General features: G+C 62.8%; 48 protein-coding genes (2 of these 48 cut by a window edge). 25 read left to right on the top strand and 23 right to left on the bottom strand.

All coding sequences use genetic code 11. From position 1 onward, the window contains the following. On the top strand, positions 1–888 hold the 3' portion of the coding sequence (locus J8F10_RS26260) for an RNA polymerase sigma factor (protein WP_210659057.1). 978 nt of this gene lie to the left of the window's left edge; 888 of the gene's 1,866 nt are visible here — the last part of the coding sequence; its start codon lies beyond the left edge, outside the window; its stop codon occupies positions 886–888. A 236-nt stretch (positions 889–1,124) separates the two neighbouring features. Next, positions 1,125–2,945: a sigma-70 family RNA polymerase sigma factor gene (locus tag J8F10_RS26255; protein ID WP_210659055.1), complete on the top strand. Its 1,821-nt coding sequence runs from the start codon at positions 1,125–1,127 to the stop codon at positions 2,943–2,945. Between the two features lie 2 nt (positions 2,946–2,947). Here the strand turns inward: J8F10_RS26255 and J8F10_RS26250 are convergent, their stop codons facing one another. Then, positions 2,948–3,355 (bottom strand): YbaN family protein, encoded by a 408-nt coding sequence (locus J8F10_RS26250; protein WP_246523596.1) that lies wholly within the window; start codon positions 3,353–3,355, stop codon positions 2,948–2,950. A 223-nt stretch (positions 3,356–3,578) separates the two neighbouring features. On the opposite strand from J8F10_RS26250, the gene J8F10_RS26245 reads away from it, so the two are divergent. Continuing rightward, positions 3,579–5,876, top strand: a complete 2,298-nt coding sequence (locus J8F10_RS26245; RefSeq protein ID WP_210659053.1) for a HEAT repeat domain-containing protein — start codon at positions 3,579–3,581, stop codon at positions 5,874–5,876. A gap of 157 nt (positions 5,877–6,033) precedes the next feature. On the opposite strand, the gene J8F10_RS26240 is transcribed toward J8F10_RS26245, so the two are convergent. After that, positions 6,034–6,684 (bottom strand): hypothetical protein, encoded by a 651-nt coding sequence (locus tag J8F10_RS26240; protein WP_210659051.1) that lies wholly within the window; start codon positions 6,682–6,684, stop codon positions 6,034–6,036. A gap of 192 nt (positions 6,685–6,876) precedes the next feature. On the opposite strand from J8F10_RS26240, the gene J8F10_RS26235 reads away from it, so the two are divergent. The 4 genes from J8F10_RS26235 to J8F10_RS26220 all read left to right on the top strand — a co-directional run bounded on the left by J8F10_RS26235 (position 6,877) and on the right by J8F10_RS26220 (position 10,188). After that, positions 6,877–7,941: a 3-isopropylmalate dehydrogenase gene (locus J8F10_RS26235; protein WP_210659049.1), complete on the top strand. Its 1,065-nt coding sequence runs from the start codon at positions 6,877–6,879 to the stop codon at positions 7,939–7,941. A gap of 238 nt (positions 7,942–8,179) precedes the next feature. After that, the gene (locus tag J8F10_RS26230) at positions 8,180–8,566 is read left to right on the top strand and encodes a hypothetical protein (RefSeq protein WP_210659048.1); all 387 of its coding nucleotides are present in this window, start codon (positions 8,180–8,182) and stop codon (positions 8,564–8,566) included. Positions 8,567–8,574: 8 nt separating this feature from the next. Beyond that, positions 8,575–9,324 (top strand): SMC-Scp complex subunit ScpB, encoded by a 750-nt coding sequence (gene scpB, locus J8F10_RS26225; RefSeq protein WP_210659045.1) that lies wholly within the window; start codon positions 8,575–8,577, stop codon positions 9,322–9,324. Positions 9,325–9,339: 15 nt separating this feature from the next. Beyond that, a complete protein-coding gene (locus J8F10_RS26220; protein ID WP_315854166.1) occupies positions 9,340–10,188 on the top strand; it encodes a bestrophin family protein in 849 nt (282 codons plus the stop codon). A 3-nt stretch (positions 10,189–10,191) separates the two neighbouring features. Here the strand turns inward: J8F10_RS26220 and J8F10_RS26215 are convergent, their stop codons facing one another. Further along, positions 10,192–10,950, bottom strand: coding sequence for an endonuclease (locus J8F10_RS26215; RefSeq protein ID WP_210659041.1), 759 nt, complete (start codon positions 10,948–10,950; stop codon positions 10,192–10,194). A 209-nt stretch (positions 10,951–11,159) separates the two neighbouring features. On the opposite strand from J8F10_RS26215, the gene J8F10_RS26210 reads away from it, so the two are divergent. Beyond that, the gene (locus J8F10_RS26210; protein ID WP_210659039.1) at positions 11,160–11,444 is read left to right on the top strand and encodes a hypothetical protein; all 285 of its coding nucleotides are present in this window, start codon (positions 11,160–11,162) and stop codon (positions 11,442–11,444) included. A gap of 83 nt (positions 11,445–11,527) precedes the next feature. On the opposite strand, the gene J8F10_RS26205 is transcribed toward J8F10_RS26210, so the two are convergent. From J8F10_RS26205 to nadA, 4 genes are all read right to left on the bottom strand, one after another. Then, positions 11,528–12,193: a hypothetical protein gene (locus J8F10_RS26205; RefSeq protein WP_210659037.1), complete on the bottom strand. Its 666-nt coding sequence runs from the start codon at positions 12,191–12,193 to the stop codon at positions 11,528–11,530. A gap of 131 nt (positions 12,194–12,324) precedes the next feature. Next, complete coding sequence (locus tag J8F10_RS26200) at positions 12,325–12,750, bottom strand: type II toxin-antitoxin system VapC family toxin (RefSeq protein WP_210659035.1); 426 nt, start codon at positions 12,748–12,750, stop codon at positions 12,325–12,327. Continuing rightward, positions 12,747–13,283: a hypothetical protein gene (locus tag J8F10_RS26195; protein ID WP_210659033.1), complete on the bottom strand. Its 537-nt coding sequence runs from the start codon at positions 13,281–13,283 to the stop codon at positions 12,747–12,749. Before J8F10_RS26195 ends, J8F10_RS26200 begins: the two co-directional genes overlap by 4 nt. 4 nt (positions 13,284–13,287) lie before the next feature. Further along, on the bottom strand, positions 13,288–14,316 hold the full coding sequence (nadA, locus tag J8F10_RS26190; RefSeq protein WP_210659032.1) for a quinolinate synthase NadA: 1,029 nt from the start codon (positions 14,314–14,316) through the stop codon (positions 13,288–13,290). A 171-nt stretch (positions 14,317–14,487) separates the two neighbouring features. On the opposite strand from nadA, the gene J8F10_RS26185 reads away from it, so the two are divergent. From J8F10_RS26185 to J8F10_RS26160, 6 genes are all read left to right on the top strand, one after another. Further along, positions 14,488–17,715, top strand: coding sequence for a serine/threonine-protein kinase (locus J8F10_RS26185; RefSeq protein ID WP_210659030.1), 3,228 nt, complete (start codon positions 14,488–14,490; stop codon positions 17,713–17,715). Positions 17,716–18,198: 483 nt separating this feature from the next. Beyond that, positions 18,199–19,641 (top strand): Si-specific NAD(P)(+) transhydrogenase, encoded by a 1,443-nt coding sequence (gene sthA / locus J8F10_RS26180; RefSeq protein ID WP_210659028.1) that lies wholly within the window; start codon positions 18,199–18,201, stop codon positions 19,639–19,641. A 27-nt stretch (positions 19,642–19,668) separates the two neighbouring features. After that, complete coding sequence (locus tag J8F10_RS26175) at positions 19,669–20,082, top strand: hypothetical protein (protein WP_210659027.1); 414 nt, start codon at positions 19,669–19,671, stop codon at positions 20,080–20,082. A gap of 134 nt (positions 20,083–20,216) precedes the next feature. Beyond that, the gene (gene rsmH / locus J8F10_RS26170; RefSeq protein WP_210659023.1) at positions 20,217–21,101 is read left to right on the top strand and encodes a 16S rRNA (cytosine(1402)-N(4))-methyltransferase RsmH; all 885 of its coding nucleotides are present in this window, start codon (positions 20,217–20,219) and stop codon (positions 21,099–21,101) included. Between the two features lie 1,798 nt (positions 21,102–22,899). After that, complete coding sequence (locus J8F10_RS26165) at positions 22,900–23,370, top strand: hypothetical protein (protein WP_210659021.1); 471 nt, start codon at positions 22,900–22,902, stop codon at positions 23,368–23,370. A gap of 116 nt (positions 23,371–23,486) precedes the next feature. Then, positions 23,487–23,849: a hypothetical protein gene (locus J8F10_RS26160; protein WP_210659019.1), complete on the top strand. Its 363-nt coding sequence runs from the start codon at positions 23,487–23,489 to the stop codon at positions 23,847–23,849. A gap of 72 nt (positions 23,850–23,921) precedes the next feature. On the opposite strand, the gene J8F10_RS26155 is transcribed toward J8F10_RS26160, so the two are convergent. From J8F10_RS26155 to J8F10_RS26115, 9 genes are all read right to left on the bottom strand, one after another. Next, positions 23,922–26,405 carry a DNA gyrase subunit B gene (locus tag J8F10_RS26155; RefSeq protein WP_210659017.1) on the bottom strand — a complete coding sequence of 828 codons (2,484 nt, stop codon included), beginning with the start codon at positions 26,403–26,405 and terminating at the stop codon, positions 23,922–23,924. A 37-nt stretch (positions 26,406–26,442) separates the two neighbouring features. Beyond that, a complete protein-coding gene (locus tag J8F10_RS26150; protein WP_210659015.1) occupies positions 26,443–26,754 on the bottom strand; it encodes a DciA family protein in 312 nt (103 codons plus the stop codon). 85 nt (positions 26,755–26,839) lie between these two features. After that, complete coding sequence (gene dnaN / locus J8F10_RS26145; RefSeq protein ID WP_210659013.1) at positions 26,840–27,967, bottom strand: DNA polymerase III subunit beta; 1,128 nt, start codon at positions 27,965–27,967, stop codon at positions 26,840–26,842. 332 nt (positions 27,968–28,299) lie between these two features. Beyond that, positions 28,300–29,343, bottom strand: a complete 1,044-nt coding sequence (locus J8F10_RS26140) for a DnaA/Hda family protein (protein ID WP_210659010.1) — start codon at positions 29,341–29,343, stop codon at positions 28,300–28,302. Between the two features lie 262 nt (positions 29,344–29,605). Further along, positions 29,606–31,189 (bottom strand): prenyltransferase/squalene oxidase repeat-containing protein, encoded by a 1,584-nt coding sequence (locus tag J8F10_RS26135; protein WP_210659008.1) that lies wholly within the window; start codon positions 31,187–31,189, stop codon positions 29,606–29,608. A 195-nt stretch (positions 31,190–31,384) separates the two neighbouring features. Further along, on the bottom strand, positions 31,385–32,878 hold the full coding sequence (locus J8F10_RS26130; RefSeq protein WP_210659006.1) for a hypothetical protein: 1,494 nt from the start codon (positions 32,876–32,878) through the stop codon (positions 31,385–31,387). A 192-nt stretch (positions 32,879–33,070) separates the two neighbouring features. Continuing rightward, positions 33,071–33,580, bottom strand: coding sequence for an ExbD/TolR family protein (locus tag J8F10_RS26125; protein ID WP_210659004.1), 510 nt, complete (start codon positions 33,578–33,580; stop codon positions 33,071–33,073). 65 nt (positions 33,581–33,645) lie between these two features. Continuing rightward, positions 33,646–34,140: an ExbD/TolR family protein gene (locus J8F10_RS26120; protein WP_210659002.1), complete on the bottom strand. Its 495-nt coding sequence runs from the start codon at positions 34,138–34,140 to the stop codon at positions 33,646–33,648. A gap of 105 nt (positions 34,141–34,245) precedes the next feature. Continuing rightward, positions 34,246–35,085: a MotA/TolQ/ExbB proton channel family protein gene (locus J8F10_RS26115; RefSeq protein WP_210659000.1), complete on the bottom strand. Its 840-nt coding sequence runs from the start codon at positions 35,083–35,085 to the stop codon at positions 34,246–34,248. Positions 35,086–35,441: 356 nt separating this feature from the next. On the opposite strand from J8F10_RS26115, the gene J8F10_RS26110 reads away from it, so the two are divergent. The 9 genes from J8F10_RS26110 to J8F10_RS26070 all read left to right on the top strand — a co-directional run bounded on the left by J8F10_RS26110 (position 35,442) and on the right by J8F10_RS26070 (position 47,810). Then, positions 35,442–36,863 (top strand): DUF1501 domain-containing protein, encoded by a 1,422-nt coding sequence (locus J8F10_RS26110; protein WP_210658998.1) that lies wholly within the window; start codon positions 35,442–35,444, stop codon positions 36,861–36,863. A 745-nt stretch (positions 36,864–37,608) separates the two neighbouring features. Then, the gene (gene cysK, locus J8F10_RS26105; protein ID WP_210658996.1) at positions 37,609–38,601 is read left to right on the top strand and encodes a cysteine synthase A; all 993 of its coding nucleotides are present in this window, start codon (positions 37,609–37,611) and stop codon (positions 38,599–38,601) included. Positions 38,602–38,688: 87 nt separating this feature from the next. Further along, positions 38,689–39,888, top strand: a complete 1,200-nt coding sequence (locus J8F10_RS26100) for a TIGR02996 domain-containing protein (protein ID WP_210658994.1) — start codon at positions 38,689–38,691, stop codon at positions 39,886–39,888. 153 nt (positions 39,889–40,041) lie between these two features. Further along, the gene (locus J8F10_RS26095) at positions 40,042–40,731 is read left to right on the top strand and encodes a DUF4058 family protein (RefSeq protein WP_210658992.1); all 690 of its coding nucleotides are present in this window, start codon (positions 40,042–40,044) and stop codon (positions 40,729–40,731) included. 486 nt (positions 40,732–41,217) lie between these two features. Next, complete coding sequence (locus J8F10_RS26090) at positions 41,218–43,407, top strand: protein kinase domain-containing protein (RefSeq protein ID WP_210658990.1); 2,190 nt, start codon at positions 41,218–41,220, stop codon at positions 43,405–43,407. A 165-nt stretch (positions 43,408–43,572) separates the two neighbouring features. Next, positions 43,573–44,625, top strand: a complete 1,053-nt coding sequence (locus tag J8F10_RS26085; RefSeq protein ID WP_210662157.1) for a DUF1559 domain-containing protein — start codon at positions 43,573–43,575, stop codon at positions 44,623–44,625. Between the two features lie 134 nt (positions 44,626–44,759). Then, on the top strand, positions 44,760–45,200 hold the full coding sequence (locus tag J8F10_RS26080; protein ID WP_210658987.1) for a hypothetical protein: 441 nt from the start codon (positions 44,760–44,762) through the stop codon (positions 45,198–45,200). Positions 45,201–45,351: 151 nt separating this feature from the next. After that, positions 45,352–47,301 (top strand): biosynthetic arginine decarboxylase, encoded by a 1,950-nt coding sequence (gene speA / locus J8F10_RS26075; protein ID WP_210658985.1) that lies wholly within the window; start codon positions 45,352–45,354, stop codon positions 47,299–47,301. Positions 47,302–47,351: 50 nt separating this feature from the next. After that, on the top strand, positions 47,352–47,810 hold the full coding sequence (locus J8F10_RS26070) for a hypothetical protein (RefSeq protein WP_210658983.1): 459 nt from the start codon (positions 47,352–47,354) through the stop codon (positions 47,808–47,810). Positions 47,811–47,835: 25 nt separating this feature from the next. On the opposite strand, the gene J8F10_RS26065 is transcribed toward J8F10_RS26070, so the two are convergent. Continuing rightward, complete coding sequence (locus J8F10_RS26065; protein WP_210658981.1) at positions 47,836–48,030, bottom strand: type II toxin-antitoxin system HicA family toxin; 195 nt, start codon at positions 48,028–48,030, stop codon at positions 47,836–47,838. Between the two features lie 34 nt (positions 48,031–48,064). Beyond that, positions 48,065–48,397 (bottom strand): type II toxin-antitoxin system HicB family antitoxin, encoded by a 333-nt coding sequence (locus J8F10_RS26060; RefSeq protein ID WP_210658979.1) that lies wholly within the window; start codon positions 48,395–48,397, stop codon positions 48,065–48,067. A 107-nt stretch (positions 48,398–48,504) separates the two neighbouring features. Between J8F10_RS26060 and J8F10_RS26055 the strand changes: the two genes are divergently transcribed. Then, positions 48,505–49,263: a creatininase family protein gene (locus tag J8F10_RS26055; RefSeq protein WP_210658977.1), complete on the top strand. Its 759-nt coding sequence runs from the start codon at positions 48,505–48,507 to the stop codon at positions 49,261–49,263. Positions 49,264–49,314: 51 nt separating this feature from the next. Beyond that, complete coding sequence (locus tag J8F10_RS26050) at positions 49,315–50,658, top strand: MFS transporter (RefSeq protein WP_210658975.1); 1,344 nt, start codon at positions 49,315–49,317, stop codon at positions 50,656–50,658. Here the strand turns inward: J8F10_RS26050 and J8F10_RS26045 are convergent. The 5 genes from J8F10_RS26045 to gatB all read right to left on the bottom strand — a co-directional run. Beyond that, a complete protein-coding gene (locus J8F10_RS26045; protein WP_210658973.1) occupies positions 50,651–51,055 on the bottom strand; it encodes a hypothetical protein in 405 nt (134 codons plus the stop codon). The genes J8F10_RS26050 and J8F10_RS26045 overlap by 8 nt on opposite strands. A gap of 75 nt (positions 51,056–51,130) precedes the next feature. After that, the gene (locus J8F10_RS26040; RefSeq protein WP_246523593.1) at positions 51,131–52,075 is read right to left on the bottom strand and encodes a DUF1559 family PulG-like putative transporter; all 945 of its coding nucleotides are present in this window, start codon (positions 52,073–52,075) and stop codon (positions 51,131–51,133) included. Between the two features lie 208 nt (positions 52,076–52,283). Further along, a complete protein-coding gene (locus tag J8F10_RS26035) occupies positions 52,284–55,412 on the bottom strand; it encodes a PVC-type heme-binding CxxCH protein (RefSeq protein WP_210658968.1) in 3,129 nt (1,042 codons plus the stop codon). Positions 55,413–55,561: 149 nt separating this feature from the next. Next, a complete protein-coding gene (locus J8F10_RS26030; protein ID WP_210658966.1) occupies positions 55,562–56,641 on the bottom strand; it encodes an HNH endonuclease in 1,080 nt (359 codons plus the stop codon). A gap of 530 nt (positions 56,642–57,171) precedes the next feature. Then, a protein-coding gene (gene gatB, locus J8F10_RS26025) for an Asp-tRNA(Asn)/Glu-tRNA(Gln) amidotransferase subunit GatB (protein WP_210658964.1) crosses the window boundary here: on the bottom strand, positions 57,172–57,671 show its end. The gene runs 1,003 nt beyond the window's last position; the window shows 500 of its 1,503 coding nt (coding positions 1,004–1,503); its start codon lies beyond the right edge, outside the window; the stop codon is at positions 57,172–57,174.

Genomic DNA, 57,671 nt, shown 5'->3' with positions numbered 1-57,671 from the left:
AACGGCCGGCTCTCGCTCATCGATCCAGACGGCAAGAACGAAAAGGAGCTCGGCAACGAGACCAGCAAGCAAATCCACAGCGCGGCACTCTCCCCGGACGGAAAGATGATCGCGGCGCTGATCCCGCTACAGATCCCGAACGACCCACTACCCGGCGAGAAACCTCCCCTCCGCCTCTACGTGCGCAACCTGAACGAGAAGGAACCCGGTACCGACCTCGGGGTTTCGTGCCAGATGTTCTTTTGGTCGCCGGACGGGTCCGAGATCGCGTGTACCGATTTCAAGGACGAGCCGGGCGGGGCACCAGCGACAACACACTTCGTCATCAACGTGAAAACCAAGACGAAGGACGCTCTCAAGCTACCAAAGGGCCACATCATCACTGACTGGTCGCGCGACGGCAAGTTCTTCCTCACCACCAACTTCGGTGAAAAAGACGACGCATCGGCCCGGTTGTGCCTGATGAACCGCGACGGGACCGAGCACAAGGCGCTCACCGACGAAAAGACGAACGCCCTCATCGGCAGGCTGTCTCCCGACGGGAAGCGAATACTGTTCACCACCATGACGTTCCCCCCGAAGGACAAGCCCGGGGCGCCGAAGCGCGAACTGACTCTTCTGGATGTCGCCACCGGTAAGACAACAAAGATCGAAGAGGTGCCGCTCAACGCCGAGGTGCAACAGGGCTACGGCTGGTCCCCGGACGGAAAGAAGATCACGTACTCTTGGCGCGAGATCCACGAAGGGAAAATCGAAGACGTAATTAACAAGGAAACCGAATCGCACCTCATCGTGTGCGACCCGGACGGCAAGAACGCGAAAACAATCGCCACGGAAAAGGGCAAAGGCCAGTGGCACGTCACTCTCACCGGCGGGGACTGGCGGTAGCGACCGAGGTAGGGGGCAGGAACCAAAAATCAGAAGACACGAACCCCGCCCAAATGGGCGGGGTTCGGTTTTTTCTGCGACGCGCCGGTCCACTTCCTCACCAAGCACGCCACCACCGGTTGGTCCCGGAGGGAACACTTTTCCGAAATTTTTCCCCAACTCACTGATGGTTCCGGGTGGCCCCCACCAAGTAAAGTTGAGCCGGTGGACGCCGGCCACCCTGGGGACTTTCACACATGACTTCGCAAGCCGCACGGGTTTCGGGCCTCCTGGCACCGACCCGCAACGCGGGTGCCTCGGACGCCGAGCTGCTCGGCCGGTTCGTCGCGGAGCGCGACGGGTCGGCATTCGCGACCCTCGTCACCCGGCACGGCCCGATGGTGTTCGGTGTGTGTCAGCGCATCGTTCGCGACTGGCACACCGCGGAAGATGCGTTCCAGGCCACGTTTCTGGTGCTAGCCCGCAGAGCCGCATCGATCTCACCACCGGGTGCGGTCGCGGGTTGGCTACACGGTGTGGCACGCTTGGTAGCCAAAGACGCACGCCGGGCGGAGTTACGACGAACCGCACGCGAGTACCCGACGGCGGAATTACTCGAACCGGTCGCCCGCTCCGCCGACGCTGGGACCGAACTTCGAGGCGTGCTCGACGACGAGTTGCGGAAGCTCCCCGGAAAGTACCGCGATCTCCTAGTCGCGTGCGATCTGGAGGAGCGCCCGCGGGCACCGGTTGCGGCGGCGTTCGGAATCCCAGAAGGCACGCTCTCCAGTCGGCTCACCACCGCCCGGAGGATGCTCGCCGAGCGTTTGGCGAAGCGCGGGATCGCGCCCGGAATCGTTGCCGCGGTCGCGCTGGGCGGACCGCAACTGGTCGCGTGTGAAGTCCCCCGGATGGTCCTAACGTCTGCGGCTCGTTTGGGAAGCGATGGGACCGGCACGGTGTCGGTCGCCATTTCTTCCCTCGCTTCAAGAGCGATCCGAGCCATGACGTACAGAACCATGATCCCCGTCGCATTAGCCGTCTTCACCGTGATTGGCGCGCTGAGTGTAGCACTCGCCGCAACTCATTCACCGGCAGCGCCCACCGACCCGCCCGCAGTGAAACCACCCAAAGTCGTCTTCGCCCCGCGATTCGCGGCTCCGGCCAAACAACTCCCGAAGGGACCAAACAAACTGCTCGTTTACCGCACCGGGAACTTCACCCTTTTGGACCCGGACGGGAAGAATGACAAACCGGTGTACAAGAACCCCGACCTCTATCACCCGACCGGCGCCGCGATGCTCTCCCCGGACGGAAAACAATTCGCGGTAATGATCTCCGATCCGCTCCCACCTAACGACGACACGAGGCAGACCGCAACCCTTCACATCCGCGGACTGGACGAAAAGGAACCCGGCACCAGCCTCGATACCAAGGGCCGATTTATGGCATGGTCCCCAGACGGAACCGAGATCGTGTGTTGCGACTTTGTGGACGGGAGCGTCAATAAGAAATCGCCAGAAGCGACTCACATCATCGTGAACGTGAAAACGAAGGAAAAGAGTACACTAAAGTTACCACACGACCACATACTCACGGACTGGTCGCGCGACGGCAAATTCTTCCTCACAACACAAGTTAGCGGGGGTGAAAAGTTCCGGTCGCGGCTGTACCTGATGAACGGCGACGGAACCGAGCACAAGGCGCTCACCGACGAGAACCAATTGGCAGTGTTCGGCCGGCTCTCACCCGACGGCACCCAGGTGCTGTTCAACTTGATCGTGCCAAAAGAGAAAGCCGGGCTGTCCGTCGTCGATGTTGCTACGAGGAAGACAACGAAACTAGACGACGTCCCACTCAATGGCATGGTTCTGACCTACTGCTGGGCGCCGGACGGTAAGAAGATCGCCTACATCTGGCGCCAAGCCCACGAGGGCAAGCCGGAAGAACTGGACAAAAAAGAAACCGAGTCGCACCTCATCGTCTGCGACCCGGACGGGAAGAACCCGAAAACGATTATCTCGGAGAAGGGCGAAGGCCAGTCGACCGTAACTCTCGGTAGTATCGACTGGCGGTAGCTTCAACCGAGCGGGGGGCGCGAGCCTCCCGTTTCGCGTTTCGCCCTCGGGATCGTCGGCACCACGAACAGAATGGTGCTGATCCCGATCACCGCCAGCCCGCCGATTACGACCTTCGCCCAGGTCGGGAGCGGGCCGAACGCGATACTCAAACTCACCACCGTCACCACCAAGCACACCGCGAGCACTTTTACTGGGCGCCGGATTCCACGGTGCTCCTCCCAATCGCGCAGTAACCGGCCGAAGATCGGCGACCGCTTCAGCCAGCGGTTCAGGCGCTGCGACGAGCGCGAAAAGCAGTAACTCGCGAGCAGCACCCACGGCGTCGTCGGGAGCCCCGGCAGGATCGCACCCAAGTACGCGAGCCCCACGCACACCAACCCCGCGCTGACGTACAGCAACCGGCGCAACCCGGTCGCGGGCGGGGGCTTCTCGCTCTCCGGCGGTTTGCGTTCTTTCGTCGTGCCGCTAATGGCGAAACCTCAAGGCCAGTTCCAGGTTCCGGGTTCCAAAGTGAAAGCGCGCGAAAGAAACACGGCTTCACTCGGAACGAGATGAGGCGCTAGTTCGTCCCAAATTCACGGAGTACGATGATACGCAACGCGCCGATTTCCCCCAACACACTTCCGAACCATGCGCCATCTTGCACTCTTCACGCTGCTGTTGGGCATCGGCTTCACCGGTGGGTGCGGGAAAAAGCCCGCAGCACCCCCACCCGACGACGGCGATAAAACCGGCGACACGTCCAAAAGCAATCCGACCCCACCTCTGGATGAAGCCACCGCTTGGCGCAGCAAGCAACTCACCGGGCTGAAAAACAGTCAGGACGCCCCGCGCCGCAGTGCCATCGACGAGCTCTCGTACCTCGTGCTCGAAGACCCGGCAACCGGTCCGGCACTCGTGGAAATGCTGAAAGATAAGGGGACCAGCGGAGCGGGGCACACGCGCACGAACCAAATCAATAGCACACGCGAAGCCGCCGCGATCGCCCTACTCAAAGCCGGTCCGAAGGGTGAAGCCCTACTCAAAGATAGGGGACTGGCGATTCTGCGCGAGGGCCTGAGCGATCCGTCCGCAACGATCCGCGAACACAGTGCGTACACCATCGGTCAACTCGGCCCACTCGCAAAGTCGCTCGCGCCCGACGTCCAGAAACTCTGCAACGACAAAGACGCAAACGTGCGCGGGGCCGCGTTCGACGCGCTCCGCGTCACGGGCGTGGCCGATCCGGTCGCCCTTGCGAAGCTCCTGAAGCACGAAAACGCCGAGGTGAAGCGCCTCGCCGGGGAACTGATTCCGCTGATTCCTGATGTGCCCGAAGGTGCCGTCGACCCGCTTTCGGAAGCCCTCGCCAGCGACAACGCCAACATCCAGACCTCTGCCGCAACGGGTCTCGCCACGGCCGGACCGAAAGCCGCGTCCGCGGTCCCGCGCCTCATTGAGGCGATCACGAAATATTATCCCAAGGAATATGACCAGAAGCCCAGGCGCACCACGAACGTGGAAGCCGCATTCTGGCTGTCTCTCGCGCGGATCGGCGAGCCCGCGGTCGCCCCAACCGCAAAGCTGCTCGAACACACAAACGTGATGGTGCGTGCCCACGCCGCCCGGACGCTCGGCGAGATCGGCGCGCCGGCAAAAGCTGCAAAGGACGCGCTCAAAAAGGCACTCACCGACCGAACGATCAACGTTTCGGGCGAAGCCGCGGTCGCGCTCTGTATCCTCGGTGAATCCCAGGACGATGCGGTAAATCTCATCAAGCAGGCCCTCGCAGTGCCGACCGAGGGTGTTGCGGCGTTCGCAATTGATGCAATCACGCGAATGAGGGAACCCGGCAAACCGTTGATTCCGCTCGCACTGGCGAAAGTCACGGACCCGAACCCGTTCACGCGGTTCGCGGTGGTGACACTAATTGGGAAACTCCCGCCCGATGAGGCCACCAAGCACGCAGCCGACCTGGGTCAACTCGCGACCGACGAGGAGCCGGACATTCGCCGACTCGTGGCGCGCACCCTCGAACAACTCGGCACGCACTCGTCCCCCGCGGCCGATGCCCTCGGAAAAGCACTCACGACCGAAAAGGTACTCGATATCCGCGATCAGTTCGTTGAAGCGCTCGTCGCGATGGAAGCCGGAGCCAAGCCAGCACTTCCGGCCCTCCTCCCGCTCATCACGGAGAAGGGCTTGCTCGTACCCCTGCGCGTAAAGGCAATCGCGGCCGTTGCCGCAGCCGATCCCGGTTCACCCGAAGTGGCCGTCGCTCTCGTGAAGGCCGCTTCCGATGACGAGGGGGCGATCCGTGCTGCTGCTGCAACCGCAATGGGCCGAATCAACCCACTCCCTCCAGATGCACTTAACACACTGGTGAAGATGGCGAAATCCGATGCCAGAAACGGCCCGCGGATCGCGGCACTTCACGCGCTGACTGTCGCCGGCCCGCGTGCCCGGCCCGCACGCAGCGAACTCGAAGCGATGTCCACTGGTCCGCAACCCGGGCTGGCGATCTGGGCGAAGGTCGCTCTCGCATCCGTTGACGGGGCAGTAAGTCAGTCGGCCCCTCTCGTCCGTGCCGGGCTCACAGACCGTAACGCGGCCGTCAGAGCCAGTGCCTCAGAAGCCTTACTGGTAATCGGCCCCACAACGGCCGACCTACCCGCGTTGCTCAAGTTGTTCCGCGACGACGGCACCACAGCCCGAATCGCCGCCGCCACCGCAACGGGACGCCTTGGCGCCGCTGCGAAAGACGCGGTACCCCTACTGGTGCGGCAACTCGACGACCGCGAAGCCGAAGTGCGTCTCGCTGCGGCGGAAGCGCTCGGGCGCATCGGCGCAGCCTCGCTCCCCGCCGTCGCCAAGTTAAAAGAACTGCGTTCCGACCCTTTGGTGAAAGTCGCCGCACAGCGGGCTTTGGACAAGATTGGGGTGAAGTGAGAAGGTACCCCGGGTGAAGAGTAGAAGCAAAGAACCGCGGATAACACAGATCACGCGGATCAAACCAAAACGTGTTTCGTAGCCCCGGATGGGGCGACAGAGTGTAGCCAGGGGTGAAGCGGAGCGCAACCCCTGGCGAACTACAAACGGGTAGAAGCTACTTCTGATCCGCGGCGATCTGATCGACGACTTGCTTCACGGCGTCATACGCGCTCACGGCCATTCCGGTGTACTGGCGCCGGGCACCTTCCGCGTTGATCTGCACCGATGCGCGGCACACGTATTTGCCGTCTTCGGGTTCGAGGGTGCGATCCGCGCGCTTCACACCCAGCTTCTCCAGGCGGTCGAACAGACCCGAAACACCCTCGGCCGCATCAGGTGCGCCCGCGGGGAATACGCCCCCGGCCGGTTGAAGGGTGACACCGGGCGTTTCGATCTTCAGTTCCTCGCCGTCCTTGATGCGCCCCGCGAGCGAAGCCGGCGTGCTCGCTTTATTCGGGATGTACGTTCCCTTAAACCGTTCGGGGTCGTCGTTGTAGCCGACCTTGTCGTTGCGCCCGCCGGCCGGAGTCGTCAGTGGATCGGGCTTACCTTTGGACCCGATCCCCCGCTCGGGAACCGGCAAATCTTGTTTCGGGATGCGCGGACCAGACACGAGCGGGTCGTTCTTGCGCCCGACACCCAAACCCCCGCCGCCCCGTTCTTCCTTATCCGTCTTGCAGCCCACGAGCGCGAGCAGGCCGAGCGCACCGAGGGCAAATGCCCCGAGGCGAAGCGGCGAACGGATCGAAAGTGTGTTGGCCGTCATCTTGACCCGCCTCCGGGGGCGGCTACATCAGCACAGAGTTCCGGCGATCCACCACGTTTACTCTCCCCCACCGTGTGTCCCCCGTCTACGTCGGTGGGACCGAAACCGGCCGTCGGGAAGTCATCTAGGGTCGGCCGGTGACCAGTGGGCGGACTTTGCGGGCTTGAATATCCAACACGTGGGACGGGTGCAATGGCGGTTCACAAGATCGCGGTAATCGGCGGCGACGGGATCGGGCCGGAGGTGATCGACCAGGCCGTGCGTGCGGCGGAAGTCGCGGCACGCAAACACGATAGCGCCGAACTCAAGTGGAACCACCTCCCCTGGAGCACCGCGTACTACAAGCAGCACGGGCGGATGCTGCCCGAAGACGGCTGGGAACAACTTAAACCCCACGACGCCATCCTCTTCGGTGCGGTCGGCGACCCCTCGGTGCCGGACAAGATCACCGTTCACGAACTACTCCTTCCGATGCGCCGGAAGTTCGATCAGTACGTGAACTTGCGCCCGGCGTACCTCTTCGCCGGCGTGCCGTGCCCGCTCGTCGGCAAGAAGCCGGGCGAAATCGACATGCTCGTCTACCGCGAGAACACGGAAGGCGAATACGCCCCCGTCGGCGGGAACCTCTACCCGGGCACCGAGAACCAGATCGCGATTCAAACCGGCGTGTTCACCTGGAAGGGGTGCGAACGCATCCTCCGGGCGGCGTTCGAGGCGGCCCGGAAGCGCCCGCGGAAGAAGCTCACCAGCATTACCAAGTCGAACGCGCAGGTGTACGGCCTGGGCCTCTGGGATGATGTGTTCAACGCGGTGCGCAAGGATTACACGGACATCGACAGCAGCTCGCTGCTCGTGGACGCCGCCGCGATGGACTTCGTGCGGAAACCAGAAGTGTTCGACGTGGTGGTCGCGAGCAATCTGTTCGGCGACATCCTTACCGACCTGAGTGCCGCGGTAACGGGGAGCATTGGGCTGGCGAGTTCCGCGAACATCAACCCGACGAAGAAGTTCCCGAGCATGTTCGAGCCGGTTCACGGCAGCGCGCCGGACATTGCCGGCCAAGGCAAGGCGAACCCGCTCGCCGCGGTGCTGTCGGCGGCCCTGATGCTCGACCACTTGGGCCTCGCGAAGAGCGCTGATGCCGTGCGCAGCGCGGTCGCGAAGGTGCTGGCCGAAAGGCACGTCAAAACGCCCGATCTCGGGGGAAACCACACGACTACTGACATGGGCAACGCGGTGGTCGAAGCGGTAAAGTAAACAAAATTTGTCCCAGCGCGCGTATGGGCGAAACCGCAGAGCACCAGATGTTAGCGAATGTTAGTTGGGCTACTGCAATTCCCCTTGGAAAACGAGCATTGTGGCGCCTTTCGCCCGAAATGTTAGCAAATGTTAGCCGCGCTCCCTCGGCTCCGGTCAGCCGAGGGGTGCGGGCCTGTGCCCCGCGCCATAGGATCAAATAAACAACGAATTGCTTGAATTTCTAGTCGGAGCCAGAATGCCCACCGGTCCACAAATCATCCTGGCGCTGAAGGTGCTCGTCGTCGCGGTGACGGTGCTGCTACTCGCGTCGCTCGTGGCGCTGGCACTGAAGCGCCCGCGGTTGCACGGGCGCATCAACACCGCGTTCTTCGTGCTAACGATGGCGACCGTTGTGGGGTTCGAGACGCTGTTGCAGTGGGTCGATGTATCGGCCACCTTCGACCCGGCCGCGCGCCAGGCCCTTCACACGCACTTGTGGTTCTCGGTGCCGTCCGCGTTGCTCTTGCCCGCGATGATTATTACTGGCAAGCTGCGCCGGAAGCAGTTGCACCTCGCGCTCGCGCTGGTGTTCGTACTGCTCTGGACCGGCACCGTCGTGACCGGTTTGGGCCTCCCGAACTGAAGCCCCACATGGCCGAACCCGACGCCCCAGAGCCGATCCCCGACCCGCTCAGTCTCGGTCAGGCCGCCGCGTCACAACTCGGCGGCGAATGGCACCTCGACGCCATCGAAGACATCCCTCTCCTCGAAGAAGTCGCTCCCGCCCCTGAAGAGTCCGAACCCGCACAATCGCCGCCCACCAAGAGCCAACCAAGCACACTGAGTTTCGGCGCCCCCAAAGCCACACTCCGTGCCGACGTTCCGCCATCTCCCGAACAACTCGTCGAAGCGATGCTCTTTGTGGGCGGCCCGCCCCTCGCCGCAACGGTCGCGTGTACGGCGGTCCGCGGGATGACAGGCGAGCGCTTCCTGGACGCGGTCAGCGCGCTCAACAAGCGGTACCGCGACCAGAATCGGCCCTATGCGATCGAAGTGCGCGACGACGGGTTCGTGCTCGCCGTGCGCCCGGCCTACCGGAACCTGCGCGAGCGGTTGTTCGCAGGACCGCGCGAAACGCGCCTGACTCAGCCCGCGCTCGATGTGTTGTCCGTGGTCGCGTACCGGCAGCCGGTGGGCAAAGCCGAGGTGGACGCGGTCCGCGGAACGGACTCCGGCGCCGTACTCAGACAACTGGTGCGCCTCGGGCTCATCGCGGTCCAGCACCGCGCCGATGCCGCGACGCGCGAAGTGCGCTACGGCACCACCCCGCGGTTCCTCCAAGTGTTCGGGCTCGCGTCACTCGACGAGCTCCCGCGCCTCGGCGACGCTTCACAAGTGTGATTACCGGAGACCGAATTGGAACGCCCCCGCAGTTTTCGATCCTGGGTTTGGCCGCCGCCCCCCATCGCGAGCCGGTTGTGGTTGGCAATGGCCGGTTCCACCGCCTACGCCGCCTGCGTGTGGGCCGTTCACCCGAGCGAAGTGACCGTGCTCCCGGCGTGGACCACGCAACTCGCAGTCGTGAACACCGCGATCCTCAGCTTGCTCATCAGCTTCCGAACGAAGATCGCTTACGACCGCTGGTGGGAGGGCCGGGTGCTCTGGGGGCAGCTTGTGAATAACATGCGCAATCTGTGCCTGAAGACCCGGGAACTCGCGCGCCCCGACGCAGCCGAGCGGCGCGCGTTTGCCGCTCTTATTATCGCGTTCCCGGTCGCACTCACGCGGCACCTGCGCGGATCGGTTCGCCTGAACGAAGTCCCGCACTTTGAGAAAGACCCCGCGACCCCCGCTCACGTGCCGGCCCACATCGCGGGGAAGGTGATCGCGACCATCGCGGCGTGGCGCGCGGCCGACCGAATCGACGGACACGTACACCAGATTCTCGACGCGCACACCTCGACGTTCATGGACGTGTGCGGCGCGTGCGAGCGCATCCTAAACACGCCGCTGCCGAGTTCGTACCTGTCACTCCTCCGGCACGGGCTCGTGTTCGGCTTCCTGATCGCGCCTTGGGCCGTCGTGGAAGCCATCGGGCTGTGGATTCTGCCCGTTCAGGCCATCGTGGTGTACTTCATGTTCGGTATCGAACTGACCGCCGAAGCCGTCGAGCAACCCTTCGGTGCGGACGGCGACGACCTGCCGCTCGAAGCCTACTGCGAAACGATCCGGCGCAGCGCCGAGGACATCCTCAAGTCGTCGTGATGGCTACTTCGCCTTTTCCGCGAACACGACCTTCCGCGTGCCGCGGTCGATACCAACAAGCCCGCCGGTCTTCGGATCGGCGGCGATTCCCTGCCCCGGGAACGGACACTGAAGTGCGCCCACGAACTCCAGTTCCTTCCCGTCCTTCGGCACCTTCAAACGGTACAGCACCTTGTAGTGGTGGTGACTCACGAGGAGCGAATCGCCGTCCCAGATGCCGCCGGACGCACTCATCTTGTCCCAGTCGTCAACGACCTTCTTGGGGAACGTCCAGCGCTGCACCTCTTTGAACTCATCGGTCATTTTGATGAGCAGCGTCTTCGCGTTGTCCTCCTGGTAGTGGGCGAAACAGCACCACCAGTTCTTGCCGTCGTGGATGTTCCACACAAGGCTACCGGGCGGGTCTTTGAAGTCGTGAAACACGGTGAGTTTGTTCGTCTCCGGATCGCACACGCGGATCTCGCTCGTCTCCGGCTTCTTCGGGTAATTCGAGTGCGCGCAATAAACCTTCCCCTTCCACACGAACGCGCTGTTGAGGTGCTCCGCTTTCTCCTGGCTCGTCGCGAGGAGCTTCCCGGTCGCGCGGTCGTACACCGTGACTGTCGTACTCGACACCACAAACAGGTGCTTCTCCGTTGCGGCCGCGGCTTGAGTCGCGTACTCGGACTTCAGCCCATCGCCGACCGCCTTCCAGCCCGGTTCCAGAGTGAGCTTCGACTCGCCTTCCACAAAGAAGGCTGTCAAGAGCAACAGCGAGAACATGGGTGGTCTCCGAAAACTGGGGTTTACCGGTTCCGAAGAGAAGCTATGAACCCACCCACGAAGCCGGAAAGGATTTCGGCTGCGAGCAAGGAAGCTGTTTCATGCGCAAGGCAGCGCTCTGGGCCGGAGTGCCCGCGGTCGCGGCGGTGACGGGCGTGATCCTGTGGTTCACGCTCGTCCCCGGCCGCTCCGGTGCGGGGTGAACCCCCGTGGGCTGCGGCCCCATCGGTGGTTCACCGATCACGTTCGAGCCATACGGCGGTCACGGGTTCAGCGCTCCGCCGCCCCAGCCGTATTACGCTCCCCAATCCCAGCGCCAACCGACGAGGCCGGCCCCGGTCGCGGTGAGGCCACAACCAAAGCCCGTGGAAGCACCCAAAGCGGAGACCGTGCGCCCCGTCGTCGTTCCCACGCCGGAACAGCTCGGCATCCACTTACCTGATGCGCCGGTGGTGGTCCCGTCACCAAAAGAGCTGGGAATAGACCTGGACTAACTTGGCGAACGGCCGGTGTAACCGGCTGGTGGAGAGACCGCTTTGCGCGGTCAGTTATCACCACCAGTTGACCCACCAGCCGTTCACTTCACCAACTCGAGCACCGCCCACAGCGACGGATCTTCGCCGAACGGAAAATCCCACCCGACACTGAGGAACTGGTCACCGATTTCCTGGTCGCGAACGCAGTAGTAGACGCCGAGCCGCGGGTGTTCCTGTGGATCGAAGCCGTTGAGCGCTGCGGCCGGCAAGAACGCTTCAAGCCGGTAGCCGCCCTTCACGCGGTGCGAGCGAAACGGAACGTCCGCGAGACTCGCCATCGGTGCATCTTGCAGCGCGCGGTTAATCTTCGCCTGCGTGATAAACGGCTCGTCTTTGTCCGCACCGCCACCAACCGGGAAGAACGCGAACTGGTGACAGTACCGGCTCCCGCGGTGACTGGCGCGAGCGTCGCGTGTGTCGATCCACAACCGCAGGCCGTCGGACCCGCTCGGCTTGTCGGAATCCCCCACCGCGGGTTGCGACTTCCCCCTCACTTCCACCTGGATCGCCAACCCGAAGTCGTTCCACCCGAGCCGCACGTCCGCGAAGTTCTCCTTTTCGTCGAGCGCTGCGAAGTTATCGATCCGCGCACTTTCGGGAAGTTCCACGAGATTCTCGTCGTCATCGGTGTCGCGCGGCGCGTCCTTCACGAACGGGCACGGGTGACTGACACGAACGAGAAACCGGTTCGGTACGATCGGCGGCATGAGTTGGTTCCTTCCCCACAAACGGGACTCGGTTACGATACCCCAATCGTGAACACGCGACCACACCGAGTGGCGATGAGGGCAAGCACGAACGGCAAGAGGTGGTGAAGTGAACCAACGAAGTGAGGGCGCTAATCGGCCCAGTTCTCGAGCTTCAGGCCGGGAACACTCGCATAGTCCTTGATGTTCCGTGTAACGAGTGTGGCACCGGTCGCGAGTGCGATGCACGCGATGAGAAGATCGTTACGCCCCGTCTTCTTCACCCTCTTGTCTTCACGAAGTCGGTCGAACTCGTTCGCTGCAGCGGCATCTAAAGGGAGGATGTGAAAATCAGCGAGAAAGGTTTCCGACCCTCGCAACCACTCTTGGGCACGAAGAAGGGCCGCACCGTCCGCTGCTTTCACAACCGCGTCGAACCGCCCGCGCAGCACTTCGATCCGCGAGACGATCGAAATGACAACTTCGTGTTGCTGGCGCGCTACCTCGATCCGCTCGCGAAGACCGTGCCTTCCGAGGTGAACGAGGGTGAGCACGTCAGTATCGAGGAGGTACGTCATTCTTCAGCGTACTTTCCGAACCCAGTAGCACGGTCAACTTCGTCCCGGTGAGCAAGAATACTCGCACGAAACGCTTCCTGCTCTTCAAGCGTTTCCTGCAATTCAGAGATCGTACTTTGGGGCTGTGTTCGAGGTGTTTGAAGCCAAGCGATAATTCCCGCGCGGACAAATCGCCATTCACCACGAACGTGCTGCCCAACGAGGTGCCCGGCTTCCGCTTCCGCGCGCACCGCCTCTTCGGGAAGTTGCAAATATTCCGCCGCCTGAGAAAGCGTCAATACGTCCAACGACGACGGGTTTGCGAATGCGTTTGGAAGTGGCAGCAATGGAAAAGGCGCTTCGGTACCCACTTGGTCTGCCGCTGCTGATGCCGCAGCATATCCCGCTGCAAATGCCGAATACGCAGCGACAAGAGTGGCCGCGTGGGGGGACTTGTCGTGTTTCAACTCCCCCGACGCGGCTACAAATTCCGCCACTAATGCGGCATATCCAGCGGCGATCTTACTACCACGATCAATCGTTACTGCGGTCATACCATCAGTCCCCTGCGGGCTGGACGGGTGCCGTGGCCGGCGGGTTCAGGAGACTGCGCGCCAGCACTTCCTTCGCCTTGTCGAACTCCGGCTGCCACGTGATCTCCGGCTGGCCGGTCTTCATACAGTCGCGGACCTTCTCCAGCGTGTTCAGCGCCATGTGCGGACACTTGTTGCACGAGCACGTGATTCCCGGCACGCCGAGGTACGTGTGCTGCGGGTACCGCCGTTGCAGTTCCCACATCATGTTCGCTTCGGTCGCGACCAGGAACTCTGTGGATTCCTTGAACGTCGCGACGTGCTTAATCATCGCCTCCGTTCCGCCGGCGAAGTCCGCGAGGTCGAGGATGTTCTTCGGGCACTCGGGGTGCGCGATTGTGATCGCTTTCGGGTGCTCGCGCTTCTGCTTCAGCAGGTCATGGATGCTGAAGATCTCGTGGACCATACACGACCCGTCCCAAAGGATCATGTCCCGGCCGGTGATTTCCGCCATGTAGCGCCCGAGGTGCTTGTCGGGCACGAACAGGATCTCGTAGCCCTGCGGCACCTTGTTCCGCACCACGTCTTCCGCGTTGCCGCTCGTCACCACCCAGTCCGAAAGCGCCTTCACCTTCGCGGACGAGTTGATGTAACACACGGTCTGGAACTTACGGCCGTTTTCGCGGAGCCGCTCCTGGTAGCGCTCCAGTTTGTCCGCGGGACACGCATCCACAAGGCTGCACCCGGCCCGCAGATCGGGCAATAACACCTTCTTGGACGGGTTCAGCATCTTGGCGGTTTCGGCCATGAACAGCACGCCGCAAAACACGATCACAGGCGAATCGACCTTCGTCGCCTCGCGCGCGAGTTTCAGGCTGTCGCCCGTTACGTCGGCGAGCGCCTGAATTTCGCCTTCCTGGTAGTAGTGGGCCAGGATCGTGGCGCCGAGCTTCTTTTTGAGGTCGAGGATTTCGGCGGAAACGTCGTCGAGAATGGAATCGGCCGGGAAGCCCGATTGTGCAGGGGACTGGTCGCGAGATTGAATAGCCGGCATCTGAGGCTCCTTGTTTTTACTGTGGCGGAGGGCCAACCCACTGAACTCAGTTCGGTATACCCCCATGATACGCGCGCGTGAGGCAGAAACGACGGGAAAATGCCACCCCGTCGGTTGGCACGAGGTGCGCGAACTGGTTATTCTGATACCAACTTCGCCCCGCGATGTGCCATGTCCGAGCCGACTTTAACGCGCGCTCCCGAACCGGACCACCCGACCGTGACCGTCGCACCCGGGAGCGCGGCCACGGTGGGCGAGAACCATCTCGAATCACCCCCCGGTTACGAACTCCACGCGCTCATCGGGAGCGGGGGGATGGGCGCGGTCTATCGCGCACGCGACCTCGAACTGGTCCGCGAAGTCGCGGTCAAAATTCTCCTCCCGCAATACGCCCCTGACTCCGCGACCGCGCGCCGGTTCGTGGACGAAGCTCACATCACCGGGCGCCTCCAGCACCCCAGTATTCCGGCCGTCTATCGCGTGGGCGCCCTCACAGACGGGCGCCCGTTCCTGGCAATGAAGCTCATCGACGGCCAAACACTGGAGGAAATGCTCCAGGAACGGGCCAAGCCCAAAACCAAAAGTGACCAGCCCCTGACGGCGTTCGAGCAGGTCATGCACGCGCGACTCGACCGGCTGGAAGCGGTCCTCCAGAGTGGCCGCTTTTTGGCGATCTTCGAGCAAGTCGCTCAGGCCGTCGGGTACGCGCACCAGCAGAACGTGATTCACCGCGACCTGAAGCCGTCGAACATCATGGTCGGGGCGTTCGGCGAAGTGCAGGTCATGGATTGGGGAATCGCCCGATCCAGCGACCGGCGCCCGGACGCTTCAATTGACAACGACAAAGAAGCCGACGGCACCGCAGATTACTCGCCCTCCCCGCTCCGAACTCCACATTCCGACCTCACACAAGCTGGCGCGATTCTGGGCACCCCCGCGTTCATGCCGCCCGAACAAGCGATCGGTGCGATCGACCAAATCGGCAAGCGCTCGGACGTGTTCGGGCTCGGGGCGATTCTCTGCGTGATTCTCACCGGCCAACCGCCGTTCCTTGCGGAAACTGCTGAATCCGCGCGACAAATTGCGGCTCGTGGAAAACTCGAAGAGGCCTTCGCGCGACTCGATTCCTGTGAAGCCGAACCGGAGCTGATCGCCCTCGCGAAACGGTGCCTCAGCCCGGAAGTGATGGACCGCCCCGCGGACGCCGGGGAAGTGGCGAGCGCGGTCGCGGTCCTGCGTGCGGACGCCGAGCGCCGCGCGCGACAGGCCGAACTGGAGTGCGCGACCACCGCAATCAAAGTGGCCGAAGAGCGCAAGCGCCGGCGCGTTCAGCGTGCGCTCGCTCTGTCGATGCTGGTGCTTCTCGCGGTCGTCGGGTACACAGTTCGACGAATCGATAACGAACAAACGCGCCGCCGGATCGACCAAGAAGCACAACAGCTCCACGCGGAAGCGGATCAAAAGGAACGTGCGGCCGCTTTGAGAATGCGCCAACTGGTGACCGAGCGCGACGTCAGCGCGGCGCTCAACGAAGCCCAGGTGCTGCGTGCGCAGGGCGCGAAGCAAGCCGATGACCCGGAGCGGTGGGGATTTACGCTCGTCGCCGCGCGCTCCGCACTCAAGCGCGCGGAAGCTCTGCTGAGTTCAGGGGAACCAACCGACGAACTACACGTCCGCGTGGGAACTGCGCTGACCGACCTCGACCGCGACGACCGGAACCGCGCGCTAATTGCCGAACTCGACCGCATTGGAGAAGAAAACGACATTCGATTTCTACTCCCAATCGTAATCAACCGTAAACCGTCCGAGCGCTACGCGGCCGCGTTTCGTACTCACGGCATCGACCTGGCCGACGTACCAACACCCCGAGCCGCGGAGTGGCTAAAAGGGCACCCGTTTCGCGCCCGGTTAACGGCCGCCGTCCGCAACTGGTCCCACGCCCTTTCGCCCTACGAAATAGCCCCCGAGTTCGCTCGACCCGAAATGGCGCGGGGCGTGGCTGCCGTCGGCGGCCAAATGGCTGTGACCGCCGTGCTGCGGCACAAATCCCTGCGCGATCGGCTCAATACTATCTTGGATGCGGTCACCGAAGATCCGTTCGTTCGCGAGTGGTGGGGAGCCGTCCACCGGCACGATTCAGTGACTCTCAAACAGCTCCTCACGAAGCCGGAAATCGGGCGCATGTCGTCTCACGAACTGTCGTCTCTCGCAGACGGACTGGCCGACCTCCGATTTGAAGACCGGGAAATACTGGCCGACCTCCTCCGCGCGACGTACTACCGGTTTCCGGGTGAGTTTTGGGTCAATTTCCGACTCGCATCACTCGAATCGGACACCAAAACCCAAAAGAACGACACTCTGAGATATTTGAGCGCCGCCGTTGCCGCGCGGCCCAAAAGCGCGATCGCCCGGGTCGCGCTCGGGGCCAGTTTGTTGGAACGACACGACCACGACCCCACCGGTCTCCGACTGGTCCACAGCGCTGCCGAGCTCGACCCGACCTCGCCGTGGCCCCACTTCTTGCTCGGCACGCGCGCGGTGGATAACGAAAACTTCACCGACGCCTTCCGAGCCTTCGAGCAAGCCGCTCGGCTCGACCCGGACACGGGGTTCTTCCTGATCCACTCCGCATTCATATCCAACCACCGCCCCCAATCTCGGACGACCGGCAAAGCCGTCTCCGAGTCCGAAATCACGCAATTCATCGACGCACTGATCGTCGCGTGCCCCGACCACCCCGGCGGGTACGACTTGCGCGCCGAATCGCGACTCAAGAAGGACAACGGCCGTGGAGCGCTCGCGGACTACCGCAAGGCCAAGAGCCTCATGTCGCCCGATTACGCCCGGCGCGTTTTCGTCGAAATGCAAATCGACACGCTCGAACCGATGGAGTCGTGGGAAAAGAAACTGCCCCAAGTTCTGAACGGCAAAATTCAACCGACCACGCCCGAACTCATCGACCTGGCGGGGTTCTGCGCGAAATTCGACCGGAAGTACGCCCTTGCGACGCGATTCTCGACCGAAGCGATGGCGGATAACCCCGGGCTTTACACGCACTGGACCAAAGTCTGCGAGTTCGCGGGATGGGCCGTTCAAGCGGCGGCCGGGAACGGAACCGATGCCGCCCAACTCCCCCCAGCGGAGCGCACCCGGCTCCGCCGACAAGCTCTCGTGTGGTTGCATGAAGTTCAAACGCGCAAGGCAAAAGACAAGGATTTCCCGCTGAGCGGTTACCTGAACAGCCTCTCCGATTTGGCCCCGGTACGCGACGCGAACGAACGAGCCAAACTCCCTGCCAATGAGCGCGCAGAATGGGAGCAATTCTGGGTCGAAGTTCCGCCCGCCGTGCCAGCGCCACACGAGCATGAAATAGCGCCCGCCCCGCGCCCCGCGAAGTAAGTGACGCGGCACGCAGCACGGCGTTTATCGGAGTACGCATCGTGACACTGCGGCGACACTTTCGCGGCGCAAAACGATCTTTATTCTTCCGTCCACTAGTATACAATTTGGGTGTCCAATGAGATGTGGGAGTCGAACGCGATTCACCCGTCTCTTGGGTAGCGAAATTTCGGCACGAAAAGTGAGCGGAACGCCGGTCCGATGTTAGCCAAAACCACAACGAATATGGCAATTGTTAGCCGCCGGCGCGGGGTCACGATGAACGGCAATGGCACTGAAACACTTGAAATGTCAGCCTTTAGTGCGCCTCGTGACCCGTGCTTTACGGGGCCGAGACCCCAACAGGGCCAAAATGTTAGCAATTGTTAGCCCGGCCGGTGGGGTGCTCGGGTTCGACGCGGATTTCAGAAGACCGCGGCGGTCACATGACCGACCGGCACTTGGTGGGTATCATGTCGAACATCCCTACCCGGAGTTCCCGTTATGCCCCCCGCGATCGAATACGACCTCATCGTGATCGGTGCCGGACCGGGCGGCGTCGCGGCGGCCGACACCGCGGCCCTGCTCGGCAAGCGCGTGGCCATCGTCGAGCGGAACAGCGTGGTCGGCGGCGCGGCCGTGAACACCGGCACCATCCCCAGCAAGACGCTCCGCGAAACGGCCCTGGCCATTTCCGGCGTGAAGTCGCGTGCCCTGATCGGTGTGGACGTGTCGGTCCGGCGCGAGGCCAAGATCGAAGACCTCGTGCGCCACGAGCGCGTCGTGACCGCGTCGGAAGCGCACCAAATGCGCACGCTGCTCGACCGGTACGGCGTCACCGTCCACCAGGGGACCGGACGATTCGTCGACGCCCACACCGTTCGCATCACGCGCCCGAACCCGCCCGGGGGAACACTGGACCTGCGCGCGGACAAGATCGTCATTGCCATCGGCTCGTGCCCGATGCGCCCGGCCGTGTTCCCGTTCGAGCACCCGCGCATCCACGACTCGGACGAATTGCTTTACATCACCAGCATCCCGCGGTCGCTCGCGGTCATCGGCGGCGGCGTCATCGGGAGCGAGTACGCCTGCATGTTCGCGGCGCTGGGCGTGCGCGTCCACCTCATCGACGGGCGCGACGTCCTGCTCCCGTTCCTGGACCCGGACCTGTCGCACGCGCTCGCGCAAGCGATGGAGCGCCAGGGCATCGTGTTCCACTGGAAAGAACAAGTCGAAGCGTGCAAGGCGCCGCGGTCCGGCGAGATCGAACTGCGGTTGAAGTCCGGGAAGGAAATCGCGGTCGGGCACGTTCTCGTGTGCGCCGGGCGCACGAGCTACGCGGACCGCTTGGCCCCGGAAGCCGCGGGCTTCGGGCTGACGCCGCGCGGCCTGATCCCGGTGGACGAGCACTTCCGCACCACCGTGCAGCACATCTACGCGGTCGGCGACGTGATCGGGTTCCCGGCGCTGGCGAGCACGAGTTCCGAACAGGGCCGGGTCGCGGCGTGCCACGCATTCGGATCGAACGCGAAACAGGCGCTCGCCCAATTCCTCCCCGCGGGCATTTACACGATCCCCGAGGTGAGTTCCGTCGGGTTCACGGAACAGCAAGCGCGCGAGAAGGGCATTACGATCGTGGTCGGCCGGGCCGACTACGATCAGAACCCGCGGGGCAAGATCATCGGCGACAAGACGGGGTTCCTGAAGCTCGTTTTCGAGCGCGACGAGATGAAGCTGATCGGCGTACACGTGATCGGGGAACAGGCCACGGAGTTGATTCACATCGGCCTAACTGTGATGATGACCGGGGGCGGAGCGAACCTGTTTTTGGCGACCTGCTTCAACTACCCGACCCTCGGCGACCTGTACAAACTGGCGACGCACGACGCGATCTTGAAGCGGTCCGAACTGCTCGGCCGGGCACAAGCCTCGCTGAGCCGCTGGTGACCGAACGCGGTGATAGGGGGACGACCAATGAACGACGACGCCCGCGAGGAGGCGGAACGGTTCCGCTGGATCGAGAGCGAGAAGGCGGGCTACGACCTGGGCGAAGAAGCGATCCAGCAGTGGGTCGCGTGCCACTGGTCCGCGTTCGTTCGCGGGCGCGCGCTCGAGCACCTGAGCGGGCGGCGGTTCTGGCTCGAAATGCCGCGCGCGGAGTTCGGCGCGCTGATCCGCGAGTTCCCGGACCAACAAGAACTCGTACACGAGATCGTCACCCGGCTCGCCGCCGGCGCCGACAACCTGACCATTCTCCAGTGGGCCACGGACACCGCCCGCCCGGTCAACGGCGTGTGCAACGTCCTCCAGCGCATCGATGTCAACGAATGGGGCACGCGGTTCCCCCCGCCGGACGACGCCGACCCGCCCCACATCGTTCACGGCTGACCCCTAAACAGGCGACAACGACGAAACGCAGTTGAACTCGATCGTTCCCACCCTTCACTTTTGAAGCGCTGGCCCGGCTCGAACTTCTGTAACGGCTCCCGTCCTTCACCTTGACTCAATTTCCAAAGGTGCCTATGTCCGCTACTCGCGCTCCGGCTCACGTGAGCGTGTTACCGGCCGAAACGCTCGCCCTGCTCGATCCACGAGAGGGGCAGACGTGGGTCGATTGCACCGTCGGCGGCGGCGGGCACACGCGCATGTTGGCCGAACGTGTCGGCCCGACCGGGCGCGTCATTGGGCTAGATCAAGACCCGACCATGCTCGAAATGGCACGGGCACGCCTGGAAGGGTCGCCAGTTGAACTGGTACATGCGAACTTCGACCAGCTCGGCGAAGTGCTGGCGGCACGCGGCATCAAACAGATAGACGGTGTGTTCGCGGACCTCGGCTTCAGTTCGGACCAGTTGGGAGAGAAATCGCGCGGGCTGAGCTTCCGCGAGGACGGCCCACTCGACATGCGCTTGGACCCGACCGCCGGTGCGACCGCGGCCGACATGGTGAACACAATGAGCGAGGCGGGACTCGCGGACACGTTCTGGGAGTTCGGCGAAGAGCGACACAGCCGCAGAGTCGCGAAGCGGATCGTGGAGCGCAGAGGGCACCAACCCTTTGCGACCACCGCGGACCTCGCGAGCGTCGTGCGAAGTTGTGTCCCGCGCTCGGGAAGCATTGACCCGGCGACGCGCGTGTTCCAGGCACTGCGCATCGCGGTGAACGACGAACTCGGTGTACTCGACCGGTTGCTCGCTCTGTTACCGCGCGTGGTGAAGGGCGGTGGAGCGGCGGGGATTATCAGCTTCCACTCGCTCGAAGACCGGCGCGTGAAACAGACGTTCCGCGAACCGACCGCGTGGCAACAAGTGACAAAGAAGCCGGTCGAAGCCGGCGACGAAGAAACGGCTCGCAACCCCCGCGCACGAAGCGCCAAGTTGCGAGTCGCTCGGAGAATCGGAGCTTGATGATTTCAGACTTGTGTTCGGTGAATCGGGTGAATTCCCGATCACCGGCCGCGGGTCTCGAATCGCACATACTACGAGGTCACGGATGACCGAACCCATCGCCGTTGACGTGCCGGCCAAGCCGTCGTTTTCCCGTACCGCCCCACTCCCCGCAGCGGCAGCACCGTTGGTCGCGGCACTCATATCAACGGCCACACCGAGCCCGGCACCAAAAGCCGAAGCGCCGGCCCCCGCACCCACACCGAGTGCCGCGCCAAAGGTTGAGGCACCCGCCCCGAGCGCAACACCGAAGATCGAGGCGCCCGCGCCGAAAGTCGAAGCACCGGCTAAGTCCGCAACACCCGCTACGACTCCGAGCGCGCCGACCTCAACTGCGGCAACCATCGCGGCCACGGTCGCGGCTGTGGCCACCACCGCGGCAACGGGAGTGCCCGCAGCGCCCCTCGTCACAGCCCCCGACGCGGGCTCAACGAGCATCAGCGGCCTACTCGCGCGCTTCAACAAGAAGCAGCTCACGATCAGCGTGGCCGTACTCAGCCTGTTTGCGGGTATCGGTGCCGTGAAACTGATGTTCCCTGCAAAGGGCGGTGCCGAGCCCTCTGCGCCAGTCGCGGCCGTGACCGAAGAAAAGGTAAAGCTCGACACGACACCTGCGCCCTCGCAACCCAAAGTAACGCAGTACAAAGAAGACAACTCACCACAGGGACCAGATTCCCTACCACCTCTGCGCTTAGCACCCCAGGTTCCCCCGGGTGGCCCACCGGTTGTTAATCAGGGTGGTACCACTCCTGGTGATACGGCTAAACCACCAGTCGCACTTGGTGGACGGCCCTCCACACCACCTCCGCCTCCTGATTTCGCTGTCCCCCCACCCCCAGCGAGCGTGGTGACAGCCGGCGGCATGCTCCCCCCGGTGCTACCGGGGCCAACTGCGCCAGTGCCCCTAGGTGGCCCAACTCCGCCTACACCGAGTGGCTCATCGCCGGTGCTACCACCCGCGGTTGGTCCCAGCGCTCCCGCCGCGCCCACTCAAGGTGGTACTCCTACGCCGACTAGCGTTCCCCCTGCGCCAACCGCGCCTATCGCACCGGGAATGTCGCCCACATTCGGCGGGACGACCCCGGCTGCATCGCCTGTGGCTCCGAGTCTCGCACCTCCTAAGTTCGACGTGCCCGGCAACGGAACAACAGGCGGCATCCCGTCACCAAGTGGTGACCTTATTCCCACATTACCAAGCCCTTTTCCGGCACCCGTTGCCAATGATTCAAGTAGCAAAAATAACGGAACAACCCCTTTAGTTGTTCCCGGACCTTCGGGCACAACTAAAGGCGATTCACCTGCGCTCCCGCCGCTTCCAGATTTCCCCTCCCCACCAGCGCCCGGACCCGGTGGCTCGAATACCACTCCACTAAAACAACCAGATTTTCAGTTTCCGGCAGGAGCGCCAGGATCGAGTGGTGGTACGCCTCCGATCACAAAACCCCAAGATCCGTTGATTCCATCACTGCCGGGAGCAGGTGCATTACCAGCTTCGCCGGTAGCGCCACCGAAGTTACAAGGTGGCAGTGATATCCCGGGACCGAACTTGCCCCCGCTGCCAAACCACGGCGGCATCACTGAACCAAAACTGCCAGCCCCCCCAGACGTGAAGCCGCCCAGCGCTTTGCCGGACTTCAGTACGCCTGCGCCGTCGTTTACTCCACCAGGCCCCTCAGCACCCGCGGTCTACACAAAGCCAGCCGGGGGTACCGAGGGCAAGCCGCTCGTACCCGAGGTTGCGCCGAAAACGACCTTCGACGTGGACATACACAGCGCAACACGCACCGACGACTACGGAACCATCAGCAAGGAGTTCTACAACGACGACCGGTTTGCCCGAGCCCTGAGTGAGTACAACCAGAACCGACCAGTTCGAGCCGGCGCGTATGTCAACGTGCCGCCGATTCATGTGCTGAAGCGACAGTTCCCATCACTGACCGGCGGGAACACTGTGTTGCCCGCAGGCGGGTCGGGCACCAGCGCGCCAACTTCGGCATCATCGGCCGCACCGAAGTGGAGTACCGCTGACCCGCGCCCGACAACGACCGGACGCGCCACCTTCGTCGTTCCACGCGGCAACGGGATGACACTCCAGCAGGTCGCGCAGCAAACGATGGGCACAGCACAGCGGTGGCGAGACATCTACGACGAAAACCCCGCTATAAAACCGGACGAAGTGCTACCCACGGGAACCGAGGTGAAACTCCCGGCGGGTGTGCGCCTCCCGTGATCTCGCACCGCGTTTTCCCGCGTGCGAATGGTCCCGGCGCGGGATTCGCTGTATAGTGTCGCCAAACACGCTTTCGGGTCGTCTTTCGTTCCGGGAGCCCTGGCGGAGATCGCGGAATGAAGCGTCGCGTCGTGCTTGGTGCCATCGGCCTGCTGCTCTTCACCGCGACCGGGTGCGGCGGCCCGGATGCGCTGGTGAAAGAGTTTATCGTTCATCTCAACGGTTACGCCGAGACGCTCGAAAAGAAGGAATCACGAGACAAGCAAGCGGCGGCACTCGAGCGAGTTAAAAGCACGCTCGAGAAGATTGACAAATTAAAACTGAGTCAAGAAGAGCGGGACAAGTTGATCGCCAAAAACGACGGCGAACTCAAGAAAGCAAAAGAACGGGTCGAATCGGCGCAAAAGACTTACCTGATGGACGGCGGCGCTGCGACAGATTTCCCGGACCTCTTCGGTGGTTTCGTCAAACCCAAGTGATTCGCACAAATCGGTCACACACGCAAAACGGCCGGGGTTGATCCCCGGCCGCTCGTGTTTCTCGGTCCAACTTTACGCCCCGTAGTCGATGTCCTCGACACTTTTGAGCGTGTTATTGAAGATGAACGCTCGGCGGTCCTGCACTTCCTTGCCCATCAGCGTGCGGAACATCTCCTCGGCCTTGAACGCATCGTTCAGCGTCACCTTTAGCAGCGTGCGGTGCTGCGGATTCAGCGTCGTTTCCCAGAGTTCTTCGGGGTCCATTTCGCCCAGCCCTTTGAACCGCGTTACCGCCATCCCCTTCTCACCGAGTCGGCGGATTTCGGCAACCAGCTCGCGTAGGCTCACGAGGTTCTTCGTGTGCCCGTCGTGGTCGAGCGTGTACCGCACCGGCGGCTCGCGCCCGGCGATCCGCTGCAACGGGATCAAGTCGTTCGTGTCGAACCCGGTGTTCTTCATCTTCGCGAGCGCCCGGTTCAGCGCCTTCAGGTCGTGCCACTCGTCGAGCGTGTAGTCCTCACCGATCACCGGCTCGCGCTGCAACTGCTCCGTGAGCGCTGCCTTGAACGCGGCCACTTCCTCGATCGCACGGAACCAGTGGTCCTTGTTCTTCGCCCGCTCGTGAACTTGGTACGCGGGGAACGCGCCTTCCACGGCCCGCGGAAGAAGTTCATCGAGTGTGCGCCCGCGGCGCTCCAAACCGACTACAGCCGTTTCCGCTTCGGACAGCGCGGGGAGTAACTTCGTGAGATCGTCACCGGTCACGGTCCGCGCCGGCTGGTCCGGCTTGGTCACGTGCAGCGTCGTCCCCTTGAGCCCCCGGGTGGTCAGCTCGACGACCATCTCTTCGCGCGTCTGCACGAACCGCGTTTCTTTCTTTTGCGTGACTTTGAACAACGGCGGGCGGGCTACGAACACGTGTCCGGCTTCAATCAGCTTCCGCATTTGGCGGAAGAAGAACGTGAGCAACAGCGTGCGGATGTGCTGACCGTCCACGTCGGCGTCGGTGAGGATGATGATCTTCCCGTACCGCACCTTACTCACGTCTTCGACGTTCTCGATGTCTATACCGGTAGCCGCGATGAGTGCCGAGATTTCGTTGTTTTCCAGGAGCTTCTCGAGTTTCGCCTTCTCGACGTTCAGCACCTTACCCTTGAGCGGCAGAATGGCCTGGAACTGACGATTCCGGCCGCTTTCCGCACTGCCACCGGCGGAATCACCTTCCACGAGGAACAGTTCGCTCTTTTCGCGCTCGCGGCTCGTGCAGTCGTATAGCTTCCCGGGCAACCCGCTGCCCCCCAGGATCTTCTTGCGGTCAATAAGTGCATCGCGGTGCTTTTTCAGCGCGATCCGCAGTTCCGCGGTGAGTGCCACCTTCTTGCAGATCCGCGTCGCCTCCTTCGGGTTCTTCTCCAGGTATTCGGTGAGGAACTCGTAGACGACGCTCGAAACGATTCCTTCAACCTCCGGGTTGTTCAGCTTCACCTTGGTCTGCGACTCGAAGAGCGGATCAGGGTGCGCGATGCTGACAACCGATGTGAGCCCCGCACGGAAGTCATCGCCACGCACCTCAAGGTCCGGCTTAAAGTGGCCTTCCTTCTTGCCGTAAGCGTTGATTGCCTTCGTCAAACCAGAGCGGAAGCCACTGAGGTGTGTACCGCCAACGGGGTTATAAGCGTTATTGGTGTAACACCGGATGCGTTCGTCATCACCGTTCGTGTACTGGATCGCGACCTCGACCGCGACCTTCAGCCCCATCCCCTCGGTATCGGGCGTCGAGTGTTCGACTTCCTTCTTGACGTAGATCGCGGCGTGTTCCGCGGCTTCGCCCTGGTTCTCGTTCAGCCAAACGACGTACTCCGCGATGCCACCGTCGAACTGAAAGTGTGCGGTCTTACCGGCTTCGCGCTCGTCGGTGAGCGTGATGGCCAAACCCTTGCAGAGATACGCGATCTCGCGGAACCGGTCCTCGAGAGTGGCGTAATCGAACTCGAGATTCCCAAAAAACTCGGTCAGTGGGTCCGGGCGGAACGTAATTGTCGTTCCGCGTTGCCCGGCCGGAGCGGGACCGAGGTCTTGCAACTTACTGGTCGCGTACCCGCGCTCGAACTCCATCTTGTAAACGCGCCCGTCGCGCCGCACCTCGACCTCGCACCACTCGGAAAGGGCGTTCATCGCTTTCGCGCCCATGCCGTGAAGCCCGAGCGAAACGCGGTACGCCGCGTTGTCAAACTTGCCGCTGTTACCCGCGACCGTGAGGGCCTCTTCGAGCGCGGACTTCCCGGTGTCCTTCTTGATGCCAACGGGAATACCGCGCCCGTCGTCGGCAACCGTGATGGACCCGTCCGTGTGAATCGTAACGCGGATGTGCTTACAGTACCCCGCAAGGGCCTCGTCCACGGAGTTGTACACGATCTCGTAGACGAGGTGGTGCAGCCCGGACGACTGCGTGTTACCGACGTACATGCCCGGGTTCTGGCGAATGTGGGCCGCGTCCTTGAGGCTCTTCATGTGAGCCTCGGTGTATTCCCCGGCCGGTGGCGTCTCGGTGCTCATTAAATTAGTTTCCTTCCGGTTCAGCGATTCGACGTTGTTACCACGAAGCGGCGCGGAATTTCAGATCGGTGAGGGTGACCCCGGGCATCGAGAGCCGAAGTTTGGTGAGCAGCCCGCGCTTGTGGAACTGCGTCAGCTCCGACAACAGCACCGCGTTCCGCACGGCGACCTCCAGCACGCCGCGCCGCATCCCCAACACTTGTGTGTCCTTCAGCAATTCGCTGCCCGCGGCGGTGGCCCACGCCGATTCCAGCCGCATCCGGTCGTTCTTGCGCCCCCACCCACGGGACGTGAACAACTTGCCGAGAATGTCGGCGATGTTCTCCGGTCCGCGGTTGTCGGTACCCATACTGGCCCCTGACGAACGGCCGGTTCGAGCCGGCTAACGAGAACCGCGCAAACGAGCGCGGGAGTAATTGACACGCGACTTTGCTTCACCCGGTGAGCGGCATCACCAGGTACGAATACTGCTCACCGCAGGTAAACAGAGCGGGACGAAGCCCGGTCGACACTTCCAGCACCACTGTTGGCTCGCCGTCCAGTGCCCGCAGGAACTCGACCAAGTACGACGGATCGAACGCGATCTCCGTCTTCGGCCCGTCGTACTCCGGCAGTTCGAGCGTTACCTCGCTCGCACCCGTCTTTGCTCCGCGGGCTTTCATCGTCACCACGCCCGCGTCGAACGTCATGTCCACACGCATGCTCTCGTCGTCCGTCATGATGGCCGCTTGCCGCACGCGCGAGAGGAAGCTGTCAACGGGCAGCGGCACCTTCTGCGTCGCTTCCTTGCGCGTCTTCGCGATGATTTCGCGGTACGGGGGGAACTTCCCCTGCACGAGCGAGGTGTAAATCATTGCCCGCTCGGTTTGAAACAGAGCGTCGTTCGCGCGCAGGCTGATCCGAATGAGTTCCTGATCGCCGGCCAAGTTCCGTTCCAGAAGCGCCACAGCCTTGAGCGGAACAAGGTGAACCGACTTCACGCTATCGGCAACGCCGTACACGCTCGCCGGTCCGTGGCACACCGCGAGCCGCTTGGTGTCGGTCGCGACCAGGTGGGCGCCTTTATCTTCTGCCTCCCACAGCACACCGGTTAGTGAGAACCTTCCGCTGGTGTCCTTCTTGTCCGCTGAAAACGCGGTGCGGCGAATCATCGTGCGCAGCGTGCCAGCCGTGATCTCGTGGTAGTGTCCGCCGTCATCGAACGTCGGGATGTCGGGGAACTCGTTCACGTCGAGACTCGGCATCTCGAAGCGCCCGCCGGTGGTCTTCACGAGGATGGCTTCTTTACCCGCGTCTAACGAGATATCCGGATCGCTGCTCTCGCGGAGGATCTTCTCTAACTCCGTAATGGGCAGAATGCACGATCCCGCCCGGATCACGGTGATGCCGCGCAACTCGTAGCGGATGCCAACTTCCATGTCGTAGGCGACGAGCGTCAGTGCGTCGTCGTGTGCTACGGCTTTGATGTTGCTGAGCACCGGCTTGGTAGTTCTGGCCGCGACTGCCGCTTTGACGAGCTGGCACGCGGTGAGCAAACTGTCACGCTGACACGTTATCTTCATCGCGATCCTCCTTGCGTTTCGTGGGTGTATTGGGGTCTTGCATCGTGCGTTACCCAGTTACTTGTTATCCTTTATTTTAAACATCCAGTAGCAGTAGTAAGGCGAACGGCATTTTTGGCGCGCACTCCCCGTCACTGCTCTGAAGTTCTCGCTTTTCAAGCACTTCGTCGTTTTTGAAGCCTGTGGAAAACTTGGCGCGCGGCTGGCGCGCTCGTGTCGTCCTGTGCCGCGCCGATTTCGAGCCGCGTTCACTGTTCGGAATACCCACTGCCGCGCGCCAGTTGGAGGAACTCGCGCGCCAGTCGCGCGCCAAGTTTTCCACAGGCTTACGTTCACGCCAGCACCGAACGCAGGTCTCGGATGCGCTGGGCCAATTCCGTATCGTTCGTGACTTCCGCTCCCACCTTGCGGCAGGCATGTAACACGGTGGTGTGGTCGCGCCCGAAGGCCGCGCCGAGCCTGGGGAGCGACAGTCCGGTGAGTTCCCGTGCGAGGTACATCGCGACTTGCCGCGACTGCAATACTCCGCGGAGCCGACTCGGGCCGAGCAACTCCTTTTCACTCACACCGAAGGCCACGGCCACACGCTCCACGATCCTCGAAATGTCGTTCGGGGCGGATGTTGGTTGGCCGCTTTCGGTCAACGTTTGCTGTACGTCCGCGCGTGTGAGCGGTCCGGGAAACGCCGACGCGACTTGCGCCAAATTCTGCAGCAAGCCGAGGGTGGCGCGAACTCCACCTCCCGTGACTTGTTCGCTGAGCCAGTCGAGCGCGTCGTCGGTCAGGCGGATGCCTTTTACGGTCGCAACTTCGGCCAGAATCGCCCGGCGACTCGGAACCGCGAGTGGCTCGAGCTGAATGACGAGCCCGCTCGCGAGGCGCGAAGTTAATCGGTGCGGCAGATTAGCCAGTTGCGACGGCCCGGCGCTCGCAGTAACGACCGTGACGCGCCGGTGCGTCGTTCGTCGGTCGATCAGGTCGCACGCGGCGTCCGCTGTGCGCTCGGTCAGGTGCTGGATGTCTTCGAGAGCGAGCAAGTCACAAGCTGAAAGTTCGGTGTCTGCGAGGCTCTCGTCCGGCGCACGAGCCACGTCGCCTGCCGATACAACTCGGACCGTTACGCCATCAGGGGAAGCGGAAAGGCGCTGCACGAGTGACGCGCTGAGGCGCGACTTACCCGTTCCCGGCGGGCCGTGCAGTACCAGCGGGTTCGCTCCGGGGCGTTTGCCGGTGAGAACGCTCCGGCACACAGACCGCACCGCCCGAACCGCGACTCGGTTCTCTGGCAGCACCAGAAATCCGTTCCAGCGCGCGGCCCGCGTGCTCAAAAGTGCCTCGTCTTGTGTGGATCGCGCTTCCGAGAGAGCGGTGTTCATTCAGTCAGTATTTTACCGATTTTCGAGTGTTCGGTAAAGACCAATGACCGCGCGCTAAGATGTGAAATCGCAATACGTTGTGCGCTGCAAAACGGGCCGGTCTCGGGACTCGATGGAAGTGCTTTGGGGCGCGCCAGTTCCGTGCAATGGGAACGGGCGGAATACCAAAAAATACTCTCAATTTGTGTCCGTGGTACCGACGTTCGATCGGCCCCACGGACACAAACTCGCAAAGTATCCAGCCTGCACTATCACAACCGCGCTACTCGATGATCTGGATCGCTTGACCATCCGCGCCCCGCTTGTACAGCGGCAGATGTCGGTAGTACACTTCGAGCGTCAGCAGGCACATCGCGGTTGTACCCAGGCGCCCGCACTGGCTCCCGAACCAACCGGACTCGGGGTCCCAACTACCGGTGTTCAGCTCTTTCTTGCTCTGCTGACCGAGGAGCCAATCGCGCATCCCGCCCTTCCGGGTGCCGTCGGCTTGTTTCGGGCCTTCGTTCCACGTCTTCCACTCCTCACCCTCGAAGAAGTGAACGACTTGCGTGGCGTAGTAGTAGTAGTACATGTCCTTGATTTCTTTGCTCCCGATCGGGGGCGTCTTCATCAGCCCGCCGACGCCGTCGATCATGCCGGGGTGGACCGGTCCCCAATCCGAGACGTAGTAGCGGCACAAGAGGCCGACCGCGGTGAGGGCGGTGCCGGGCTTGGCGTCGGCGTTGTTGGCGTACCCGTACATGGACTTCCGCGTCCCCGCGGCAGCGAAATCCAGGAACTTGTTGGCCTTCTGGATCACGCGATCGTCGACCACGAGATCCTTGCTCAGTTTGGCGGCTTTGAGTGCCTGGACCTGCCAGCCGACGATCGAAGTATCGCCGGGGCCGGTGTTTCCGTATCCCCAGCTCCCGTTGGCGGCTTGTGTTTTTTGAATGTAGTTGATGGCGGCTTGCGCGAACGGCCTGAGTCCCGGGTCTTTCGTCATCCCGTAGGCTTCGCACAGCGGGAGGGTCGCGATGGCCTGCGCGTACACGTCGGTACTCATGCGCCCGGCGTTGGTACCGCTCACCGCGCACAGTCCCTTCAGAAAGTCCAGGCCCTTGGAAACGACTCGCTCGTAACCTTTGAAATCCTTGTCTTCTTTTTTCTTGTGGGTCACGCCGGCGGCGAGAAACGGGAGCAGGGCCATCCCGGTGGCGGCGGCCCGTTCCTCGGTGCGCCCCTGGTCGTACTTCCACCCACCGTCGGTCATTTGCTGTTTCACGAGCCACGCGAGGCCCGACGCGACGGCGCGCTCGGACGCGGCGTTCCCGCCGCCTTCCTTGATGAGTCGTGCCTTGGTCGCACCCGAGCGGCCGGAAACCATCTGCGACATTACGGCGTTGCCACCGCTGTTCCCGGTTAAATACGCGCCCGTATCGCCTGAAGTGCCGGCGGTGAACTCGGCTCCGATGCCGGCAGGGGTGATCGCGTTCGTGTTGTCCCGGTCCACGTTCGGCTGGCCGACATTGTCTTGCGTCACCGCGAGGTCGATCGTTTTTTGGTCGATCCGGTCGATTTCGGGCAGCGCGGCCTGAACGTTGGAATCGATCCCGAGGTCGTCGTTGCTGAGGTTTTTGTCTTCCTGTTCCTCAGCCGTTTCCGCGGTGGTGTTGACAACGGTTTCCGAATTCTTGGTCTCGGCCTGCCGATTTCCGAGAACGAGTATCGCGAGGAAGATCACGGCGACGTGAATCCCACCGCTCGCGACCCACGCCGGGACGTGCTTCTTAACGAGTCGTTCCTGGGAGCTCTCCTCGGACGCCCCCAGTCGGCGGATCACCGGTGCGTTGGGTTTCTCGCTCACGGTTATTTCCCCATTCTTTGAATATCAGGCGAAGTCAGTTAGATCGGGTGAAATCGGATCGTCTTGAAGGCCGGGCCGTTAGCGCCGGCACCGCACCACTAACATTTGCTAACATTTTGCCGGCCGCCCGCAGAACCGCGGATTCTCAAGCGATTTTGCCGTAGCGTGGCTAACAATCGCTAACATTCTGCCGTGCTACGCGGGCGGAGCGACGTTCGTGTCGAACGGATTGCGGTTTCGTACCGCGGCCATTTGCGACTTCGCTCGACGGTCCCCACCCCGGTACCACCACGCGAGCACCCCGGCGCTGAGAATCAAGAGCGCGATGGCCGCCATTATCCCCCGAACGAACGCGCCCCACGACCCGGCGGTCGGTGCGTTGGGGTCGGTTCGGATGACGGGTCCGCGCCCGATCAGGAGCGGGGCGTATTTCTCCAGGTTCTTACCGGGGTTCTTTTCGTCCGGCTCGGCCGACTCGTAGCGCATTCGCTTGAACGAGAACCCGGCAAATGTCACCCAGGCGTTTACCCGCCCGGTCGGTTCCATGTCGGGAAGCGGTTCGCTGAACACGACACAAATGGGGTTGCCGCGCGGTTCGCTGGCGGGGATCATCCACCCCTCGAACAGTTGCGTCACGCCGGCGGCTGAGAGCCAGTCGTTCACCTCGATCCGGCGCAGGGACAGCAACCGGCCCTCGAACTTCACGCACGCGAGCTTGTAGCCGAGCCGCGATTCTTTAAACAGGTCCGCGAACTTCAGGTCGGTGTTCGCGTTGGATTCGAGTTCCTCGGCCGAGAACCGCGAAGCGTGCAGGATCACCCGGTTGTAAGCCGCGACTTCGGGCCACGTCACCTCGGTCGGGCTGCTGCGGATCATCTTCGTGTCGTCTTTGATGAACTCATAGAGCCGCTTTTTGTCCAACGCGACCGGATTCCCAATTGGAACTGGCGGGCCGGCGAGTGGGGTCAGTCCTTTTCCGATTAGCAGGGGCACCGATACGACCGCGTTCCCCTGGTCGCCGGGCACGCTCATCGCCTTGAAGAAGTACCCGCTGGCGGTCACCCACCCTTCGACTTCGAGCCACTCTTCGGGATTCTTGTTTCGCACTGCGGAGAGCGATTCCGGCAGCTCAAGAAACACGATTGATACCGGCGTCGTTGGCGATTCGTCGATTGGAACGAATCGGGCCTCGAACAGTTCCGTAACTCCCTGTTGCTGGAGTTGTTGAGGGGCCACTAACCGCCGGACGGACGTTAACTTGCCGTCGAACCGGATCAGGTCGGTGCGATATGCCCCGCGCATCGACTTTGTGAGGTCGAGCGGGACCAGATCACGGATCGCGTACTCGTTAAGTTCGCGGACGCTCTGATTCTTCGCGTGGAGCACGAAGTTGATCCACGCATCGTACTCGCGCGGGTGCTTGTCTTGCCGGGCGACTGGCTTGAAGTCTTCGATCGCGGTGTAGATCGCTAACTCGTGCCCGCCCGGGATTTGCAGTCGTTCGAGCGTTTTGCGCCGCGGGGTGTCGGGCGGGAGCGGGTCGCGCGTGTCGACGGGATTCTCTTCACCCGCGTTCTTGGAACCCGGGGTCGGTTGTGCGGGCGCGGACCCACATACGAAGGCGCAGACGACCGCGAACGCGGCAAGTTGGCACTTCGGATGTGTAGTGCGAACGACCCAACCGGACATGAACGTCCCTCCGACACCATCTTCGATGACCGATTTCGCCCAAAAGTTCCAGTTTCCCGAGGGGTTTCTTCCTCGAATCCTCATCAATGGCGCCGTAGTTGTCGCGCAGTCATCAAGTCAAATCTCGAATTAGGACAAGGATTTAGGGCGATATGTGAGCGAATCGTTCGGGCCGCTCGGCGCGAAAACTGGTCAGTTCTTCTTGTTTTCGAGCAGTACGGGCGAGAGATCGGTGAAACCCGCGCGGAGGCCCACGTCCACGAGCTGAACGACGTAGTCCTGGAGCAGTTTGGGGTGCATTTCGAGCGTCAGTTTACCCACCTTCTTCTCTTGCTTGAGTTTTTCGGCGAGCTCGAACAGTTCCTTCTGGTACACCTTCACATCACCGGTCAGGTCTTTGCTTTTGGTCGCAGCGCTACCCTCTTCGTTGAGAGTGATTTTCTCGATCGTGCCGGTATCGGTCGCGACCACGCGGACGATGAAGTGGGTCGGCGCATCCGTCTTGAGGGGGTCGGGGACGCCCATCTGTCCGCCCCCGTCTTGTTTGGGGAGCGAGAGCATGATCTGGCCCTCGGTCGGGGCCGGTTTGAACGTCATGATGAAGAACGCCAGCAACTGGAACGACATGTCGAGCATGGGGGTGATGGGCAGGTCCGGCTCAACGAAGTCGGTTTCGGTTCGCTTGCGCTTGTGGATCAACATGGCGGCGCTCGTCCTTTGGGCGTGTTTCGCGGGTGGCGGTCGGGCGGGTCGTGGGCGCCCCGCGCTCAGCCCTCGGGATTGCTGTAAATGACGGCCCGCAGTTGAATGCGCGCGTAGCCGGCCGCGCGGCACGCGCGCATGATGGCGGAGGTCTTTTCAAACGGGCACGCTTTGTGAACCCGCAGGATGATGAGGGTGCGGAGCGGTTTGTCTTCGTTCCCCGGCCCGGCCGCCCGCTTGTCCTCTTCTGCCCGGCGCTTCAGGATGATTTCGAGTTCTTTGGGCTTATCGGTGGACGTTAATCTCCCGCCGAGCGAGTCGATTGGTGTGTCGCCGGGGGGGAAAATAACCGTCCCCTGTTCGTTCACATTGATGTAGTAGACGTAGTTCTCGTTCGATTCGATCGCCTTCGCCGAGATCGCCTCCGGGAGCTTGATCTCGACGTTGGTCTGGTCCATGACGAAGTTGGCGCAGAGCATGAAGAACATCACCAACTGCAGCACGAGGTCGAGCAGCGGGGTGAAGTTCGGTTCGTATTTGTCGCTACTGCCGTGGCTCATCGATTCGCCAGAGGGGTAAGAGTCAAAAGGCAGAGATCAGGCCGCGCACTCTTCGGCCCCGCAGGGGCCTCGGATGGTAGGTCAGGGGGGTTCGCCCCTGGCGGACTAGCGCCCCGCCGGCGGAATCGGGCCGGGCGCCACGGTCGGGGCCGGGCCGGGTGCGGGCGCCGGTGCGCCGGCGGCCTTCTTCGAGTTGTGGTACATCTGCGTGAGCAGGTCGTCGGCGATGTGGCCCACGTCCATTGTCACGCGGGTGATGCGGTTGCGGTAGAAGGCGTTGAAGAAGATCGCGGGGACCGAAACGGCGACCCCGAACAGCGTCACCACCAGGGCGTGCGAAATGCCGTCGGCCAGTTGGGACGGGTTGACGCCGCCTTTAGCTTTTGCGAGCACGGAGAACGATTCGATCATACCGTACACGGTGCCGACCAGCCCGAGCATCGGCCCGACGGTGGCGATGACCGCGTTGTAGTTGTTCTTCTGTTCTTTGTCGCTTTTGATGCTTTCCAGGGTGTTCATCGCGGCTTCGCGGGCGTCCTCCAGGCCGTACTGGAGGCGACTCATCCCCGCAGTCAGCACTTGCCCGAGGAACGACGAGTCGTTCCGGGCCATGTCGAACGCTTCCTTGAACTTCCGCTTGTTCACGGTGTCGGTGAACTCGTCCACGAACCCCGGCGGGATGGCCGAACTCATCCGCAGGTCGAGGAACAGGAGGACCACCAGCGCCATCATGGCAACGGAGATGGCGAGGAGGATCGGGCCGAACACGATGCCCAGCGACTTAATCATGAACCAGATCAGCTCGCCGCCGCTGAGTTTCTCGGCCGGGGCCGGGGCTTCCTGGGCCTGCGCAACGCTCGAGAACACCATCAACACAACGACCGCGAGAGCGGCGGTACACAGGAACCGGCCGGCGGAGTGGTACCGCGAAGACGAACGAATCATTCTGCGAATCCTGGAGGGTCGGGTGTTCGCTGAGGGGTTGCCATCTGAACAACACAACACTGAGCGCGACGTGTGTTCGTTGGACGCGATTCACCACGGAAGAGTTCCGCCGGAATCCGCCCGAGGCGTTGGAACTTACACGCAGACAGTGTGTTCGGGGCGAGCGTTCTGCTTATTAGGAAGGGAGACCGTCGCCGTCGTCAAGGAGTATAAGACAAAAATTGACCACGCGCAGTCATTTAGTAGCCAGGGCTCGGGCGACGTGGAGCCGGTGGTATTTAATTTGAGTTGCGGCTGCGCTTCAATTCCGGGATAGTCTAGCGATCCCTCCCGCCTGCTCGTCCGTGAGCGCTGCCATGTCCATACTTTCCCACCCGTACCTGACCCGTCGTGACGCGATCCAAGCCGGGGCCGTTGGGCTCCTGGGTTTCGGGCTCGGTGAACTCAACGCACTGCGCGCCGCAGATAAGCACGCAGCGAAGTCGGTGATTTATGTCTTCCTCTCGGGCGGGCTCGCGCAACACGAGAGCTTCGATCCGAAGCCGGATGCGCCCGACGCGATTCGCGGGGAGTTCGGGAGCATCGCGACGAAGACGCCCGGTCTGCGCGTCACGGAACACCTGCCGAAGCTCGCGGCGTGCAGTGACAAGTGGTGCGTGGTGCGGTCGCTGACGCACAAGTCGAACGACCACTCGCTTGCTCACCACGTCATGCTGACGGGGCGCAGCGACACGCCGGTGGGTTTCAACCCGAGTGCCCCGAAGCCGACCGATCACCCCAGCCTCGCGTCCATCGCGGGAGCGGTTACCAAAGCGCGGAACAATCTGCCGCCGGCGCTCGTGTTACCGGACAAGATCGTTCACAACAGCGGGCGCGTGCTCCCGGGGCAGTTCGCGGGGGTGATGGGCCGCGCCCGCGACCCGTGGTTCCTCGAAGCCAGCGCGTTCGAGCCGAAGGCTTACGGCGCGTACCCGGAGTACGAGTTCGACCACCAGCAGCGACCGTTCGATGCCAAGCGAAAGGCGTTCACGATCCCCGACTTGAGTTTGCCGCAGGGTGTGGACGGCGATCGCTTCGGTGGTCGGCTCAACGTACTCAAGCACCTCGACGCCCAGCGCAAGGCACTCGAAGAAAACGCCAATACGGGCGCGTTCGGGCGCTCGCGTGCGGACGCGGTGAGCCTGCTCACGGACGCGCGCGTTCGGGCCGCGTTCGATCTGAACCGGGCGCCCGCACGGGATCTGGAGCGGTACGGCAACAACGCTTTCGGCTGGTCGCTGCTCATGAGCGCTCGGCTGGTCGAAGCGGGTGTGAACCTCGTTCAAGTGAATTTGGGCAACAACGAGAGCTGGGACACGCACGGGAATGCGTTCCCGAACTTGAAGGACAAGCTGCTCCCGCCGACGGACAGGGCTCTTTCCGCGCTGCTCGGTGACTTGGACCAGCGCGGGTTGCTCGATTCCACACTGGTCGTGATGGCCGGTGAGTTCGGGCGCACGCCGCGCATCAGCACCCTTCCCCAACACTACAAGGGACCGGGCCGCGACCACTGGGGCGCGGTGCAATCGGTGTGGCTCGCGGGCGGTGGGGTGAAGGGCGGGCGCGTGGTCGGTTCGTCCGACAAGTCCGGGGCTTACCCGGCGACCGACCCGCAATCCCCGGAGAATTTCGCCGCGACGATCTATTCGGCGCTCGGCTTGCCGAAAACAGCCGCCTGGCACGACGCCGAGACCCGCCCGCACCACCTCTACCAAGCCGACCCGATGCCCGTGACGTAAAACGCAAGCGCATAGAGCGTATTGGAACATTCGGAAAGACGCCCACATGAAGTACGAAGTGCGTTGCGAGTGCGGGAAAGTCCACGAAGTGAGTGCGGCCGATGCGGGCGGATCACTCAAATGTGCTTGCGGGCGGACCGCGGACGTGCCGGCACTGCACCTGCTTCGGACTTCCGCCGGCGAAATGGGGGTGTCGCCGAGCGTACAGCTTCAAGCGATGCTGCTCCAGAACGAACTGCCCGGCACGAACGACTGTGCTTGCTGCCACCGACGGACCGAGCACCTCATCCGCGCTTCGGTCGTTTGCGAACGTGTGACCACAAAAGTCCAAACCTCTGGGATGACGGCCCTGACCGGTTGCCTCTTTTTTGGAGTGCTGGGTGGGCTGTGGCTTTACATGAGTGGGACAAGGGGAACACCGATCGAACGCGGGAGAGAAGTTTCTTTCGTGCTTCCGATTCGGGTCTGCGAAGTGTGCGAGCGCGATGTCACCGTACCCGGAGCGGTGCGACGGGCCTTGCGCACAACGCCTATTTACGTGGCCCTCTTCGAGCAGTACCCGAACGCACTTGTTCGGCGCGTCGGGTGATTCTTGGTTCAACGCGGCTCGTCGTTCTCAGCAGAGCGCTTTGCCGGTTGGCGAACCCGCACTTCAACTTGTCCCCCACGCGCTGGGTGCTTAGACTTCCAAATAGTGCAGAACCCGACTCCGAATACTTACGCTTCGCGCGGAGGAACCTCTCATATGGCCACCGATACCACCTTCCGCGGACACATTTACGACGACATCACGCAGACCTTCGGCAACACCCCGCTCATCCGGCTTCAGCGCATCGTGGGCGACGCGAAGGCCACCGTCATCGGGAAGCTGGAGAACTTCAACCCGCTGTGGTCGGTGAAGGACCGCATCGGGGTCGCGATGATCGACGCGGCGGAGAAGGCCGGGAAGATTAAACCGGAAACGCTCATCATCGAGCCCACGAGCGGTAACACCGGCATCGGGTTGGCATTCACCTGTGCCGCACGCGGGTACAAGCTCGCGGTCACGATGCCCGAAAGCATGTCACTCGAGCGTCAGCGCATCCTGAAGGCGCTCGGGGCGAAGCTCATCCTCACGCCGCGCGAGTTCGGCATGAAGGGCGCGGTGGCACGCGCGGTGGAGCTGTTCCAGGAAGCGGGCGGCGAACCGAAGGCGTTCATCCCGCAGCAGTTCAAGAACCCGGCGAACCCCGAGATCCACCGCAAGACGACCGCGGAGGAAATCTGGCGCGCGACCGGCGGAACGATCGACATCCTCGTGAGCGGCGTCGGCACGGGCGGCACGATCACCGGGTGCGGTGAAGTGCTGAAGGCGCGGAAGGCGTCGGTGAAGTGCATCGCGGTGGAGCCGACGCAGAGCCCGGTGCTCACGCAGCACATCGTTGAGGGCATCCCGAAGGACCAGGTGAAACCGCTCGGGCCGCACAAGATTCAGGGGATCGGCGCCGGGTTCATTCCCGACGTGCTGAACACTGCGATCATCGACGAAGTCGTTCAGGTGACGGACGACGAAGCGTTCGAGATGGGTCGCCGCTTGGCACGCGAAGAGGGGATGCTGTGCGGCATCTCGTGTGGCGCCGCCGCCGCCGCCGCGGTGAGGGTCGCCCACCGGCCCGAGAACGCCGGCAAGGTGATCGTGGTGATCCTGCCCGACCTGGGCGAACGCTACCTCAGCACCGCGCTGTACCCGCAGGAGTAACGAAGGGCACTGAGGCGCGAGTGACCGTAACACGTCTTTTGTCACTCGCGCTTTCGGGCGTGTCGCTCTTCTTGGTACGATCGGATCATGAGCGACCGCCTCACATTTCTGCGCGCGATCCGCGCCAGCCCAGATGACGACACCGTTCGGCTCGTGTTCGCCGACTGGCTCGACGAACACGACGACCCGCTCGGAGGATTCATCCGCGTTCAGATCGAACTGGAACCGATTCGCTTCCGCATCGACGACCCGCGCGCGGTCGAACTTCACGCGCGCGAAGACGAGCTACTTCGCAAACACAGAGATGAGTGGATCGGCGACGCGGACGATCTCATGAGCACATGGGATTTCGGCCCCGTATTCCGTCGCGGGTTCCCCGAGTACGCGTGTCTGTCGCTCAACACGTTTCTCATCCGAGGTGAAGCCCTCTTTGTGGCCCTCCCTACACTTCGCAATGTCGCCCTGTACGGAGTCGCGAACCGTTGCGACGAACTGACGCTGTGCCCGCTTCTCGCGAAACTTACCACGCTCGAAATCGCCGACTGGCCGACGCGCGACGACGCGGCCGCACTCGCAGTATCTCCGCACCTCGAAAACATTTCTCGATTCAAACTGTGGGTCGGTGGAGATCCGCAGTTCTTACGAGAATTTGTTCGACAATCGAAGGGTATTCGGCCGCGCGAAATCGAACTCGTACAAGTGCGCGGAGGGGCAATGTGTCTCAGCGCGGACGTGGCGCGTGAACTCAACAACGAGGCCGACGCCCTCGCTCGAGAAATGGGGGAACACCTCGGGCACCAAGTGGTTCGTGTAACGCGCCCGTTCGAGAGGCTGTTCCCGCTCAATGGCAAAGTTGCTTGGAATATTCACGCCGGTCACCTCCTCGATGGTCGCTCGGCACTCGTTGCGGGAAACTTCGTGAACTGGATGTTCATCACGTTTACTCGGGACGGCCGAATTCAAGATGTAACCCTGCGTAACAGCGCGTTCCCAGTGGACGCGGGGCACATCTTAGACATCGAACGACGGCTCGCGCTTCAGTCCGCGTTCGGAGATTGGGTCGAGGACTTGCAATTGGAGCCGGGGCTGATTTGGGTTCGCGAGTTCGCGATCGAAAATCTGCGCATTAACCTGTGGCCGGAGCAGCCCCAAGGGTGGACACCGGACGATTGGCGGGTCCATTTGAGAGATGCGTGGAACTGGTTGGAGAGACATGATTTCGTGATCTATTGGGACGACGAGGCTTGGGCGAACTGGCGCGGCGCGATCCATTCGTCACTCGCTTGATTTTTGAGCGTGCCTTCTCACCACTTCGGTACTTCGCGCGGCGGCCGTCGATCCGCTACAATACTCCCCACCACACCTCACGGGTGCCGTCGAGCCGGTCGGGACGCGAACCTGTCCCGGCCTCGGAACCGGTGCCGACACGGAGACCTCTCGATGCCCAGCCCGTTCCCCGGAATGGACCCGTACCTCGAAACGCCGAAGCTCTGGCCCGCGTTCCAGCACCAGTTGCTCGCGTGCCTCTACCAGATCCTCCTCCCCGGGCTCGTGGACCGGTACCGCGCGCGCGTCGGCACGCGGACCTACGTTTCCGAAATGCCGCTGTTCACCTCGATCGTCCGGGAGCAGTTCGCGGAGGAGTACATCGAGATTCGTAACCGCGGCGACGGGAAACTCGTCACGCTGCTCGAAGTGGTCGGCCCGGCGAACAAAACGACCCCGGCCGGGCGGCAAGCGTACCTCGATGCGCGCCAACAAGCCGTGGCGCAACGGGCCGGCATCGTCGAGATCGATCTCATCATGCAGGGCAAGCCGATGCTCACGTACTCGCGCGACGGGCTGCCGGAGTACGACTACGCGGTCACCGTGACGCGCTCCAACGCACCCGACCGGTACGAGATCTACACGTCGACGCTCCAGAAGAAGCTGCCGAAGTTCAAGCTCCCGCTCGCGGCCGACGACCGCGACGCGCTGCTCGATCTCCAGGCCGCGTTCGCGCGCGCCTACGACCTCGGCACGTTCGCCAACCAGATCGACTACAAAGGCGCTCCACCGGCCGATGTACCCTTCAATGATGCTTACCGCGCGTGGTCCGAAGAACTGTTGAAACAGATGAAATTGCGCTGAGTGCCGGTTTCTATGTTCTAAAGATTCGCATTCCAAATTCAGAACGATCTAGCCGTCGGTGGTGCCGGGATGAGCCAACGGTGGAATCTCAACTTTCTCGTCTCGGGCCTACACAGCTCGCTGTTGACCACCTGCGCGAGTTCGGCTTCACTCGGTCTTCAACTTGGAACGCTCAGCTAGGGCGCGAATTCTGCGCTGCTTAGTGTAAATTTGCCTCTTTGTGGTTGACGGAGCGTCGGCTTTTGTGGCTAGTATCTGTTGCCCGGGCAAATCCGGATTAAAATCTTGCGATAACTGAACTCGAGACGCGTTGGCTCGGCACCCACACATCGACTCGCAGTGATGGGGCGCTGAGGCGCGAGAATGGATCGCTCCGCGCGAAGGATCGCCAGCCGGCTTACACGGAGTTCGTTAGCCGTGGGTACTTCTGCGTATCATTCGTTTCCGATCGCCGCTCCGTATCAACCCGTGTTCAATGTTGCACCCGTGCCCCCACCGCTCTTACAACGGTTACTCACCCGGGGCGCGGTCGCGACGGAAGACTACGAAGGGTTGCAGCCCGACGATCGGCAAGCGGTGGACCGCGCTTCGAGCGACGACACCCTTCTCGACACGCTCGTCCGCACCCGTCTGATGACCGAGTTCCAGGCGCTGCGCGTTCGCGCCGGCCGGTTGCACGGTCTCGTTTTGGGCAACTACCGCCTGCTCGATCACATCGCCACGGGCGGCATGGGCATCGTGTACCGCGCGGAACACCGGCAGTTGCGCACAATCGTCGCAGTGAAGGCGCTGCCGCCCTCGCCGGACGTGAACCCCCGCACGCTGGCGCGGTTCTACCTCGAGGCGCGCGCCGTCGGGAAACTGAAGCACCCGAACATTGTTGCGGCCATCGACGCGGGCGAGGAGCCGGCCCACGGCCCGGACTGCCCGGCGCAGCCGTATTTCGTGATGGAGTACCTCACCGGCGTGGACCTGGAGCGGGCCGCGGGCGCTGCGCCGCTTCCCATTGGGCTGGCCTGCCAGATCGCGCACCAGATCGCGGACGCGCTCATCGAAGCGCACCGCCTCGGGCTTGTTCACCGCGACATCAAACCGAGTAACGTACTGGTGACCGGGGACGGGCAGGCGAAGCTGCTCGATTTCGGACTGGCCCGGCTCCCGGGCGAGGAGCGCATTACGCGCACCGGCGCCCAGCTCGGCACCGTGGGTTACATGGCGCCGGAGCAGACGCGCAACGCGCACCTGGTGGACGCACGCGCGGACGTGTTCGGCCTCGGATGCACTTTGTTCTACGCACTCACCGGGCAGGCCCCGTTTGCCGACGTGATGGCCACGTTCGGCCCGCCGCCGTCGGCCCGCGGGCTGCGCCCGGAGATCCCCGCCGGCTTGGACGCGGTACTCAGTCGGATGATGGTCGCGGAAGTGGGGCAGCGGTACCCAACGGCCGAGGCCGCGATGCGGGCCTTGCTCCCATTTCTCCCGAACGCGGCGGTCGCGCTGCCGGGTCCGGGCGGTGCTCCCTGCGCCCCCGTGCGCCCGGCCCGTTCAATAGATAGTGGCCCGCCGACCACGCACACCGCGCCCGGGCGCGTCCTCATCGTGGACGACCAGCAAGACATTCGCCGGCTGTGCCGCGTCGCACTCGGGGCCGATGGGCTGGTGTGCGACGAAGTGGGCAACGGGCCGGACGCCGTCGCGCTGGCGTCCGCGACCGCTTACGATCTCGTGCTGCTCGACGTGGACCTGCCGGGCTTTAGTGGGGAAGAGGTGCTCCGGCGCTTGCGCCAGCGCCCGCCCACGCGCAACCTCAAAATCGTCATGTTTTCCGGCGCCGCGAGCGGGGACGAACTGTCCCGGATCATGCTCGCGGGGGCCGACGACTTCCTCACCAAGCCGTTCAGCGTCGTTCAACTCCGCGCCCGCGTGAAATCCGCGCTGCGGTTGAAGGAAGCCCAGGACCGCTCCGACGTGCTGAACCGCGAACTGCTCACGGTGAACGCGGAACTGGAACAGGTGGTCGAGGCCCGCGACGGCGAGCTGATCCGCGCCCGCAACGGGCTGGTGCTGGCGCTCGCGAAGTTGATCGAGCACCGGTCCACGGAAACGGGTAAGCACCTGCTCCGGCTGCAGCGCTACAGTCGCGTGCTCGCGGAGGCCGTGGCGACCGTGCCCGCGTATGCGAGCACCGTGGACGCGAACTTCATTCGCATGCTGGAAGACGCCGCGCCGCTTCACGACATCGGTAAGGCCGCGCTGCCGGACCACATCCTGAACAAGCCGGGTCCCCTCGACCCGGGCGAGCGGACCCTGATGCAGGCCCACACCACCATCGGCGCGGACACGCTCCGTGAGGTGGCGCGCCAGCACTCGTTCGCGACCGCGTTCATGCACGTCGCCATCGACATCGCCCGCGGGCACCACGAGCGCTGGGACGGCACCGGCTACCCGGACCGACTCGTGGGCGAGAGCATCCCGCTCGTCGCGCGGCTCATTGCGATCGCGGACGTGTACGACGCTCTACGGAGCCGGCGCGTGTACAAGCCGGGGCTGTCGCACCACACGACCGTGCTGACGATGACCGAGGGTTCGCCCGGCCACTTTGATCCCAGTCTTCTCGACGTGTTTCTGCGAATTGCCCCGCAGTTCGACCGCATTTTCCGCGAGTTCGGCGAGTAGACGGGGCGGGTCAGTTTTCACTTCTGCGCTGCTCAGAAACGCGATCACCTTCACACCGATTTCACGGTGTTCGCACCCATTTCAACTTCGATGAGCGGTATTAATTACGTTCCATAGCCACGCCATACGTCATATTTCGTTCCGTCCCGCGCCAGGAGTCCGTCCATGCCCTACCCGCGTCCGGGTCGTTCGGCATTTACCCTAATCGAATTGCTGGTGGTAATTGCGATCATCGCGATTCTCATTGGGCTGCTCTTGCCCGCGGTCCAGAAGGTGCGCGAAGCCGCCGCCCGTATGAGCTGCTCGAACAACATGAAGCAGCTCGGCTTGGCCGCGATGAACTACGAGAGCAGCTACGGAAAACTTCCGCCGAGTCTGATCGTGGAACTGGGTGCCGCGCCCGGCAGCCCGGGGAACGCGGGGTACCCGTACCCCGGCATCGTTCACTCGTGGGCGGCGAACTTCCTGCCGTACATCGAACAGGGAAACGTGAGCCAGCTTTACAACATGAACTACCCGTGGTTCTCCAGCCCCACAATCGTACCGGGCACGCCGGACAACATGGGCGCGCTGCGGAACCAGATCAAGACGTTCCTCTGCCCGTCGGCCCCGGGCGGGAACACGCGCACGGTGAGCGGCACCTACAAGTTCGTCGCCACGTTCCCGTACCAGAACCTCGCGGTCACCGACTACGCGACCAACAGCTCGATCAATCCCGATTCGATCACGTTCTTCGGGTACCCCACGGGTACGTCACAGACGCAGTTGTTCAGCGCGATGCGGCCGCAACTGCGCGGGGCCGGTCTGCCGCTCATCTCCTACCCCGCTATGGAACCGTTCACGATCGTCGCGGTCACCGACGGCACGAGCAACACGATCCTGCTGTGCGAGAGCGCGGGGCGCCCGCAGTTCTTCGTCGGCGGCACGCTCAATTCCTCGAAGACGCTCAACGACGGCGGGTGGGGGCACCACGAGAACGACTACGGTCTGGACGGGGCCGTATCAAAGACGAACACCTCCAGCCCCGGCAACTGCGTCATCAACTGCCACAACGATAACGAAACGTATGCGTTCCACACCGGCGGCGCGAACCACGTGTTCGCCGACGGCAGCGTGCGGTACATCCGCGACTCGATCAACCCGCAGACCTACGCGGCCCTCATCACCGCGCAGGGGGGCGGGATGACCACGGCCGAAGTCAGCCCCGGCACCGACTGATACCGGCATGGGGGTTCCCGGAAGCGCGAGCGCCTCGCTCGCGCTTCACCGAAAACGAGCGCGTTCCGCGCCGGTCCCTTCAGGACCGGCGCGGTGGTACTTCCGCACTCAACACATCAAATTCAACAATCATCATGACTCGTCTTTTCTGTGCCGGGATGTGTCTCTTTGCACTCGCTGGGTGTGGGGGTACGGGGAAGCCGGACGCCCTCCCGTCCGGTGGGAAAGTGACGTTCAACAAGACCACGCCACCCGTCGGTGCACTGGTCGTTTTTCACCCCGTGGACCCCACCTTCGAGAAGCGGGTCGGCGGGAAACCGTTCGCGAAAGTGAAGGACGACGGCACCTTTGCACTGACCACTTACACCGAGGGCGACGGGGCACCGGAGGGCGAGTACGGCGTGACGATCGACTGGCGCCTGCCAGCAAAAGAGAACAAGACGGGCTTCTCGCTCACCGAAGGATCGTCCGGGCCGGCCAAACTCAACCCGAAGTACGGCAACCCGCAGCAGCCGTTCACGAAGGTGACGGTGAAGAAGGGCGACCCCAATCAGTTCTCGTTCAACGTCGATTGAGTGCCCGTTGATGCGCTCCCCGGCGCCGCCGCGATCCAATCTTTTGATCGGCGTTGCACCGGGTCGCGCGCGACGTAAGATGGAACAATCGCGCTCCGCCAGCGCCCTTGTTTCCCCTCGCTTCCCGCCGACGCGGGAAAGGCAAACTTTGATGGCCAAACTCGACCGCCGCGGCCCCGACACGTCCGACATCAACCCCGCCTGGAAGCTCCACGACGCTTTCGAGACCTACGGGGTCAAGAACTGGGGCAAGGGGTATTTCGGCATCAACAAGCACGGGCACGTCACCGTTCACCCGGACAAGAACGCCGAACGCAGCATCGACCTCAAAGACCTCGTCGATCAGATCCGCACCCGCGGCATCCAGCCGCCCCTCCTGCTCCGCTTCACGGACATTCTCCAGCACCGCATCGGCGAGATCGCCGGGGCGTTCGAGAAGTCCCGCACCGAGTACGGGTACACGGGCGATTACCACTGCGTGTACCCGATCAAGGTGAACCAGCAGCGGCACGTCGTCGAGGAGGTGCTGAAGTTCGGTAAGGGCCACAACTTCGGCCTGGAGGCCGGCAGCAAGCCCGAACTGCTCGCGGTCCTCGCGCTCACCAACGGCGTGGACACGCCCATCATCTGTAACGGGTTCAAGGACGACGAGTTCATCAAGATGGTGGTGATGTCGCGCAAGATCGGGAAGAACATCATCCCGGTGGTCGAGAAGTTCACGGAACTCGAGTTGCTCGTCAAGTACATGGAAGAACTGGGCGTCCGGCAGCCGATCGGCGTGCGCGTGAAGCTCGCGTCGCGGGGGTCGGGCCGGTGGCGCGGGAGCGCCGGGTACCGCTCGAAGTTCGGCTTGACGCTCACGGAAGTGCTCGAGGCCTACGAGTACCTGAAGTCGAAGGACCTGGGCGACTGCCTGCAGATGACCCACTTCCACATGGGGTCGCAGGTGTCGGACATCCGCAAGGTGAAGGACGCGCTCTCCGAAGCGGCCCGCGTGTACGTCGAACTGTACCGCCTGGGGGCCGGGCTGAAGTACATCGACGTGGGCGGCGGGTTGGGCATCGACTACGACGGCTCGCAGACCGCGTTCGAGAGCAGCACGAACTACACGCTGCAAGAGTACGCCAACGACGTGGTGTACCGGATCAAGTCGGTGTGTGACGAGGCCGGGGTGCCGCACCCCGCGATCATTTCCGAGAGCGGCCGGGCGGTGGTGGCCTACCACTCGGTGCTCGTGTTCGACGTGCTCGGAACGTCCGACTTCGACAAATGCACCGCGCCGGACGTGCTGCCGGACGACGCCCCCGAACCGATTCGCGACCTGTACTCCAACTTCCGCGAGCTGAACAAGAAGAACTTCCTGGAGTTCTACCACGACGCCGTGGACCAGATGGAGAAGACGCTCTCGCTGTTCAACTTGGGGCACCTCACAATCGAGCTGCGCGCGCTCGCCGAGCGCTTGTTCTGGGCGTTCGGGCGCAAGCTCCAGCGGATCGTGCGCGACCTCGACTACGTGCCGGAGGAACTGAACGGTTTGGACAACATGCTCTCGGACACCTATTTCTGCAACTTCTCGGTGTTTCAGAGTATGCCCGACTCGTGGGCGATCAAGCAGCTCTTCCCGCTGATGCCGATCCACCGGTTAACGGAAGCGCCGACGCGCCGCGGGGTGCTGGGCGACATCACGTGCGACAGTGACGGCAAGATCGATCAGTTCATCGATTTGCGCGACGTGCGCAACACGCTCGAGCTGCACGCACACAGCCCGAACGAGCCGTACTACTTGGGCGCGTTCCTTCTCGGCGCGTACCAGGAGATTTTGGGCGACCTCCACAACCTGCTCGGCGACACGAACGCGGTTCACGTGTCAATGGAGGACGACGGCACGGCGAGCATCGACTCGGTGGTGAAGGGCGACACCGTGACCGAGGTGCTGAACTACGTGCAGTACAGCGCGGAGAAGCTGACCGACCGGATGCGCAAGGACGTGGAGAAGGCGGTGAAGCACTCGCGCATTACTGCGGCCGAAGCGCGCCACTTCTTGCGCTTCTACGAGAACGGGCTGGAGGGGTATACTTACCTCGAAGAGCCGAGCGCGTAACGACCGCGTAGCCGCGACGCACGTCGGAGCGCGCGTCGCGGGGCACTCGCGTGGTACCGTTTCGCCTCCAATTCACGTTGTCACGCCGGCAGCGGCTCGCGGTCGAACTCATGCCGTGGCTGCCGGCCATCGCCGCGTCGCTCGGCTTCATGGTCGGGGCGGCGTTTCTCGCAACGAGTGCGTCCCCCCGGTTCCTCTTCTTGCTGCTGATCCCACCGCTGGTGTACCGCGGACTGGTCTCGTTCGTGTTCGATTTGGTCGTGCGCGGCGGGTTGTTGGTCGAAGTGTCGGTAGACGAAACGCACTGCGAAGTCGTCACCCGCGGCGCGCGGCGAAAACTGGCACTCGCTGGCATCTTCCAGGTGTTTCGAGCCGACGAAACGTGGACCGTACTTCACCTCGACGGCTCCGTGCTGACCGTTCCCGTTGACGCAATCACCCGTGAGCAGGTCGAGTACCTGAAGTCGTTCGCTCAGCGTGCCGCCGTCGCGCGGGCGCTGCCGGGTTGATACCCGAACCATATCGGTGAAGCAGTTAAATTCCTGGCGGCGTTGGGATACCGAGCTTCGCGCACACTCCGCGAACGAGCGGCTTCTTGATGGTCTTGTGCCGGGGCACTGCGGCCTTGTTGCCATTAGCGGAATTGACCCACATGTCGTGTTTTGCACCGTGGCGATGCAGGCTGCACCCGTTGGCGCGGAGGTGCTTCTCGAAATCGGTCCGGTTCACATTGGCCCTCGCGCGAAACAAAAACCCGGGTGAGTCACACGGGACTTACTTGCTGTGTGACCGGGCGCTTCTTTTGAACCGGCTTTAGTGCTGCCAGTTTTGCGCGGGGTTTGGCCCCTTTGAGCGGTAAAGCGTGGTCGCGTGCTTTGGAGACGGGCGAGGTGCGCGTCTTTTTGGTGTTCGCGCGATCGGCTTTGAATAGCGCAATCACATCGCGAGCATTTTCAAATGCCTCTTCAATTGTTTCTGCTTGCGTCAGCACATCGGGGTAGAGTGGTGACGTTACAATGTACCCGCCTTCGTCCGCGACCTTGAGAGTGAGTACAAGTTTTCCGTCACTGATCGTGTATCGTTTCGTCTTTGCCATGTCGTTCCTCCGTGTTCAGTGATAACCGGTCTTTATCGGAGTCGCAACCCTTCCTTTTCCGGTACACTAGCTCGCACCCCGCCTTCGCTGCTCGCCGGAACCAATTCATGGAACTCACCGATCTCGCGTGGCCCGCTGTTGCCGCGCTGCCGAAGACCACCCCCATTATCTTCCCCATTGCGGCCCTTGAACAGCACGGGAAGCACATGCCGGTGTTCACCGATTCGCTCCTTCTGGGCGAGGTGATTCGCCGGGTAAAACTCGGCCCTGTAGCCGAGAAGTGTCTGTTCAGCCCGCTCCAGTGGCTCGGCAACTCGCACCACCACCTCGACTTTCCGGGCACGCTCTCCAGTTCACCGCGTGCGTACCTCGATACCCTCAAAGACCTCGCCACGTGCTTCATGGCTCACGGGTTCACGCGAATCGTTTTCGTGAACGGTCACGGCGGGAATATCACCCCGAGCCAGCAAGCGCTCTTCGAGTTGAAGCAAGACCACCGCGACGACCGCGACCTGCTCCTTCTCTCGCTCACGTACTGGGACTCGGCCGGCAGCCCCGCGGAGAAGATCCCGGGACTGGTGCAGGCGCGGATGGGGCACGCCTGTGAATGGGAAACGTCGATGGTGCTGCGGCTCAACCCGAAGCTCGTCGGCGACGTGACGCAGGTGTCCGAAGTCCCGTTCGGGCGCGAGTTCGCCCCCGGCTACCGCGCGTGGGTCATGCCCGATCGCAGCGAACCCGGGCACATCGGTTCGCCGGCCGCTGCGACTGCTGAAAAGGGTGAAGCGCTGTTTGCGCACTTCGCATCAGGGGTGGCAGCGTATTTGGAGCGCGTCGTGGAATGGGACGGGAGTTGGGACCGGTAAGGAACCCGTCTTCAAACGCGACCGCGAGACTTCGCAGCACGGAAACGACTCATGAGCACCCCCGACTCCGCACTCCTCTCTCCGCACTCTTCGACCCCTTGGCGGTGGTGGGTGTGCGGGGCGATGATGTTCGCCACGCTCTTGAACTACATGGACCGGCAGGTTCTTCCTCAAATTGCGACGGAATTGAAGGCTGCCTACGGTCTCGACGACGCTCGATACGGTCAGATTGCCAGGAACTTCGCCTACGCCTTTGCGCTCGGGTCCATTTTCTTCGGCTTCGTCGCCGACCGGATCGGCCCGCGTCTGTTGTACCCGATCGTTCTCATCGGGTGGTCACTCGCGGGACTCGCGACCCCGATGATGCGCGACGAAGCCCTGACCGCTCAGTTCGAGCAACCGGGTGAACCGGGAAGCGGACCGTACTACTGGCTGTTGTATTGTCGCACGCTCCTCGGGTTCTTCGAGGCCGGGCACTGGCCCTGCGCGCTGCTGACCGCGCGCCAGATCCTCACGGCACGGGACCGACCGCTCGGTAACGGCTTACTACAGAGCGGAGCATCACTCGGTGCGATTCTGGTTCCGCTGTACGTGATGGCGGTGCGGAAACTCGGCGGCGGGTGGGAAGTCGCGTTCTGGACGATCGGCGCGGCCGGTTTACTGTGGGTTCCGGTTTGGCTTGCGCTCGTGCGCCGCGGATCACTCGATCAAGCCCCTCCGGTTGAAACGAACGAAAACGAAGACCTTCCCACCGCCCCTGTCCCCATCCCAGAACCGCCGTTTCAATGGAGACAGTTCGTTCGCATCTACTTCACGTTGTTCGCAGTCATCCTGGGTATCAGCGCGAGTTGGCAGTTCATTCGCGAGTGGCTCCCGAAGTTCCTGAAGGAATCGCAAGGATTCTCCGCGGACGCGGCCGACGTGATCGTACCGGTTTACTACATTGCGGCCGAACTCGGGTGCTTCGCGGCCGGGTTGTTCGTGCGGTGGTTAGTGGCACGCGGGCACGAGGTCCATTCCGCGCGCGTCACGGGCTACGCGGTGTTCGCGCTCGTCACGGCGTCTGCGGCCCTCGCGCCGCTCGTGGGCGGATGGTTCGGTGTGGGGCTGATTGTTCTGGCCGGTGCCGGGATTCTGGGACTGCATCCGTACTACTACGCGCTCGCGCAAGAACTACCCGCGAAGCACATGGCCCTGCTCTCGGGAATTCTCGCAGCGGCCGGCTGGTTCGCGGTCGGGAAGTTGCAAGAAGTGATGGGCGTCCGCATCAAAGAAACGGGGAACTACAGCATCGGCTTCTACATCGCGGGACTGACACCGATGGCGGGGCTCATCGCGCTGCTCGTGTTGTGGAAATCAGCACCACAGCACGAGCAGCGCGACGAGGTCACTTGAGTTCGACGGTGACCGCCCCGCCGGATTCGGGCACGGATACGGTCACCCCCGAAGTTTGGGGGTCGCTGAACTTCGCCGGAACTGTGGCCGCCTTCGCTTTCGGCGCGTTCCCGCTGGGAGCTTTGTCCGAACTGCCGACGCTCACCGGCCCGCTCACATAGGCGACCTTCTGTTCGCCCGGCACCACATCGGTCATGAGGAACGTACCATCGGGCCGGATCGCGGCCGTAGCGAAGTCGCCGTTGGGAGCGAGGAACTTGATGATGCCGGCGTTCAACTGGTGCCCCTGGTAGTTCACAGTGCCGGTCACGGTTATCATCTGTTTGGCCGGCTTGCCGCCGCAACCGGCGGAAAGCATCAGCATTGCGACCAAAAGGGTCGCGGTCCTGAGTGTCATGTCACGTTGCTCGGTGGGAGAAAGAGAAACGCCGGCCGAGCGAACTCGACCGGCGCAATGTGTCAATGGCGCGGATTAGAAATCGCCGAGGACGAGGCCGTCCATCGGCCAGAGGGCGCGGCACCAGGCCGTCTGATCGACGCCCGGGGTCACGCCGCGGACGCTACCGTCCATCATGCCGACGACGCACACGCCGTCGGCCGCTTGCACCCGGTACGGGTCACACGCGGCGACCGTCGGCTGCGATTGGGGCGGGGCCGATGTCGAGGTGGCGGTGATGGTGGTGCCCGTGCTGGTCATCAGCCGTGTGTCGAAGTACGGCCCCTGAGTGTAATACCACTGGATGTTGTAAGCCCACAGCTTATGGTTCAGGTTGTCGGTCGAGTTGCTGCTCGGCCCACAGACCGCGTACTGCTCTGCGATCCCAACCGTGTTCGACGTGCCGTCCGTAATGGAAGTCAGGGTGAGTCGCCCGTTCCCCTTCGTCACGAGGTTGATGTTATTAACATCGGCGACGGGATCGACGGGCGTGCCGTACACTGCGTGATTCATGCCGTAGCTGCAGTGTGCCCAAGTCCCACCGTTGCCCTCGGTCCAAGTGTCCGACGGGTTGGACGGGTCGCGCGGCGACAGGTAGGTCTTGATCTTTTTCGCGCTCGCCGAGAGCCCGGCCCGACGATCGGCCTCGGTGTTGGGCGGCGGCCCCGGCCAAGCCCCACCGTTGGCGATGCCGAGTTTGTACACGTTGTCCTGCTCGATGTACGGGAGGATCCAGAAGTACCCCGACACCGGCTGGCCGCTACCGGGGACGGCGACGGCCGACAGCGGCGGAACGATCCCGTTCGCGTCGTGGAAGCTGTGATTCGCCAGCATGATCTGCTTGACGTTGTTCTGGCTCTGGAGTCGAGCCGCTGCGCTCCGCACCTTTTGAACGGCCGGCAGTAGCAGGCCAATCAGGATCGCAATAATCGCGATCACGACGAGCAACTCGATGAGTGTAAAGGCGATTCGTCGTTTCAATGACGGCGCGTAACCGAAGGAGGAGACAGGAGAGATCATAAGCGCTCCGGAGATGAAAACAGAACACGCCCGAGACCAAATGATTGGTGCTTCGGGCGCGGGCGCACTTGGGCGAAAGTTTTCCGTATTATCGGTACACCAGGTGTCCCACGCCAATAGGTACTACCGAAAAAATTTATCGTACTTACACGTACCGTCTTAAAATCGGTCACTTACATGCCTTGAGAAACGCGATCAGGTCCGCTAGTTCCTGCGGAGTAAGGAGTTGCTCCATTCCGGCGGGCATAAGTGAAACGGTGCTCGGCGCGATGCTTCCGATACCGGCTCGGGCGACGCGCTCCTCTTTGTCCGCCGCGACCACGATGACGATTTCATCCGGGGCGTCTTTTTTCAACACACCGTTGAGCGTGCGATCATCGGTCGTGACGACGCGGACCGGTTCGTAGCTGCGGACGAAACTTGCGCTGGGGAAGATAACGGATTCGAGCAGGTCGCGCTCGGTGCGGATGCTCCCGATCTTGGTGAGGTCCGGCCCGACCGTGCCGCCCACGTACCCGACCTTGTGGCACGCGACACAGTTCGTCTTCGCGCTGTTGAACACCAGTTGCCCGCGGCGCACGTCGCCCGGCTTCAAGCCCGCGAGCAATTTCTCCAGACGTGCGGTTTCGTCCTTGTGTGATTCCGCCAGTTCCGCGTAGAGTTTTTCGGCTTCGTCTTTCACTGCCTTCGGGTACTTGTCCAGAATCGGTTTCACGAGCTCGGCGCGGAGCGTGGGGCGCACGGCTTTGTCGCGCAGGGACTTTACCAGAGCCAGACCGACGTTCTCGTCCGTCGATTTGGCAAAGACGTTGAGCAGTTTCGCGAGGTCGAGCGGCGACGTCGTATTGAGCACGTCGGCGATCGCGCTGAACTGTTCCGCGGTCAGTTTCGCGCGCAGGAGCACGTCGGCGGCCGCGGCGCGATCGGCGGCCGGTTCGTCGCGGCCGATTTGGTGGAGCAAGGAGCTCGTGGCCGCCGCGTCGAGTTCCTGCCCGGCGGGGCGGGCGGCGAGGAGCGCGAGCCGGAACTCCGCCGGGACGACCCCGCCCGGCCAGAGCTTCGCGCGCGGCACGTTTGCGACGAACGTGTCGTAGTCCTTCGCCGTCGCCGGTAAGATCCGAAAGACGGTGAGTGCGTCGCGAAGAACGGTGCGGTCTTCGAGGCTTTGTGATTCGGCGAGCAGCGCGTCGCGCCACACAACCGGCAGCGCTTTCAGCCCCGAACGTGCCATCACACCGAGTGCGATCCGGGCCGACTCGGGTTTCGCACCGGCGAGCGATTCACCCAGTACCTTCTGAATCGAAGCATTCGATGTGAACTTGACGAGCCGCGCCGCGAGTTCGTCGCGTTCGGCCGGGGAGAGTTTGTCGGCGCCTTTCAACTTCGCCTTGAAGTAGTCGGCGAGCTGATCGCCCCATTGCGGGTGACGCCCCGCGATCCACCACGCGGTTTCACGCAGGTCCGTGCCCCGCGAATCGAGTTCGGCGAGAACGGTTGGCGCGCTGAGGTCGCTGTTGGGGATGTGCTCGAGAGCCGCGAGCGCGGCGCGCCGGACGGCGGGACTCGGTTCGGTCAGCAACCTCGCAGTGGCACTCGCGTCGCCGATCTCGATGAGCGCGTAAGTGAGCGCGTGGTCGAGCGCGCGGTCGTTCGTCGATTCCGTCAGCGCGGTGAGAATGGTCGGGATCGCGGTCGCGTCTCCGATGCGGCCGAGGGCCGTAGCACACGCCCGGCGGACGGGCAGCGAACCCTCCAACAAGTACCGCTGCAGTACGCTCACCGCGGGCTTGTGCCGGTGCAGGCCGAGGACGTGTGCGGCCGCGCTCGAAACCGGGCCGTCTTTGCTCATCATGCGCGCGAGGAACAGGAAGTCCGGCTCCCGGAGCCGCGACACCGCCCACAGCGCGTTCAGGCGCGTTTCTTCCGGGTTGTTGTGAGTGCCCGCGCGGATGAAAATGGCCTTACTCGAATTGGATATGTCGTTCGGTTTGTCCGGTCGCGTTACGAGGAAATCGGTAACGCGCTGGCGCACCGCGGGGCGCGGGTCGCGGAACAGCCTCTCCAGAGTTTCGGTATCGGCCTTCGCCAAGTCGATCGCGCGCCCGCGCGGGTCTTCCACCGCGTGCGCGCCCTTCTTCTTCACGCGGTAGATCGCGCCCGTCACGTCCGGCTTTACGAGTTGCGAGGTGGGGCAGCAGAGCTTGTACCAACCGCCGGTGTCCACGACGAGCAGCGAGCCGTCCGCGTCCTCGATCACGTCCGTGGGATGGAAGTCGATGTTGTCGGATACCACGAAGTTCGAGTCCTGCGTTTCGTAGGTCGAGCCCTTTGGAACGAGGACGTGCCGACTCACTTTACGCAAGTTGAACTGACAGCAGAAAATGTTGTTCGCGTAGTCCTTCCCGAACTGATCGCTCTCATAGCGATGAAGCCCGCACGGGGCGGCCGGTCCCATGTGCGTGAGGACCGGCATCAGTTGCGGGCTCGTCCACAGGTGGGCGTACACCACGTCGTGATCTTTGCCGTACACGCCGCCGTAGATCGCGTGGACGAGGCCGTCGCGCTTGCCCCCGCCGGGGTGCTGGAAGAACGTGGTAGTGAAAATCACGTCGCCGCCCGGTGTGAACACGACATCGACCGGGTTGTCCATGCCGCCAGTCATGACCGGTTCGATGTTCTTGCCGTCCGGTGTCGCGCGAAAGACGTGGGCGGCGCGCGTGGAGAATTTCTTGCCGTTGACGGTGTGTTCCTGGTTCGCGAACGCGCCTTTGCACCAGTAGATGTAACCGTCCGGTCCGCGGTACGGGCCGTGCAAGTCGTTCGCGCAGCCGGTGAGCGTCTTCCCATCAAACCAGATCTCTTCCTTGTCCGCGACGCCGTCGTCGTTGGTGTCGGTGAACTTCAAGATGTGAGGCGGGGCCGCGACATAGAGCGAGCCGTTCAACCACATCGCGCCTTCGGGGAACATCACGTTCTTCACGAACACGGTCTGCTTGTCGAACGTGCCGTTGTTCTTTGTGGATTCGAGGCGCAGGATGCGGTGCGGCTTGTTCTTGAGCTGCTCCGCGACTTTATCGTTCGAGCCGCTCGAATCGCACACGTAGAGGCACCCCTTTTCGTCGAGCGCTGTGACGATGGGCCGCGGCGCCAGGTCCGCACCGGCCGCGAGTTCGATGGTGAAGCCCTCTGGCAGCGTGAACGTATGGCCGTTCAGCTTCACTTGGTGCGTGGGCGGTTGCGCGGCCGCCGATGCAGCGGTCAGTGCAAGGAGGAACACGACAGGGACAAAGCGGTACATGAGTGTCTCCGACGAGGTGCGGGACAGTATAGCCGTGACGAACTAGCGCCCCAATCTCTTCCCAAGAGGGGAAAGTGATTGGGGCGCGGCGGATATTCATTTGAAGCAAGGAAGGAACGAGCACCGGGCGCCCGACTCGTGTTCGGCGGTTACTTCGCGCTGTTCCACCGCTTTTGAAGTGCTGCGAAGTCGGGAGCCGCGTCTTTGCTCGTGGGCGCACGAAGTGTGCGCGCCCACAAACGGGCGTAACTTCCGTTTTGCACCGAATCCGCGAGGAATACTTTTCGCGTTTTTGGGTGAACGCGGAGCAGGTTCAGATCGAACAGGGTACGGAGGTCGGCGCGGAGCGGGATCGCGTTCTTGAGTTCGTTCGGCCCCTCGGGGTCGATGAGGGCGACTTCGATGACGGCCTCGGCGTCCGCACTGGTGACGGCGCACTTGCTGCCGTATGCGCTCAACACCTTTTGGCGAAAGTCCTCGGCACCGCGCCGTTGAAGTACGCCGCGCCACGCGACTTCGGACACACCGGTCGGCGGCTTCCCCGCGAACACGCCCTTCGCGACCACCTGCGCCGCGATACCACCGGCTGACTTCTCCGGTTCCTGTTTCTTGTTGCCTCCCTGAGTTTCCGGGGGCGGTCCGGCAGCGCCCGCCCGGGCTTCATCGGGGAAGTTGGTGCCGAGCTTGATTGCTTGTTCGTAGTCGGTCTTCGCACCGGCCGAGTTGCCGAGGTGCTGGCGCGTGTGCGCGCGGTAATAGTACGCATCGCCCATCTTGGGGAACGCTTTTACCAACTCGTCGCAGAACTGTTCGCAGGCGGGCGCGAGTTGGGCCTTCGTGTTGGCATCAGCGAGGTGCTTGAGTGTGTCGGTGTACTTCTGATCGTCGATCTTGCGAAACCCAATGAAGTTGGCACACGCGGATTTGAACTTCTCGAAGTCCGCGCCCGACAGTACGGCCGGCGGGAGCAGAACGCGGCCCGGCCCGGAAACGACGAACTGATCGTCCTGCTTGACGATATCTTCAATGGTAAACGCTTCCCACAACACGTATGTCTTGGGTTTGCCGAACCCACTGATAACGTACACCGTGCCGCCCTTGGCCTGCTGCACGGCCGCGAGCTTGGAGTACACGCCCATGCGCGTGGTCGATAAGGCATCGGCCCCGTTGGGGAAGCGCCCCATCTTCTCGATGTTGAAATACTGAACAAAATGCGTGCCGTTGGACATGAGCCTGCCCTGCAGCAGAATGGGGAACCATGAAGGTGGTCGTGTACTCTTATCTCCGATCCTCATCGCCACAGCAAGCTGCGGGGGATAGCATCCGCCGCCAGGTCGAGGCGACGGGCTCGTGGTGACAGCGGAACAGCGTCACCCCCGACGAATCAATCAAGCTCCGCGACAACAGCGTCTCGGCTTTCAAAGGTGCCCACCGGAAGAACCCAGACGGTCACGCCCTCGCGGGTTCCTCAACACGGTGAAGCCCGGCCGCGTGCCCTTCGGTTCCTTCCTCGACCGTTGAATCGCTGGCCCGACTCACCCGCGAGGAACTGGACGAAGCGGTCGAGCTCGTCGCGCCGCCTTCGGCATCACCTTTGAATCGCCCAAGAACGGTTGGCAACCAATTCTTCTTATCGCTTGAGGCTTCCCTGCGGAACTTCAGCGCTGCGACGTCCTGCTCCAGTGCGGCAACGCGCTGCACCAGTGTCCGTTCCGCCATTGGTTGCCCTCCGGTTCGTGACGCGAGCGTGACGCGGGCGTTACGCCCGTGCCAGTTCCTCGTCCACGAGGCGCCGAACCAGTTCGTTCGACACGCCCTTGTTCGCTTTCATCACTTCGCCCACGATCTTCATTTTGGCCGCGTCCTTGCCGCTCTTGAAGTCCGCGACGGCCTTCGGGTTGGCCGCGACCGCTGTAACCACCGCCGCCCGCAGCGACGTTTCGTCCACGTCCTTGATCCCGGCTTCCGACTTCGCCTGTTCCAACGTCACGCCCTTATCGAGCATGATTTTGAACACGTCGCGGCGGTCCTGCGAGTTGGTCGGGCCGGTGCGAACGAAGTCCGCGAACTTGGCCGCGTCGAACGGGAACGCGGTGATCTCTTCCTTGCGCTCGGTGAGTGCTGGGTAGACCAAGTCGCTCATGCGGTTCACGGCGGCCTTACCGTCGTTGAGTGCCTTTGCGACCGCCTCGAAGTACGCGACCGTCGGCCGCCCCTTCGCGGTGAGCACCTGGGCGTCGTAGGCGGGCAGCCCGTACT

Source organism: Gemmata palustris, assembly GCF_017939745.1.
Taxonomy (GTDB): domain Bacteria; phylum Planctomycetota; class Planctomycetia; order Gemmatales; family Gemmataceae; genus Gemmata; species Gemmata palustris.
The sequence above is the reverse complement of the archived record's forward strand: the minus strand, read 5'-3'. Positions and strand labels throughout refer to the sequence as shown.

Bases quoted from the DNA above. Each gene is read 5' to 3' on its own strand.
- J8F10_RS26130 (WP_210659006.1), bottom strand. From the start codon at position 32,878: ATGTCCGGTTGGGTCGTTCGCACTACACATCCGAAGTGCCAACTTGCC.
- rsmH (WP_210659023.1), top strand. From the start codon at position 20,217: ATGTCCGCTACTCGCGCTCCGGCTCACGTGAGCGTGTTACCGGCCGAA.
- J8F10_RS26215 (WP_210659041.1), bottom strand. From the start codon at position 10,950: ATGTTCTCGCTGTTGCTCTTGACAGCCTTCTTTGTGGAAGGCGAGTCG.
- sthA (WP_210659028.1), top strand. From the start codon at position 18,199: ATGCCCCCCGCGATCGAATACGACCTCATCGTGATCGGTGCCGGACCG.
- J8F10_RS26155 (WP_210659017.1), bottom strand. From the start codon at position 26,405: ATGAGCACCGAGACGCCACCGGCCGGGGAATACACCGAGGCTCACATG.
- scpB (WP_210659045.1), top strand. From the start codon at position 8,575: ATGGCCGAACCCGACGCCCCAGAGCCGATCCCCGACCCGCTCAGTCTC.
- J8F10_RS26030 (WP_210658966.1), bottom strand. From the start codon at position 56,641: ATGTCCAACGGCACGCATTTTGTTCAGTATTTCAACATCGAGAAGATG.
- J8F10_RS26205 (WP_210659037.1), bottom strand. From the start codon at position 12,193: ATGCCGCCGATCGTACCGAACCGGTTTCTCGTTCGTGTCAGTCACCCG.
- J8F10_RS26080 (WP_210658987.1), top strand. From the start codon at position 44,760: ATGACTCGTCTTTTCTGTGCCGGGATGTGTCTCTTTGCACTCGCTGGG.
- J8F10_RS26140 (WP_210659010.1), bottom strand. From the start codon at position 29,343: ATGAACACCGCTCTCTCGGAAGCGCGATCCACACAAGACGAGGCACTT.
- nadA (WP_210659032.1), bottom strand. From the start codon at position 14,316: ATGCCGGCTATTCAATCTCGCGACCAGTCCCCTGCACAATCGGGCTTC.
- J8F10_RS26100 (WP_210658994.1), top strand. From the start codon at position 38,689: ATGAGCGACCGCCTCACATTTCTGCGCGCGATCCGCGCCAGCCCAGAT.
- J8F10_RS26150 (WP_210659015.1), bottom strand. From the start codon at position 26,754: ATGGGTACCGACAACCGCGGACCGGAGAACATCGCCGACATTCTCGGC.
- J8F10_RS26125 (WP_210659004.1), bottom strand. From the start codon at position 33,580: ATGTTGATCCACAAGCGCAAGCGAACCGAAACCGACTTCGTTGAGCCG.
- J8F10_RS26045 (WP_210658973.1), bottom strand. From the start codon at position 51,055: ATGACACTCAGGACCGCGACCCTTTTGGTCGCAATGCTGATGCTTTCC.
- speA (WP_210658985.1), top strand. From the start codon at position 45,352: ATGGCCAAACTCGACCGCCGCGGCCCCGACACGTCCGACATCAACCCC.
- cysK (WP_210658996.1), top strand. From the start codon at position 37,609: ATGGCCACCGATACCACCTTCCGCGGACACATTTACGACGACATCACG.
- J8F10_RS26035 (WP_210658968.1), bottom strand. From the start codon at position 55,412: ATGTACCGCTTTGTCCCTGTCGTGTTCCTCCTTGCACTGACCGCTGCA.
- J8F10_RS26240 (WP_210659051.1), bottom strand. From the start codon at position 6,684: ATGACGGCCAACACACTTTCGATCCGTTCGCCGCTTCGCCTCGGGGCA.
- J8F10_RS26230 (WP_210659048.1), top strand. From the start codon at position 8,180: ATGCCCACCGGTCCACAAATCATCCTGGCGCTGAAGGTGCTCGTCGTC.
- J8F10_RS26095 (WP_210658992.1), top strand. From the start codon at position 40,042: ATGCCCAGCCCGTTCCCCGGAATGGACCCGTACCTCGAAACGCCGAAG.
- J8F10_RS26110 (WP_210658998.1), top strand. From the start codon at position 35,442: ATGTCCATACTTTCCCACCCGTACCTGACCCGTCGTGACGCGATCCAA.
- J8F10_RS26245 (WP_210659053.1), top strand. From the start codon at position 3,579: ATGCGCCATCTTGCACTCTTCACGCTGCTGTTGGGCATCGGCTTCACC.
- J8F10_RS26200 (WP_210659035.1), bottom strand. From the start codon at position 12,750: ATGACGTACCTCCTCGATACTGACGTGCTCACCCTCGTTCACCTCGGA.
- J8F10_RS26060 (WP_210658979.1), bottom strand. From the start codon at position 48,397: ATGGCAAAGACGAAACGATACACGATCAGTGACGGAAAACTTGTACTC.
- J8F10_RS26235 (WP_210659049.1), top strand. From the start codon at position 6,877: ATGGCGGTTCACAAGATCGCGGTAATCGGCGGCGACGGGATCGGGCCG.
- J8F10_RS26175 (WP_210659027.1), top strand. From the start codon at position 19,669: ATGAACGACGACGCCCGCGAGGAGGCGGAACGGTTCCGCTGGATCGAG.
- J8F10_RS26120 (WP_210659002.1), bottom strand. From the start codon at position 34,140: ATGAGCCACGGCAGTAGCGACAAATACGAACCGAACTTCACCCCGCTG.
- J8F10_RS26185 (WP_210659030.1), top strand. From the start codon at position 14,488: ATGTCCGAGCCGACTTTAACGCGCGCTCCCGAACCGGACCACCCGACC.
- J8F10_RS26160 (WP_210659019.1), top strand. From the start codon at position 23,487: ATGAAGCGTCGCGTCGTGCTTGGTGCCATCGGCCTGCTGCTCTTCACC.
- J8F10_RS26050 (WP_210658975.1), top strand. From the start codon at position 49,315: ATGAGCACCCCCGACTCCGCACTCCTCTCTCCGCACTCTTCGACCCCT.
- J8F10_RS26255 (WP_210659055.1), top strand. From the start codon at position 1,125: ATGACTTCGCAAGCCGCACGGGTTTCGGGCCTCCTGGCACCGACCCGC.
- J8F10_RS26085 (WP_210662157.1), top strand. From the start codon at position 43,573: ATGCCCTACCCGCGTCCGGGTCGTTCGGCATTTACCCTAATCGAATTG.
- J8F10_RS26055 (WP_210658977.1), top strand. From the start codon at position 48,505: ATGGAACTCACCGATCTCGCGTGGCCCGCTGTTGCCGCGCTGCCGAAG.
- J8F10_RS26115 (WP_210659000.1), bottom strand. From the start codon at position 35,085: ATGATTCGTTCGTCTTCGCGGTACCACTCCGCCGGCCGGTTCCTGTGT.
- dnaN (WP_210659013.1), bottom strand. From the start codon at position 27,967: ATGAAGATAACGTGTCAGCGTGACAGTTTGCTCACCGCGTGCCAGCTC.
- J8F10_RS26195 (WP_210659033.1), bottom strand. From the start codon at position 13,283: ATGACCGCAGTAACGATTGATCGTGGTAGTAAGATCGCCGCTGGATAT.